This is a genomic window from Allorhizocola rhizosphaerae, assembly GCF_003426775.1.
GTDB classification, from domain to species: domain Bacteria; phylum Actinomycetota; class Actinomycetes; order Mycobacteriales; family Micromonosporaceae; genus Allorhizocola; species Allorhizocola rhizosphaerae.
Genome location: NZ_QJUG01000022.1, coordinates 1 through 54,504, shown reverse-complemented (window position 1 = coordinate 54,504; position 54,504 = coordinate 1). Strand labels below are relative to the sequence as shown.

52 protein-coding genes and 1 pseudogene are annotated in these 54,504 nt (G+C 68.1%); 27 read left to right on the top strand and 26 right to left on the bottom strand.

Going from position 1 to position 54,504, the window contains the following annotated elements; all coding sequences use genetic code 11:
* The first annotated feature begins 250 nt into the window (after nt 1-250).
* Entirely contained in the window at nt 251-826 is a 576-nt protein-coding gene (locus tag DM816_RS06695) for a hypothetical protein (protein ID WP_117209266.1), read from the top strand.
* A 211-nt stretch (nt 827-1,037) separates the two neighbouring features.
* Here DM816_RS06695 and DM816_RS06690 read toward each other — a convergent pair whose 3' ends face one another.
* Entirely contained in the window at nt 1,038-1,319 is a 282-nt protein-coding gene (locus tag DM816_RS06690; RefSeq protein WP_117209265.1) for a hypothetical protein, read from the bottom strand.
* Nucleotides 1,320-1,476: 157 nt separating this feature from the next.
* Here DM816_RS06690 and DM816_RS06685 point away from each other — a divergent pair, with 157 nt between their 5' ends.
* Nucleotides 1,477-2,202, top strand: a complete 726-nt coding sequence (locus DM816_RS06685; RefSeq protein WP_117209264.1) for a hypothetical protein — start codon at nt 1,477-1,479, stop codon at nt 2,200-2,202.
* Between the two features lie 7 nt (nt 2,203-2,209).
* On the opposite strand, the gene DM816_RS06680 is transcribed toward DM816_RS06685, so the two are convergent.
* On the bottom strand, nt 2,210-3,517 hold the full coding sequence (locus tag DM816_RS06680) for a tetratricopeptide repeat protein (protein ID WP_117209263.1): 1,308 nt from the start codon (nt 3,515-3,517) through the stop codon (nt 2,210-2,212).
* 775 nt (nt 3,518-4,292) lie between these two features.
* Nucleotides 4,293-8,519, bottom strand: coding sequence for a S8 family serine peptidase (locus DM816_RS06675; protein WP_117209262.1), 4,227 nt, complete (start codon nt 8,517-8,519; stop codon nt 4,293-4,295).
* Nucleotides 8,520-8,678: 159 nt separating this feature from the next.
* Here DM816_RS06675 and DM816_RS06670 point away from each other — a divergent pair, with 159 nt between their 5' ends.
* From DM816_RS06670 to DM816_RS06655, 4 genes are read left to right on the top strand one after another with little or no spacing between them, the layout of a single operon-like run.
* Entirely contained in the window at nt 8,679-9,104 is a 426-nt protein-coding gene (locus tag DM816_RS06670) for a hypothetical protein (protein ID WP_117209261.1), read from the top strand.
* The gene (locus DM816_RS06665; protein WP_117209260.1) at nt 9,101-9,433 is read left to right on the top strand and encodes a winged helix-turn-helix domain-containing protein; all 333 of its coding nucleotides are present in this window, start codon (nt 9,101-9,103) and stop codon (nt 9,431-9,433) included. Before DM816_RS06670 ends, DM816_RS06665 begins: the two co-directional genes overlap by 4 nt.
* Nucleotides 9,430-10,557: an ABC transporter ATP-binding protein gene (locus DM816_RS43640; RefSeq protein ID WP_211588573.1), complete on the top strand. Its 1,128-nt coding sequence runs from the start codon at nt 9,430-9,432 to the stop codon at nt 10,555-10,557. Before DM816_RS06665 ends, DM816_RS43640 begins: the two co-directional genes overlap by 4 nt.
* Complete coding sequence (locus tag DM816_RS06655) at nt 10,557-11,318, top strand: ABC transporter permease (protein ID WP_117209259.1); 762 nt, start codon at nt 10,557-10,559, stop codon at nt 11,316-11,318. The genes DM816_RS43640 and DM816_RS06655 overlap by 1 nt, the downstream gene beginning before the upstream one ends.
* Before the next feature lie 902 nt (nt 11,319-12,220).
* Here the strand turns inward: DM816_RS06655 and DM816_RS06645 are convergent.
* Genes DM816_RS06645 through DM816_RS06635 form a run of 3 tightly spaced genes read right to left on the bottom strand, consistent with a single transcriptional unit; the run spans nt 12,221 to nt 15,960 of the window.
* Entirely contained in the window at nt 12,221-13,852 is a 1,632-nt protein-coding gene (locus DM816_RS06645) for an alpha-amylase family glycosyl hydrolase (RefSeq protein ID WP_246001653.1), read from the bottom strand.
* Nucleotide 13,853: 1 nt separating this feature from the next.
* Complete coding sequence (locus DM816_RS06640) at nt 13,854-14,834, bottom strand: TIGR03885 family FMN-dependent LLM class oxidoreductase (protein ID WP_342768677.1); 981 nt, start codon at nt 14,832-14,834, stop codon at nt 13,854-13,856.
* Nucleotides 14,835-14,856: 22 nt separating this feature from the next.
* Complete coding sequence (locus tag DM816_RS06635) at nt 14,857-15,960, bottom strand: LCP family protein (protein ID WP_162907187.1); 1,104 nt, start codon at nt 15,958-15,960, stop codon at nt 14,857-14,859.
* Between the two features lie 103 nt (nt 15,961-16,063).
* On the opposite strand from DM816_RS06635, the gene DM816_RS06630 reads away from it, so the two are divergent.
* The 4 genes from DM816_RS06630 (at nt 16,064) to DM816_RS06620 (ending at nt 19,726) form a co-directional block, all read left to right on the top strand.
* Entirely contained in the window at nt 16,064-17,047 is a 984-nt protein-coding gene (locus tag DM816_RS06630) for an ArsR/SmtB family transcription factor (RefSeq protein ID WP_117209254.1), read from the top strand.
* A 108-nt stretch (nt 17,048-17,155) separates the two neighbouring features.
* A complete protein-coding gene (locus DM816_RS42270) occupies nt 17,156-17,335 on the top strand; it encodes a hypothetical protein (protein WP_162907186.1) in 180 nt (59 codons plus the stop codon).
* Nucleotides 17,335-18,300 carry a golvesin C-terminal-like domain-containing protein gene (locus DM816_RS06625; RefSeq protein WP_117209253.1) on the top strand — a complete coding sequence of 322 codons (966 nt, stop codon included), beginning with the start codon at nt 17,335-17,337 and terminating at the stop codon, nt 18,298-18,300. The genes DM816_RS42270 and DM816_RS06625 overlap by 1 nt, the downstream gene beginning before the upstream one ends.
* Nucleotides 18,301-18,316: 16 nt before the next feature.
* On the top strand, nt 18,317-19,726 hold the full coding sequence (locus tag DM816_RS06620) for a family 43 glycosylhydrolase (protein WP_117209252.1): 1,410 nt from the start codon (nt 18,317-18,319) through the stop codon (nt 19,724-19,726).
* A 38-nt stretch (nt 19,727-19,764) separates the two neighbouring features.
* Here DM816_RS06620 and DM816_RS06615 read toward each other — a convergent pair whose 3' ends face one another.
* From DM816_RS06615 to DM816_RS06595, 5 genes are all read right to left on the bottom strand, one after another.
* Nucleotides 19,765-20,052, bottom strand: coding sequence for a DUF2795 domain-containing protein (locus tag DM816_RS06615; protein WP_117209251.1), 288 nt, complete (start codon nt 20,050-20,052; stop codon nt 19,765-19,767).
* 19 nt (nt 20,053-20,071) lie between these two features.
* Nucleotides 20,072-21,292 carry a cytochrome P450 gene (locus DM816_RS06610; protein ID WP_117209250.1) on the bottom strand — a complete coding sequence of 407 codons (1,221 nt, stop codon included), beginning with the start codon at nt 21,290-21,292 and terminating at the stop codon, nt 20,072-20,074.
* Between the two features lie 35 nt (nt 21,293-21,327).
* Entirely contained in the window at nt 21,328-22,314 is a 987-nt protein-coding gene (locus DM816_RS06605; protein ID WP_117209249.1) for a radical SAM protein, read from the bottom strand.
* A gap of 226 nt (nt 22,315-22,540) precedes the next feature.
* Complete coding sequence (locus DM816_RS06600; protein ID WP_162907185.1) at nt 22,541-23,218, bottom strand: hypothetical protein; 678 nt, start codon at nt 23,216-23,218, stop codon at nt 22,541-22,543.
* 17 nt (nt 23,219-23,235) lie between these two features.
* Nucleotides 23,236-23,559 carry a PadR family transcriptional regulator gene (locus DM816_RS06595; protein ID WP_117209247.1) on the bottom strand — a complete coding sequence of 108 codons (324 nt, stop codon included), beginning with the start codon at nt 23,557-23,559 and terminating at the stop codon, nt 23,236-23,238.
* Between the two features lie 58 nt (nt 23,560-23,617).
* Here DM816_RS06595 and DM816_RS06590 point away from each other — a divergent pair, with 58 nt between their 5' ends.
* From DM816_RS06590 to DM816_RS06580, 3 genes are all read left to right on the top strand, one after another.
* The gene (locus tag DM816_RS06590; RefSeq protein ID WP_117209246.1) at nt 23,618-24,520 is read left to right on the top strand and encodes an ABC transporter ATP-binding protein; all 903 of its coding nucleotides are present in this window, start codon (nt 23,618-23,620) and stop codon (nt 24,518-24,520) included.
* Nucleotides 24,520-25,305, top strand: a complete 786-nt coding sequence (locus tag DM816_RS06585) for an ABC transporter permease subunit (protein ID WP_117209245.1) — start codon at nt 24,520-24,522, stop codon at nt 25,303-25,305. Before DM816_RS06590 ends, DM816_RS06585 begins: the two co-directional genes overlap by 1 nt.
* 86 nt (nt 25,306-25,391) lie before the next feature.
* Nucleotides 25,392-25,916: a hypothetical protein gene (locus DM816_RS06580; RefSeq protein WP_162907184.1), complete on the top strand. Its 525-nt coding sequence runs from the start codon at nt 25,392-25,394 to the stop codon at nt 25,914-25,916.
* A 57-nt stretch (nt 25,917-25,973) separates the two neighbouring features.
* On the opposite strand, the gene DM816_RS06575 is transcribed toward DM816_RS06580, so the two are convergent.
* Nucleotides 25,974-26,963, bottom strand: a complete 990-nt coding sequence (locus tag DM816_RS06575; RefSeq protein ID WP_117209243.1) for a coiled-coil domain-containing protein — start codon at nt 26,961-26,963, stop codon at nt 25,974-25,976.
* 157 nt (nt 26,964-27,120) lie between these two features.
* On the opposite strand from DM816_RS06575, the gene DM816_RS06570 reads away from it, so the two are divergent.
* Nucleotides 27,121-28,395, top strand: coding sequence for a YibE/F family protein (locus DM816_RS06570; RefSeq protein WP_117209242.1), 1,275 nt, complete (start codon nt 27,121-27,123; stop codon nt 28,393-28,395).
* Nucleotides 28,396-28,494: 99 nt separating this feature from the next.
* Here DM816_RS06570 and DM816_RS06565 read toward each other — a convergent pair whose 3' ends face one another.
* The gene (locus tag DM816_RS06565; protein ID WP_117209270.1) at nt 28,495-29,016 is read right to left on the bottom strand and encodes a GNAT family N-acetyltransferase; all 522 of its coding nucleotides are present in this window, start codon (nt 29,014-29,016) and stop codon (nt 28,495-28,497) included.
* Nucleotides 29,017-29,090: 74 nt separating this feature from the next.
* On the opposite strand from DM816_RS06565, the gene DM816_RS06560 reads away from it, so the two are divergent.
* Complete coding sequence (locus DM816_RS06560; RefSeq protein ID WP_162907183.1) at nt 29,091-29,534, top strand: hypothetical protein; 444 nt, start codon at nt 29,091-29,093, stop codon at nt 29,532-29,534.
* Between the two features lie 30 nt (nt 29,535-29,564).
* On the opposite strand, the gene DM816_RS06555 is transcribed toward DM816_RS06560, so the two are convergent.
* From DM816_RS06555 to ligD, 4 genes are all read right to left on the bottom strand, one after another.
* Nucleotides 29,565-29,897 carry a helix-turn-helix domain-containing protein gene (locus DM816_RS06555; protein ID WP_117209240.1) on the bottom strand — a complete coding sequence of 111 codons (333 nt, stop codon included), beginning with the start codon at nt 29,895-29,897 and terminating at the stop codon, nt 29,565-29,567.
* Nucleotides 29,898-29,967: 70 nt separating this feature from the next.
* Nucleotides 29,968-30,459 carry an Hsp20/alpha crystallin family protein gene (locus DM816_RS06550; RefSeq protein ID WP_117209239.1) on the bottom strand — a complete coding sequence of 164 codons (492 nt, stop codon included), beginning with the start codon at nt 30,457-30,459 and terminating at the stop codon, nt 29,968-29,970.
* Between the two features lie 281 nt (nt 30,460-30,740).
* Nucleotides 30,741-31,718 carry a helix-turn-helix transcriptional regulator gene (locus DM816_RS06545; RefSeq protein ID WP_170318789.1) on the bottom strand — a complete coding sequence of 326 codons (978 nt, stop codon included), beginning with the start codon at nt 31,716-31,718 and terminating at the stop codon, nt 30,741-30,743.
* A 1-nt stretch (nt 31,719) separates the two neighbouring features.
* The gene (gene ligD, locus DM816_RS06540; RefSeq protein ID WP_246001651.1) at nt 31,720-32,688 is read right to left on the bottom strand and encodes a non-homologous end-joining DNA ligase; all 969 of its coding nucleotides are present in this window, start codon (nt 32,686-32,688) and stop codon (nt 31,720-31,722) included.
* Between the two features lie 97 nt (nt 32,689-32,785).
* Here ligD and DM816_RS06535 point away from each other — a divergent pair, with 97 nt between their 5' ends.
* Nucleotides 32,786-33,592: an SGNH/GDSL hydrolase family protein gene (locus DM816_RS06535; protein ID WP_246001650.1), complete on the top strand. Its 807-nt coding sequence runs from the start codon at nt 32,786-32,788 to the stop codon at nt 33,590-33,592.
* 91 nt (nt 33,593-33,683) lie between these two features.
* Entirely contained in the window at nt 33,684-34,805 is a 1,122-nt protein-coding gene (locus DM816_RS06530) for a TolB-like translocation protein (RefSeq protein WP_162907182.1), read from the top strand.
* Between the two features lie 2 nt (nt 34,806-34,807).
* Here the strand turns inward: DM816_RS06530 and DM816_RS06525 are convergent, their stop codons facing one another.
* Complete coding sequence (locus tag DM816_RS06525) at nt 34,808-36,166, bottom strand: GH12 family glycosyl hydrolase domain-containing protein (RefSeq protein ID WP_117209236.1); 1,359 nt, start codon at nt 36,164-36,166, stop codon at nt 34,808-34,810.
* Nucleotides 36,167-36,375: 209 nt separating this feature from the next.
* On the opposite strand from DM816_RS06525, the gene DM816_RS06520 reads away from it, so the two are divergent.
* Nucleotides 36,376-37,035 (top strand): DUF6766 family protein, encoded by a 660-nt coding sequence (locus DM816_RS06520; RefSeq protein ID WP_117209235.1) that lies wholly within the window; start codon nt 36,376-36,378, stop codon nt 37,033-37,035.
* Between the two features lie 3 nt (nt 37,036-37,038).
* Here the strand turns inward: DM816_RS06520 and DM816_RS06515 are convergent, their stop codons facing one another.
* Entirely contained in the window at nt 37,039-38,532 is a 1,494-nt protein-coding gene (locus DM816_RS06515) for an aldehyde dehydrogenase family protein (protein WP_211588570.1), read from the bottom strand.
* Between the two features lie 98 nt (nt 38,533-38,630).
* On the opposite strand from DM816_RS06515, the gene DM816_RS06510 reads away from it, so the two are divergent.
* From DM816_RS06510 to DM816_RS06500, 3 genes are read left to right on the top strand one after another with little or no spacing between them, the layout of a single operon-like run.
* The gene (locus tag DM816_RS06510) at nt 38,631-39,695 is read left to right on the top strand and encodes an acyltransferase family protein (protein WP_117209233.1); all 1,065 of its coding nucleotides are present in this window, start codon (nt 38,631-38,633) and stop codon (nt 39,693-39,695) included.
* A 38-nt stretch (nt 39,696-39,733) separates the two neighbouring features.
* On the top strand, nt 39,734-40,513 hold the full coding sequence (locus tag DM816_RS06505; protein WP_117209232.1) for a class I SAM-dependent methyltransferase: 780 nt from the start codon (nt 39,734-39,736) through the stop codon (nt 40,511-40,513).
* A 19-nt stretch (nt 40,514-40,532) separates the two neighbouring features.
* Entirely contained in the window at nt 40,533-41,036 is a 504-nt protein-coding gene (locus DM816_RS06500) for a GNAT family N-acetyltransferase (RefSeq protein ID WP_117209231.1), read from the top strand.
* Between the two features lie 248 nt (nt 41,037-41,284).
* Here the strand turns inward: DM816_RS06500 and DM816_RS06495 are convergent.
* The 6 genes and pseudogenes from DM816_RS06495 to DM816_RS06470 form a co-directional block, all read right to left on the bottom strand.
* Nucleotides 41,285-41,940: pseudogene (locus tag DM816_RS06495) on the bottom strand (inositol monophosphatase family protein); the annotation flags it as partial.
* The gene (gene map / locus DM816_RS06490) at nt 41,937-42,701 is read right to left on the bottom strand and encodes a type I methionyl aminopeptidase (protein WP_117209230.1); all 765 of its coding nucleotides are present in this window, start codon (nt 42,699-42,701) and stop codon (nt 41,937-41,939) included. The gene map and the pseudogene DM816_RS06495, both read right to left, overlap by 4 nt.
* 2 nt (nt 42,702-42,703) lie before the next feature.
* Nucleotides 42,704-43,537, bottom strand: coding sequence for a phosphoribosylaminoimidazolesuccinocarboxamide synthase (locus DM816_RS06485; RefSeq protein WP_117209229.1), 834 nt, complete (start codon nt 43,535-43,537; stop codon nt 42,704-42,706).
* A 9-nt stretch (nt 43,538-43,546) separates the two neighbouring features.
* On the bottom strand, nt 43,547-44,803 hold the full coding sequence (locus tag DM816_RS06480; protein WP_117209267.1) for an SAM-dependent methyltransferase: 1,257 nt from the start codon (nt 44,801-44,803) through the stop codon (nt 43,547-43,549).
* A 5-nt stretch (nt 44,804-44,808) separates the two neighbouring features.
* Nucleotides 44,809-46,137, bottom strand: a complete 1,329-nt coding sequence (locus DM816_RS06475) for an FAD-binding oxidoreductase (protein ID WP_246001649.1) — start codon at nt 46,135-46,137, stop codon at nt 44,809-44,811.
* A gap of 2 nt (nt 46,138-46,139) precedes the next feature.
* Entirely contained in the window at nt 46,140-46,823 is a 684-nt protein-coding gene (locus DM816_RS06470) for a class I SAM-dependent methyltransferase (RefSeq protein ID WP_162907180.1), read from the bottom strand.
* Nucleotides 46,824-47,507: 684 nt separating this feature from the next.
* Between DM816_RS06470 and DM816_RS06465 the strand changes: the two genes are divergently transcribed.
* The 3 genes from DM816_RS06465 (at nt 47,508) to DM816_RS06455 (ending at nt 49,093) form a co-directional block, all read left to right on the top strand.
* Nucleotides 47,508-47,768, top strand: a complete 261-nt coding sequence (locus tag DM816_RS06465; protein WP_162907179.1) for a hypothetical protein — start codon at nt 47,508-47,510, stop codon at nt 47,766-47,768.
* Between the two features lie 79 nt (nt 47,769-47,847).
* The gene (locus DM816_RS42265; RefSeq protein WP_162907178.1) at nt 47,848-48,564 is read left to right on the top strand and encodes a hypothetical protein; all 717 of its coding nucleotides are present in this window, start codon (nt 47,848-47,850) and stop codon (nt 48,562-48,564) included.
* Nucleotides 48,554-49,093, top strand: a complete 540-nt coding sequence (locus DM816_RS06455; RefSeq protein WP_117209224.1) for a hypothetical protein — start codon at nt 48,554-48,556, stop codon at nt 49,091-49,093. Before DM816_RS42265 ends, DM816_RS06455 begins: the two co-directional genes overlap by 11 nt.
* Here the strand turns inward: DM816_RS06455 and DM816_RS06450 are convergent.
* Nucleotides 49,090-49,734: a nucleoside/nucleotide kinase family protein gene (locus tag DM816_RS06450; RefSeq protein WP_117209223.1), complete on the bottom strand. Its 645-nt coding sequence runs from the start codon at nt 49,732-49,734 to the stop codon at nt 49,090-49,092. The genes DM816_RS06455 and DM816_RS06450 overlap by 4 nt on opposite strands.
* A gap of 257 nt (nt 49,735-49,991) precedes the next feature.
* On the opposite strand from DM816_RS06450, the gene DM816_RS06445 reads away from it, so the two are divergent.
* The 3 genes from DM816_RS06445 to DM816_RS06435 are packed head-to-tail and all read left to right on the top strand — an operon-like array spanning nt 49,992 to nt 54,236.
* On the top strand, nt 49,992-52,862 hold the full coding sequence (locus DM816_RS06445; RefSeq protein ID WP_117209222.1) for an AfsR/SARP family transcriptional regulator: 2,871 nt from the start codon (nt 49,992-49,994) through the stop codon (nt 52,860-52,862).
* Between the two features lie 52 nt (nt 52,863-52,914).
* Complete coding sequence (locus DM816_RS06440) at nt 52,915-53,625, top strand: hypothetical protein (RefSeq protein ID WP_162907177.1); 711 nt, start codon at nt 52,915-52,917, stop codon at nt 53,623-53,625.
* Nucleotides 53,622-54,236, top strand: a complete 615-nt coding sequence (locus tag DM816_RS06435; RefSeq protein WP_117209220.1) for a hypothetical protein — start codon at nt 53,622-53,624, stop codon at nt 54,234-54,236. The genes DM816_RS06440 and DM816_RS06435 overlap by 4 nt, the downstream gene beginning before the upstream one ends.
* Nucleotides 54,237-54,504 lie beyond the last annotated feature (268 nt).

Genomic DNA, 54,504 nt, shown 5'->3' with positions numbered 1-54,504 from the left:
CCCTTCCCTTCCCCCATCCATCCCCCTCCCGCGCTGCCCCTCCCGCGTCACCCCTTCCGCATCACCCCTTCCGGTCGATCATGAACTTACGTCCATGGGTCGACGGCGTGTGGTGGCGATAACTTCATGGTCAACCTGCACGCGCCAAAGGCAGGCGGCTCGCATGCGTTCCGATATGTTCCGCCATCTCGCCCCGGGTCGGCCGGTCCCCTTTCATGGAGGCACACGACCACGAGACGAAGGGGTTGCCATGTCGCACCGACCAAAGACCAGACGCCAGGTTCTGCGCACGGCCGTTCTCCTGACCGCAGGCGCATTTGCGGCCACCGTCGCCACCGACGCACACGCGGCGGTGAACTCCTTCCGGTGGTGCAACAGGTGCCAGGGCATGTGGTTCATCAACGGCGGGAACAATGGGCACTGCCCCGTCTTCCACCTCTGGGACCACAGCCACTACACGAACGGCAGCGGCATCTACACGATCCGGCGGGCCACCGAGAGCGGGCGCGGACAGCCGGGCTGGCACTGGTGCCAGTTCTGCAAAGCCGTGTGGTACCTGGGGGTGGGAGAGAACGGCTTCGGCCGGTGCCCCGTCTGGCCGACGATCGGCCACTCGCCGGGCGAGCCGGTGCCGGATCTCCAGCGCGACTCGTTCCGGCTGGAGACCGACACCGACAACAACGGTCCGGGCGGGCAGGACAATTGGCGGTGGTGTCACAAGTGCGGCTGCCTGTTCTTCGCGGGTAACGGCCTCGCCGCCACCCGCTGCCCAGCGGGCGGCAACCACGACCGCACCGGCAGCGCCAACTACCTCCTCCGCAACTAACTCGGAAGTAAACCTACTTCCGCTCGGTTAGGGCGGCTTTGCAAAGGCGACCGGGACCAGCCCTACCTTTCGGCCGCCCCTCCCCGCCGATTCCTTCCGGCCTGCCCCTTCCGGCCGGCCCCTTCCGGGGTCGCCCCTTCCGGTCGATCATGAACTCACGTCCATGCTCGACGGAATGTCGTGGCGAAACTTCATGGTCGATGTCCAATGCCTACGCTTGCTCTTGCCACAGTCGCCACCAGGTTTGCTGGTCCTGCCGCGGGACGCTGATGCCGTGCCGGCGGGCGTGCTCCAGGCACATCGTGATGAAAAAGTGCACGAACGGCCAGGCGATCCGCTTGCGCCGGCCGTTGAGCGTGTCGGCGATGGTGCTTGCGGCGTAGCGGTGGCCGCCCATCCGGGCAAGCTCGCGATAGGACGGTCGCGCGGCGTGCGTGTGCAGGTCACGAAGCCGCGCTCGCAGCTCGTCCATCGCGATCATCGGCGTGGTCATGCTTGCCTTCACCTTTCGTCTGCGGGGGCGCCCCAGTCGGCGCCGGCACACTACAGAGCAGCGAGATTGGCAAACCTCCGGGCGGTACCAGAAAAATCTTGTACTGAATTGTTCGGCCCCATGGCGCCGCACCCGGCCGCGGCCCTGTACTACCGGCATGGCGCAAAGTGACTCCTCCGGTTTCGTCGGGCTCGTGGTGGTCGGGTTGCTGGTGCTGGTCGCGATCGGGCTCATCAGCGCGGCCGTCAGTAGAGCACGCGATCGGCGGTACGCCGAACAGGTGAGCGCATGGGCGGCCGGCCTGGGCTGGCGGTTTCGGGAAGGTGGCGGGGGCACCTGGACAGGGCGGATGCCGCAGGGCATCCGCAATGGCGTACGCCTGCTGGTGGAGGGAAGCCACCATGGGTATCCGGTGAGCATCGCACACTATTGGTGGCAGACCCGGGAGAATCATCCGGTCACGCGCACGACGTATGTCAACGGGCAGACCCGTACCGAAACGCGTTGGGAGACACGGATCGTCAACCACGACGCCACTGTCCACATTGTTCACCTGCCGGAGCAGCTCGCGTCGGTCACGGTCACCGACCGCGGGCTCGGCTCGCGCATGGCCCGCGCACTGGGCATGTCAAAATCGGCCGATGTGGGCGACGCCGAATTCGACCGCAGGTTTCGAGTGGAGACGGACGACCCGGCGGGCATGGCGCTCATGACACACGAGCTCGTACGTGCCCACGTCGATGCCATCGTTCCACTGTGGAGCGTCGATGGGCGGGATCTGCTGTCGGTGCAGGACAACGCGCGGCTGCGCACGGACACGGCACTGGCCTACCTGGATGGACTGGTGCGCGTCGCCGACCTGCTCACGCGCAGGCGCGCTTGACCGGTGATCATGGGATGATCAGCGATCGGAAGGCGGCGTGCACGTCTGCGTCGGACGCCTCGACGTACACCTCCGACGGTGGGCCCAGGTCGGTCACGTAGTACGTGTACGACAGTCGTTGCGGGCAGCTGGCGCCGCCGATCTCCACGCTCGTTTCGGCCACGAGCTTTGCGGTTCGCAGCTCGTACACCTTCAATGGAATCATGATTTTGCGGAACGTCACGTTCGTCGGAAATCGCGGGAACATCTTGTTTTCGTAGGGGCAGGTGCGCACGGGCGTCCCGAACTCCTCGTCGCCGGCGCAGATCACCAGCACCGCCTCGGCGGGATCGTCGGTGCGCCACTCGGCGGGAAGCCTGTCGGTGTATTCGTCGTTACCGTAGAACAGTGAGCGGTTGGTTCCGGTGGCCGTACCGTGGGGGGCGGCGCCGCTGTACTGCGCTGGTGTGGAACAGTACGCCGGGGGCCTCCCGCGGAGCAGACTTCGCACGTTGGCAAGCTCGAAAGCGAGCGTCGCCTGCTTGACTCCGTCACGGGCCTTGGGGGCCAGTTCGTGGCCCGGGTATTGGTCGAGTACTTGCCGATAACGTGCCCGTGCCTCTTCCCACGCCTTGGCCGCCATGAGTTCATCGCCGCACCCGACGAGGGCCGGCGGCGCGGTACGCGTGACGACATCGGTGGAGCGATCCAGGACGTTGTTGCTCGCTTGTCTTTCGCGCAGCCAGGCCGTGACCTCGACGGTGCGGCACGGGTTGCCGGTGGGCAACGCGCCCAAGAATCCGTCCAGCGTCACCTCGACCATTTTCTCGTGGCCGGGCAGGTCGGCGAGGACCGTGGCGAGAGCGTGGAAGCCGAGCTGCAGTGCGTTGGTTTCACCGGTGAGCGCGATGGCGAGGTGGTCTTTGGCGGCCTGCAATCGTTGGCAGGCGCGGACGGTCTGGTCGCCACGGGCGGTTGCCGTCACGTGGGCCACGCGGTGCCCCAGCCAGATCCGGTCGAGCGCGTTGAGCGCCTGGGCGCAATCGCCACTGTGGCGGGCTTCGGTCAAGGCGCGGTCGATGCCGGAGGCGTCCAACCGCAGCAGTCCGAAGGCCAGTAGGACTGGCGCTATTGCGCCCGCTGCGACCAGCCGATCGCGGCGTCCACCTGCCAGGCGCCACGCGTGCGCGAGGAGAACCGCGCACCAGGCAGCTAGGGCGATCTCGGACCACACCGAGCGGGCGACCGAGACGTGAAACGCGACAAGCGCGATCGTGACCAGTGCAGTTACGGCAGCGGTCAGCACGACGTGCAACCGGCCCGTCAGTTGATCCATCTTGCTTCCCTCCTCACACGCACCCGAACCGATTCTTGCCCGGCGGTGGCGGGAGGGGTCCCGCATTGTTACAGCCAGCCCGCGCCCGCTCCGGGCGGAGGAGTGCCCGCAGGATTGGGTTGATGCCGTAGTCCAGCCGCCATGCCTGCGAACGCTGAACCCCGACCGTGGTGTCAGAGCTCGCGGGAGTCCACAATGGACCAGGCCGTCGGCCGTAGCGGACGCCGCCTGGCTGCGGCCGGCCCGGCCAGCACGATACCCGCCACGGGCGGCCGGTAGACTCGTCGCAGGCGGCCGTAGACTCATGGGCAAGGGCTTCCTCCGGCACCCGGGCTCACGGCTACGAGCCAGACTCAGCCCGGCTACCAACCCGGGGCTCGTTGGCTGCCGCCCGTCAGCCATGCCACGTGCACTTCCGGCCCAACCGATGCGCCATAACAATCCCGGCCACATGGCGCTCGCATAGTTGGCCCCGCCGCACGCCCTCGCATTGCCACGCGACTCTGCACACCGTAAAACAAGCCGTCCAAAGTGATCGCAGTGTCGGGCCGGCTATGCGAATTCGCACCGCCGGCCCGGCCGTTAACGCCACACTGAAGGCATAGCCATAGGCCCTCGCACGGCAGGCACAGCCGTAACCCCCACACTGCAGGCCCGGCGACACGCCCTCACACCGCACGCACAGCCATAGGCCCTCATACCGCACGCACAGCCGTAGGCTGTCGCATGGTCGGCTCCGGACCTGCCGTGGCCCTGGTAGCTGCAGTTTCCGCCGTCATAGGCCCTCGCATTGTCCGGACACGGGCCCGAAGACCGTGTTTGGCACGCCTTCGTTTACCGGCGGTGGCTGGTTGCCGGAGCAGGCGAGCGGCCCGACGATGGTGTTGCCCGACAGCGCGATCGGCATTGTGCCCGTTACGTTGTCGCGCATGGACACCGGCCCGATGAAGTGGTTGCCGGCCACCAACACCTTGGTCGTGCCGGCCCGTACCGAGACTGGGCCGATCACCCACGAGTCGGACAGCTCCACCCGGGCCGCGCCGTGCGCCGACAGCGCGCCGAGCGCCCTGGTGCCGTCGGCGTGCAGGCTCGCCCCCGCACGCACGCTCATCGGCCCGATCACCGTCGACCCGTGCGCGAGGCACGTCAACCCGGACGAGACGTCCAGCGGGCCGAGGTGGGTGCCGGTGATCGTGCGGCCGCACGTCTGATCGGTCACCGTGACCACGATCGGTACCCCTACCAGAGGGCTGTCCGGGTCGTTGCCGCTGACGCACACATGCGCCCGGTGCACACCTGCCGCCAGCCCGGTGGAGTCGACCAGCACGGTGAGCTCGCTGCTGCCACCCGCCGGGGTCGTGCCGGACTCACGCGACACCCGCAGCCACGGCACGTCGCCCGGTTCGTCACACGGCTGCGTCCGCGCGATCTCACTGATCATCCGGACCCCGCTCCCGCTGAGCTTGGTCTCAATCACCGCTGTGCCCCGGTCGATCGCGTGCACGCCGGTGCCGTTGCTCGTCAGGATGTTGCCGTTGCCCAGCGGGTACACGCCTCGGTTGCTCGAAACCCCGGTGTAGCGCCCGATGAGCGCACCATTGGGGTCGAGCTCCCAGACCCCGTTCGGGCTGGAGAACGCGGCCGCCAGCACGTTGCCGTTGGCCTGCCGGTACAGCTGCTGCGGGAAGTTAATCTCGCTTTGCCACACCGAAAGCGGCTGCCCGGCGTGGTCGTAGCGGTAAATGTTGCCGCCACTCGCCGAGACCAACACGTCGCTGTCGCGGAACAGCACATACCACGGCCCGTTGATGCCGCCCGCGCCGGACGCGATGAAGTCGCCCAGGTATTCACCGCCGGCGTCGAACTCCACCACCTTGTTGCCGCCGGCCGACGTCACGAGCAGCGTGCCGCGCGGCGAGATGGCCATGCCCCGGATGTTGGCCATGATGGACGGGTCCACCCCGCCTTTGGGCGCGAAGATCCCTTGGTAGCTGCCGTCCAGGTCGAACGCGTGGACCACGCCCTCCGACTGGGACGACACCAGGAACCCGTCTTGCGCCGCGTTGAGGATGATGTGGGTCGTGGTGCCCAGGCTCTGCGGGTAGGTGATGAACGCCGGATCGAGCAGGTCACCGGTCTGCGGGTCGAACGCTGCCACCCCGGGCACCGCGGTGTTGGGCACTAGGAGCACCCCGTCGCGCAGCAGATCGCGCCGCTTGGGGTCCACATTGGCCAGAGCGGCGTCGGGCGGCGCGGCCACCTTGGCCTCGCCAACGCGCCAGTCGAGCGCGGCGGTGCCAGTGTTGCCGATGGTCATGCGCGTGCCGGTGACCGTGCCCGCCGGCTGGGTCACCGCGAGCTCCTGCGGGACAACCATTGTGGGCAGGTCGAGCACGACGAGCGCGACCGCCACCCGCACGACCGGGTTGGCCGGATCGTTGCTGGCGACACACAGTGTTGCCGTGAGCCGCCCCGGCGATTGCCCGGTGGAATCGAACGTCAACCGGAGCTGGCTGGAGCCACCCGCCGCTACGGCGCCCGATTCCGGTGCGGCGTCAAGCCAAGCGAGGTCCGCAGGCGTGCTGCAGCCGGACCCGCCGGACAGCCGCCACTCCAGCGAACCGTTGCCCTGATTGCGAATCGTCACACCGCGATTGGCGGTCTTGCCGGGCTTCTGCGACACCTCGACCTGGGCCGGGGTCACGCCGATCGCCGGGGCCACCGGGATCACCGCGATCGGGTAGTGCACGCCAGCGATCGGCGTGCCCCCGACATGACTGTCGCTGGTGGACAGTCGCAGATCGGCGAAGGCCCAGCTGCCGCCCGCGCTGCCGGACGCGTTGACCGTGACCGTGAGCCGCTGCGTGGCACCGGGCGCCAGCGTGAACGTCGCCGGCTCGACCGTGGCGGTCATCCCGGTGGGCACCACAACCGTTGCCGTGTAACCCGCGGACGCGTCGGCGACGCTGGTCACCTCGCGCGTCCACGAACACACCTGCGCGCATTGCCGGTTTACCAGATAAGGAACATTGAGGGTACGCGGGCTGCCCCCAGAGGCCGGGTTGGCCGCCAGCATGTCGGCGTATGACTCGTCGAGCACCAGCCCGACCCGGCCCGCCGCGGCCAGGTCGACGCGGCCGGCGCCGACGTCGAGCGGGTCGGCCGCGGTGGTGCCGTCGTGCTTGCGCATGCCGGCCGAATTGGCTGTGCCCGCGAGCGCGGCCCGGATGCGCGCAGGCGACCAGTCGGGGTGCAGCGCGCGCAGCAGCGCACCGGCACCGGCCACGTGGGGCGAGGCCATGGACGTGCCGCGAATGACCTCGTAGCGGTTGGGGTTGCCGCCGATCTCCCGGTATGCGGCGAGCACGTTCACCCCGGGCGCGGCCATCGTGGGGGCGAGCAGGTCGAAGTCGCTCGGCCCGCGCGAGCTGAACCACGCCACGGCATTGGCAGCCGCACCGTCGCGCACCAGCTCGGTCGCGGCGCCTAGCCGGACCATGACGGGGGCTTGCGTCCCGGTGGCCAGGCTTTGCAACGCTTCACCGGCGGTCTGCGTGACACTTGCCGCCGGGATCGCCGCACCGTCCAATCCGGAGGCGAAGACCGGCGGACCCGGCTGCCGCTCGAAGAGAATGACCCCCCGGGCACCGGCATTGGCGGCATTGGTCACCTTGACGGCCGGCGTGCAGGTGCCGAACGGGATAAGCGCGATCGCGTTGGCGAAACCGTTGGCGGGGAACGCGCTACAGCCCGTCGCAGTGCCCACCTCGCCGGAGTATCGCAGCTCCGCGTCGAGGTCGGTCGCGTTGGCCGGGCCGAAGCCGGGGAATGCGGTGATCGCGGCAAGGCCCGGCGGCACGGGCTCGGGGCTGAGCACCGACAGGGTCTTGGCGAAGATGCGATCGTTGTTGGTGGCCGCGACCGACGCGTTCCACGGCGAGGTGTGCGCGACCGTGCCGGCACCCGGACCCGAGTTGCCGGCCGACGCCGACACGAAGATGCCCGCACCGAACGCCTCCAGGAACGCCCGGCTCACCGAATCGGTCCACGGGCTGTCCGATCCGGAAATCGAGTAGTTGAGCACGTCGACGCCGTCGGCTATGGCCTGGTTGATCCCCGCCAGGATCGCCGTCACCGGGCAGCTGTCGATGCACACCCGGTAGGCGATGACATTGGCCCGCGGCGCCACCCCTTGGACGGTGCGCGTCGCCACGTCGCCGCCGTAGGGCAGGGTCACGCTGTGCCGATTGCCAACGGCTGTGGAAGCGGTGTGGCTGCCATGGCCGTTGGTGTCGCGCGCGGACGGCTGAGAGACGAAACTCCAAGCTCCCACGAGCTTGTCGTTGCAGAGGGGATCGTGGTTGGGATGCGCCGGGGTGCAAACGCCCAGATATGCGCCATAGGGATTGGTGTGCGCCCAACCCTCGCCGTCGGTGGCCGCGAAGCTCGGATGACGCGGGTTGATGCCGCTGTCGAGGATGCCGACCACCACACCCTCGCCGCGCGTGGCTAACTCCTGCCCGGTCTCGCCCGCCCAGATCGCTCCCGACCCGATCAGATCATTGCTGGCGTCGGTGGTGAGCTCGAGCTCGGCGTCGGGCTCGACCGCCACCACGCCGGAAACCTCGTTGAGCCTGGCTGCCTCGGCCGCACTGGCCTCGACGACAATCGCGTTGAGCACGTTGCGATAGCTGGCCCGCACCGCGATCGGGCGGTCGAGCGTGTCGCCGAGTTGCTCGGCCACCTCCGCCTGGCGCGCGGCGAGACGGTCCAGATAGGACTTCGCGGACGGGGTGTTGACGTCGACCTTGCCGCCGGACTGCGCCTGGCTGGCGGCGAGCGAGGGCTCGGCGAGCCGCACGATCCACCGCCCGGAGTCGGAGGCGGGCAGGGCGGCCGCGAATGCCGGTGTGACGGCGGCGCCCAGGCCCAGCGTGACAGCCAAGGTGGTGGTGATGGCGATGAGCGTGCGTAGATGTGCGCGGGGGTGGGATAACAACACGGCTCCTCATGGTCGCTTCGGGGTCGCTTTTGGACGGCGCCGATGTCATTCAGATAGATCAATGACGTTAGCGTCGGCCGGGCGGTCGAGTCAACGGCTTGAGTTTGCCACGCGCTCAATTACTTGACAAGAAGGAAAGTACTGGGCAACATTTCAAGCATGAACAGCGGCTTGACTTCCCACTCCGCGGCCGAAGAGCTCCAAGAGCTCGATCGCGTGGGCCAGGTGGTGCGTGACCGATCCCGTTGGTATAGACGCTATCTGCTCGCGCTCGGCACCGGCACGATCGCCTATTACGCGGCCGTCAATCTCGCCGCGCCCGCGTCGGCGGCGCTCGTCTTTGCGATCGCGGCGATCTGGACCGCTTTCATCACCTTTCTCTACTGGTGGTCCCGCAGCCAACCGGTGATGTGGCGGGGCCTGCGCCCGCTGCGGATCCTGTTGATGGTGCTCTACTTCACGCTTGTCATCGTGAGCCTGTTGCTCAACGTGACCGTCCTGCATGACGCGCCGTGGAGCTGGGCACTGGGCATCATCCCTGCCCTGCCGTGCCTCATCGGTTCCTGGACGGTGTTACGACGATGAGCAGCGCCGGAAAACATCCGCGTCATCGGCTCGACGAGCTGATCCACTCGCCCGTGCGCTTTTCCATCATGGCCACGCTGGCGGCTTCCGAGCAGGCCGAGTTCGGGTTCGTGCGCGACCTGGTCGAGGTCACCGATTCCGTACTGTCCAAACAGGTCAGTCTGCTCGAAGAGGCCGGCTATGTCGCGGTCCGCAAAGGCTATGTGGGCAAGCGCCCACGCACCTGGCTGACACTGACCGCCAAGGGTCGATCCGCATTCCGCGCGCACGTAGCGGTGCTGCATGAAATCGCTTCGGCTGCCCCCGAAACCGTCAAGGAGCACGCATGACAACGGCGGTCGATATCAAAGGATTGATCAAGCGGTACGGTGAAAGGGCCGCGGTCGACGGGCTCGACCTCACGATCGAGGCGGGCGTCGTCTTCGGTCTGCTCGGCCCCAACGGCGCCGGCAAGACGACCACGATCGAGACCCTGGTGGGCCTGCGCAGGCCGACATCGGGCCGGGTTCGGGTGCTAGGCATGGATCCGCTGAGTCAGCGGGCGGCTCTGCAGCGGGCCGTCGCCGTGCAACCCCAGCGGGCGGCGCTGTTTCCCAACCTCACGGTGAGCGAGACTTTGCGCCTGTGGGCCTCGCTCTACGACCACCCCGCTTCGGAGGGTGACGTGCTGCGGGCCGTCGGGCTGGGCGGCAGCCGCGACACGCTGGTCCGGCGCCTGTCCGGAGGCCAGGAGCGGCGCCTGCTCGTGGCGACCGCACTGATCGCGCGGCCGCGGCTGCTCGTGCTCGACGAACCGTCGCTCGGGCTCGACCCCAATGCCCGCGCCGAGCTGTGGGAGGCCGTGCTGGACTTCCGCACCCGGGGCGGCACGGTGCTGCTGTCGACCAATTCCATGGAGGAGGCCGAGGCAATCTGCGAACACGTCGTCATCATCGATCGCGGCCGGGTGATAGCCCAGGGCTCGCCCGCCGAGCTCATCGCTTGCCATGCACCGCAACAGGTGGTGAGCTACATGCGGGACGCGCACGGTGTCCGCGATATGTCCGCCGTGCCCGGCGTCAGCGGCTTCGACATGCGCGGTGGCCGGGTGCACGTGCGCACCAGCGATCCCGAGGCCGTCGCGGCCGTGCTGCGGTCCGGGCCGACACCTGCCAGGGATGTCACCGTCCACCCGCCCCGGCTCGACGACGCGTTCCGCCTGCTAACCGGCCGCGCCCTCACCGATCGCCCCGAGCCCGCAGGAGAAGCGGAGCGCGCAACAGCAGCCGAGCCCGCAAGACAAGCCCAGCCCGCACGAGGACCCCAGCCCCCAGGACAAGCCCAGCCCGCACGAGAAGCCCAGCCCGCACGAGAAGCCCAGCCCTCAGGCCGCGCGGAGCACGCGGGACGAGCCCAGCCCGCACGAGGAGCCGAGGCCCCCGGAAGAGACGAGCCCTCAGGAGGAGGAGCCTGATGCGCCCACGCACGCTGGCCGCGATGACCAAGGCGAGCACCCTGGAGCTGGTGCGAGACCGCAAGACGTTGTTTTACGTCGCGCTGTACCCGTTCTGCCTGCTGGGCCTGTTCCTCGGCATGGCCGCGATGATGCCGGACCGACCAGACTCCACTGTGGACCTGGGCAGGTTCTTCCTCGCCACGGGATTGTTGGTGGCGCTGGCTTCGGTCGCGTTCTACGGCGTCGCCGTGCCATTGGTGGCCCTGCGCGAGCGCGGCACTCTGCGACTGCTGAGCACCACGCCGGTGTCCCGCCTGACGGTCATGCTCGCCCAAGCCCCGGCGCGGCTCGGCCTCGCCCTCGCGCAGACCGTCATCATCGCGGCCCTGGCCGCGGCATCCGGCTACCTGCCCGTCGAGCGCATCGGCAGCCTCTTCGTGACCTGCCTGGCCACACTGGTCCTGTTGGTCTCGTTCGGCTTCCTGCTCGGATCGCTGTTGCCCACGGCCGAGGCGGCCACCAACACGCTGACCTTCGCGCTGCTCGCCCTGCTCGCGCTCGCGGGCCTGTTCCTGCCGTTCGACCGGCTGCCCGAGCGCGCGGGCGACATCCTCAGTGTGCTACCGCCCGGGCTGCTCGGCAACGCCATCCAGCACGACCTGATCGGCATCCCCGCCCGCCATCCCACCTGGATCGCCTGGCTCGCCGCCCTCGCCTGCGCCGCTGTGTTCGCACTGATCGCCACCCGCACATTCCGCTGGGACAATCAACGCCGATGACACCCCAATCCATGGCAGCGCCCCATCCCAGCGCCAACTACGCCCGAGCCCTGCTGGCGCCGGCCTGCCGCACCCGGCGTGTGCCCAGCATGACGTACATGCCGAGGGCAACCGGTTCGCTCGTCGCCGGGGCGCGGCGAACACCCGCCCGCCGAAAGCGGGTGCATCGCCTGCCACCACGGGCGTATGCCCAGCAACCACGCCCGTGACCTCCAAATCAAACCCACCGCGAACAGGCAGCTCGTGTCTCGGCCCGCATTCATCGCGCGGCGGCGATGGTGGAACGTTTTGCTTCCATTTGTCGCTGCCTCGCCTGGTCGGGTGGTAATCCTGGCGGGGCAAGCGACTACGCCTTCATCGGTTGGGAGATCACGATGAGAACGTCTTTGATCGCGAGGCTATTGGTAGTCTTGGCGGCCATTCTCGCGGCCACGACCGTAGCCACTGGGCCCGCTTCTGCCCAGACCGTCAGCCAAGTTTCAGGCGCATACGAAATCACGGATGGCTCCCTTACGCAGGCGGACTTTGAGTGCGTGGGCTTTCAATCCGACCTTTACTGCGATGTCTTCTCGGGCACCGTCTACGTCACCATCTTCTGCAGCGACGGCCGGAGTGTCCAGGGCGTGTTTCCACCCGGCACGTGGCGGCTGAGCTGTCGTCCCGCCACGATTACGCATATCTCCATCGCACACATTTCCAGCTGAGAGCACACCCCTGTGGCACCGCGCCGGCCAGTCACGCAACACCGCCGATGGCGCGTCGCGTCGCATGCCCCATGCCTGATGCTCGTTCGGCGTCGGCGTCCGCGATCGCCTCACGCAGGAAACGCTGGAAGCGGGCTGGGGCCGAAAGCGTCGGGAAAATCGGTTTCGCCCACGGCCCTGCCACGCGCGTCACCGACGTTACGCGACGACCTCCGTGCTCAGCAAAGGCCTGCGCAGCCAGCGGAATCCGTGCGGGGCCAGCTCCAGCCTGCCGTCCTTAGGGGCAGCATATTCACCATCGGCAAAGATGTCGTCGGCGCCGTCGAGGTCGGGCAGGTGGGTTTCGACGCGCCGGTCGGACAGGTTGTGCGCCACAACCAGGTCGTGCTGGCCGCGATAACGCAGCGCGAGCACCGAATCATCCCCAGTGTCAAGGATTTTCCACACGCCGTCGCCGATCTCCGGACACTGCCTGCGCAGCGCGGCCGCACGGCGTACCCAGTGAAGAAGAGAATTTGGATTTTTCAGTTGGGTACCGACGTTGCGCTCACGATATCCGAACGACCCATCCGCCACCGCAGGTCTGACCAATGTGGACGCGGGCGAGAATCCCCCATTTTCGCGATTGTTCCACTGCATCAGGGTGCGGCATGCCAGGCGCCCATCCAACTCCAGATTGTCGCCCAGCCCGATCTCGTCACCGTACAAAAGCATTGGCGTGCCGGGAAGCGACAGCAGCAACGAAAGCGCGAGCCGGATGCGGGCCGGGTCGCCGTCGAGCATGGATGCCAGCCGTCGCCTGATGCCCCGACCATATGCCCGATGATTCTCCTCCGGTGCGAACCGGTCGAACACCCGCTCGGCGTCCGATTTGGACAGCACATGCTCGAAGCTCAACTCGTCGTGATGCCGCAGAAATGTCAGGTACTGGCAAATGGGCGGCGGCTCGGGCCGTTCCCGCAGCTTGCCTATCAACGGTGCCGCGCTGCCGGTCGCCAGCGCCGTCCACGCCCCAGCGCACGTGAAGAAGTCGAACAGCACCTGCATCTGCTCCGCACCGGACTTCCCGAAGTACGGCAACAGTTGCGGCGCGGGCAGATTCGCCTCTCCAACCAGGACGGTGCTCCCCTTCCGCCGCCCCAGGAACGAGCGCATGTCGCGCAAATACTCGTGCGACGCCTCCTCGCCCCCACCATCGGCAATCTCCTCCACCAGGAACGGCAACGAGTCGATGCGGAACCCATCGACCCCCAACGCCAGCCAGAACCCAAGAATCTTGTACAGCTCCTTGCGCACCAACGGATTGCTCGTGTTCAGCTCCGGCATGAAGCTGTAGTAGCGATGCACATAATACTGCCCCGCAACCGAATCGTAAGTAAACGTGCTCTCCTGCTCGCCCGGAAACACCACGGGCGGCGGGTTTGGCGGCGGCTCGTCGCTCCACACATAATAATCCCGAAACGGCGACTCCTTCGACTCCCGCGCCGCCTGAAACCACGGATGCTCAATGCTCGTGTGGTTCAATGGCAGATCCAGCACCACCCGAATCCCGGCCGCGTGCGCGGCGTGCACAAAGGACACGAAGTCACCGAGCGTGCCGAGCCTCGGATCGACCGAATAATAGTCGCTCACATCGTAACCATCGTCCCGCCACGGCGACGGGCACACGGGCATCAGCCACACGCACGTCACGCCGAGCCCGGCCAGATAGTCCACACTGGACGCCAGCCCGGCCAGATCACCGATCCCATCCCCATTACCGTCCAGCCACGTCTTGGTGTCCAAACAGTAAACCAGCCCATTTTTCCACCACAGATCGAGCATCGCCACTTCACTCAACGCGAACCGTCCCTCCCACGAGGCGTGGCAGCACGCTCTCGCCGAACACCTCGATGAACTCCCGCTGATTGCGCCCAACGTTGTGCAGCAGGATCTGGTCGAACCCCAACTCCGCAGCCTCCTGAAGCCGTGCCGCATGCCAGTCCAAATCGGACTCCATGGCCACCGCGTCCACCAAATCGTCAACCTCGACCGAGACGCACGCCGCGTCGAAGTCTTCCGGCATCGCGAGGTCCCACGACATCGGATACCGCAATCCCGCGTGGCGCCACTGATCCCACGCCTGTGCCCGCGCCTGCTCCCGGCTCAACGCCCACGACAGGTGGTATTGCAGGCGCACCGGCTTGTCCCGGCCCCCGCTTGCGCGAAACGCCTCCACGACCCGCCGCATCCGCTCCACCGGCCCATTGATGGTGACCAGCCCATCGGCCCAACCCGCCGCCCACTGCGCGGTCTCCGGCGTCACCGCCGCCGCGAACAAAGGCACCGCCGTGTCCACACCCGACGAATACACCCGCGCCCGGCGCACCCGCACGAGCCCCGCATGGTCGACCGTCTCGCCCCGCCACAATCGCCGCATCACGTCAACGCACTCGTGCAACCGCGCCTCCCGCGCCGGCTTGTCCGGCCACGAGTCCCCGGTCACGTGCTCGTTGAGCGCCTCGCCACTGCCCACGGCCAGCCAGAACCGGCCCGGATACATCTGCTCCAGCGTGCTGGCCGCCTGCGCGAGCACCACCGGGTGATACCGCTGTCCAGGCGCGCTGACCACGCCGAACGGCAGCGTGGTCGCCTCCAGCGCCGCGCCAAGCCACGCGTATGCGAACGCGACGCCGTCCCGATGCGTGCTCAGCCACGGGAACAGGTGGTCGGAGCACATCGCGGCCCCAAACCCTGCCCGCTGCGCCAGCCGCACGCACTCCAGCAGCTCACGCGGCCCGGACTGCTCGTGGCTCGCGTGGTATCCGATCATCGCCATACCACCCGTTACCCGCCTACGACGGGGAGAGAAACTCCGGATGGCTCACCAGAAACTGCTGCACCGTCTCGTCACGCACGCTTTGGAAGAGCCGCAACGATTGCGCATCGAGCACCTCATACGACGTGTTGCCGATTTCCACGGGATTCACCCTGCCCCCGTTGGTCCTGACCATGATGATGTCGTCGGGCCGGATGTCCTTGAGCGTGAACACGAAGTCGACGAGCTTCGCCCCACCGGTGTCGAGGATCGTCGCCTTCCCGCCGGCCTCGATGACCCGGTTGAGCCGGTTCACGTCGGTGACCACGCCCTTGCTCATCGCCTTCCCGACCATCGCCTTGATCAGCTTTTGCTGGTTCTTCTGCCGGTCGTAGTCGCCGTTTTCCAGGCTCTTGCGGATGCGCGCGTAGTCAAGCGCCAGCTCGGGCGTGAACGACCGGCAGCCCACCTCGTGCACCACCGACCTGCCGCCCTGGGGCATGCCGCGCACCTTCTTGTTGACGTCGTCATACCACGTCGACACGATGTTGCCCTGCGCGTCCCACGCCAGATGAATCGACGTGGCCCGCTGATCCACGCACATCTCCACCCCGCCGAGCTCCTCCAGCACGCCCCTGAACCCATCGAAGTCAATCAGCATGGCCCCGTGGAATTTGATCCCGGTCAGCTTGAACACCGTGTCGGACAGCATCCGCACGCCCGCGGCTCGCTTCTCAAGCTCGCCGCCCTGCTTGCCGCGATAGCCATGCCCGAACGCGGCGTTGATTTTCTCCGTGCGCCCGCCGATGGTGACCTTCGTGTCCCGCGGGATCGACAGCAGATAGGCCCGGTCGTGCGAATGCGGGATGTGCATCACCACGATCGTGTCCGAAAGCACGCCTTCGCGCTCCCCCGGCCCGGTGTAGCTGGGTTCCACGTCGATCCCGACCAGCAGCAGATTGATCGCGCCATCGATGTTGCTGCCCGCATAGGCCTCCGATTTGGAGTCGATCATCTCGGTGGTGGTGATGCTGGAGTCCAGCTTCGCCGTGGCCAACCGCACCGCGATCAGCCCACCCCCGCTCACCGTCATCAGCAAGGCGCCGAAGACCACCCCGAGCTTCGCCCACAACACGTGCACGTCCTCTCCGTAGAACTTCTCCCCTAAGACGGGTTGAACCCGGCGAACCGTTGTGCGCATCGCTGACGTCCGCTAGCGTCGGCGATCAACGGAGGCATCGACAATGTTGCGCATCCATTTCACCGCCTCGGATCTGGGCCGGCTCCGGTTGGCGGCCAACGCGGACCCGCTGTGGGAGGCCATGCTCAGTCAGCATGTGCTCACCGACGGCGGCTCGCATCCGCGGTTCGATGCGTGGCGCGACACCGCGCGGGCCCGCCTGACGCCACAGATGCGGGCTTTGATGACGCTCGCGCCGCCTCGCGGGTACACCCCGGACTTTCTCACCCCGACCCACGGTCAGGCCGGCCTGGAAGCGGGTCTGAATCTGGTCGGCGCCACTCCCGCGCATCTGCTGCGGGCAGATCTCGACCTGCTGACCGGTCAGGGCACACCCGCCGCTTGGACGCGCCGGCTCGCCGACGGTGACGGGCACGCGCTGCGCACGCTCACCGCCACCATGCGGCGCTACTTCGAGGCGACCCTGGCCGCGTTTTGGGATCTGATCCGCAGCGAGGTGGCCGCGGAGCGGGCCCTGCGCGCCCGCATCATCGCCGACCGCGGCAGCGAGTGGGTGCTCGCGACGCTCCACCCGACCATGCGGTGGCAGCCGCCCGTCCTCCACATCGTCTATCCCCATGACCGCGACATTCATCTCAACGGCCGGGGCCTGACCCTGCTGCCCTCGTTCTTCTGCCGGCGGGCTCCGATCACCCTCCGCGTCTGCGAGGGCGAACCCATTTTGGTGTACCCGATTGAGCCCGCGCTTCGCCCGGCCGTCCACACCGGACCGGCGCTTCGCCGCGAACTGGTGGCGCTGCTCGGGCACACGCGGGCGTCGGTGTTGCAGGCGGTGGCGTCCTCGCCTTACGGCCGCACCACGGGCGAGCTGGCCGGCCAGCTGAGGATTTCGCTGTCGAGCGCGAGCGGGCACGCGGCCACTCTGCGCAAGGCGGGCCTGCTGACCAGCCGCACCTCCGGCCGGCAGACGCTGCACACGATCACCGCTCTCGGCGAGTCGTTGCTCGGCGGCATGGGTACCTCCTGAAAATAACTAACAGATCTTGAAATCTCGCCGAAACATATACCCATCGACGCCCGTCGGCCGGTATCCTGCGCTCATTTATGGCTGTCCTCCCCCTTTCGAAGGAGCACCATGAAGCACCCCCGCCCTACCCGCCTGTCCAGACGGCTGATTGTCGCCGCGCCGGCCCTGGCCGCCGCCGCAGTCGTCGCGGCCCCCGCCGCCCAGGCTCAAGCGGCTCCCACCGCAGACGCTCCATCCGCAGCCCCACCCGCCGAATGCCTGGCCGACCTGATCCAGCGGGAGGCGTGATGGCCACGATCCCCTGGCTCGCCGACGTGCTGCGCGCCGAAGACATCCCCGTGGTCGAGCACGGCGATTGGCGCAACCGCATGCGCCCCGGCTCATTCGAGCCGTTCGGTGTGCTGTGGCACCACACCGCCGCCACGTCGTCGGCCAGCAACCCGCACCCGGCGCTCAACGTGTGCATCAACGGCCGCTCCGACCTGCCCGGCCCGCTGTGCCAGGCCCTGGTCGACTACCACGGCGTTTTTCACGTCATCTCGGCCGGCCGGTGCAACCACGCCGGCACGGCCCGCGCCAGCGGCCCCATCCCGGCCGGCGATGGCAACACCATGCTCGTCGGCTGGGAAATCGACTACAACGGGGTCAACCAGTCCATGACAGCCGCACAGTACAACAACTCCCTCAAGGCCACGGCGGCCGTGCTGCGCCGCTTCGGCCGTGACGCGAGTTACGCCCGCGGGCACCGCGAGACCTCCACCACCGGGAAGATCGACCCGTCGTTCATCGACCTCAACGTGATGCGCGCCGACGTGGCCCGGCTGCTCAACCCGCAGCCCCCGGGCTGGTTCGCCATCGTGGACAACGACACCGCCGGCCGCTTCACCGCGAGCGAAAACTGGGGCACGTCAACGTACTCCACCCAGCGGCACGGCGCCGACTACAGGTTCGCCAACCCGGTCGCGGCCAGCGACCCGGCGTGGTACAGGTTCGCGATCCCGGAGACGGGCACCTACCGCGTCGAGACGTGGTATCCGGGCAACTCCGGCTACAACGACCGCACCCCGTTCATCATCGCCACCGCCACCGGCAACCAGACCGTGGTCGTCGACCAGCGTTCGGGCGGCGGCGCCTGGCGCAGCCTCGGCACGTTCAACCTGACCGCGGCGGACGAAAACAAGGTCGCGGTCTCCCGCTGGACCAGCGGCACCGGCTACGTCATCGCCGACGCGATCCGCGTCAGCCGGGTCTGACCCTCAGGAGAGCACAGTGAGACTCAAACGGTTGGCCATATTGGCGGCCTGCGCGTTGCTCCTGCTGCCGGCCGCGCCGGCGCAGGCCGCGGGCTCATTCACCAACCCGCTCAACGGGAGCGCCGATCCGACGCTGACCTTCTACAACGGGTACTACTACCTCGCGACCACACTGGGCGACCGCATCGGGATCTGGCGCTCGCCCACGCTGCGCGGGCTCGCGTCGGCACCTGAGAACACGGTGTGGCGCGACCCGGACAACAGCCGCAACAAGCAGATGTGGGCGCCCGCGCTCTACCGGTTCAACGGCCGCTGGTACGTGTACTACACCGCCAGCGACGGCGTGGACGCCAACCACCGCAACTATGTGATCGAGTCCGACGGGGACAACCCGTTGGGGCCGTATCACTTCAAGGCGCGCATCGCCGACTGGGGCACCTACGCCATCGACGGCGAACCGATCGTCCACAACGGACGGATGTACTTCATGTGGAGCGGGCCGGGGCGCGGCATGACCGGACCGGCGCAGCTCTACATCCAGGCGATGAACACGCCGTGGTCCGTCACGGGTTCGCGGGTCGCGATTCCCGCGAGCGGCGGGTGCACCGAGGTGCGCGAGGGCCCGGTCGGGCTGCGCGGCACCAACCGGCTGTTCCTCGTGTACTCCACATGCGACACGGGCAAGCCCGACTACCAGCTGTGGATGAAGTCGATCGCCGACGGGGCCGACCCGATGAACGCCGCCAGCTGGGTGCAGCACGCGGGCCCGGTGTTCTGGCGCAACGACGCGGCGGGCGTTTTCGGGCCGGGCCACAACGGGTTCTTCAAGTCGCCCGACGGCTCGGAGGACTGGATTGTCTACCACGGCAAGACAAGCTCGGCGTACACCTACGCGGGGCGCACGACGCGGGCGCAGAAGATCTCGTGGAACGCCGACGGCACGCCCAACTTCGGGCGGCCGTACAGCCTCAGCACGGCCCTGACCCCGCCGTCGGGTGATCCGGAGAACCCGCCGGGCTGGACGTCCATTGTGGACAATGCGACCGCGGACCGGTTCACGGCGAGTGAAAACTGGGGCATGTCAACGTATTCGGCGCAGCGGTACGGTGCGGACTACCGGTTCGCCAACCCGGTCGCCGCGAGCGATCCGGCCTGGTACAGGTTCGCTATTCCGGAGACCGGGACGTATCGCGTGGACGCCTGGTGGCCGGCGGTGTCTGGCTACAACGACCGCACGCCTTACATCATCGTCACGGCCACGGGCAACCAGACCGTCAACGTGGATCAGCGGGTCAACGGGGGCATGTGGCGTACCCTCGGCACCTTCACCCTCACCGCCGGCGACGAGAACAAGGTCGCGGTGTCGCGCTGGACCGGCGGCACCGGCTACGTGATCGCCGACGCCATCCGCATCACGCGCGTCTGACACGACCGACGCGGGGGGCCGGGTCCGACGGCCCCCCGCTAGTCCGGCCGGCGCAGGTGCTCGGCGATGCGATGGTCGTGCTTGGAGCGGGCCTGCTCGGCCTTTTGCGCGGCGGTCTGCCCGTCGTCGGCCGCCGGATCCAGCGGCACCGAGCTGCGGATCTCGCTCATGTTGCGATACGTGGCAAGCGGAAGCGCGCGCAGCAGCTTGCGCCCCGCCTCGCCCGCGTGCCTGGAGGCGTGCTCGACGACCTCCTCCTTCGTGGCCGGGAAGTCCAGATCGCTGAGCGCCTCCTGGACCTGCGCCCAGGCTGTCTGATCGTTCATGTCCCATCCCATCCGTCGGTCAGGAGCGGTGAAGGGCTGCCACCGGCTCCCTCACCCTTTCGAGAATCACGCCGCTTCGGGGTCTGGTCGGGATGCGGTCGAGCGGGATGCCAAGGTCCTGCGGCGGCAGCCGATAGTCGAGATTGGACAGTGCCTCCGCCGCCTGTGCCATGAGGCGCAGCGTGATGTCCTCGCCCGGACACCGGTGTCCCGCGCCGGCCTCGCCGCCGCCCTGCGCGATCACGTGCTGCGGGGCCGCGTCCGTGCCCAGGAACCGTTGCGGGTCAAAGGTTTCCGGCTCCCGCCACAGCGTCGGGCTGTGGTTGGTGCCATAGATGTCGAGCAGCACGAGCCGGCCCTCGTCGAAGTGCTGGCCCTCCCACACGAAGTCATGCCGCACCCGGGCCCCGACGAACGGTGCGAACGGGTAGAAGCGCCGCGCCTCCTGCGCGAAGGCCCGCGACACCGCCCGGTCACCGTCGCGCAGGGGCTGGCGCCATTCGGGATGGTGGTGCAGGGCGTGCGCGATGAACGTCACGAACCATGCCACGGCCACGGTCGGCCGGATAATGTTCAGCAGCTCGACCCCGGCCACCCGCTCGGGCATCAGCACACCGCTCGCGTCGCGATGGTGGGCGACCGTGTGCACCACCGAAGCCGGAGAGACCGTGAGCCCACCGGCCCGGACGTCGCCGATCACCTTGCCCGCCCACATCTCGGCGCGTGCCCGTGCCATCCGTCCCCGCCAATGCCTCGCGCCCAGCGTGGCGAACCCGTCCACCATCGTGGTCAAATTTTCGGCCAGCGCGGCCGCTCCGGCCGCGGGCAGCGGCGCATGCGCCCATGCCGTGACGGCACGGGTGAGAACCAGCGCGCTCTCGTCGAACAGGGCCACGCGCGGCATCCCAGCCCACCGCCGCGCCGCCTGCCGCCACAACCCACCGGCGATCATGGCCAGCTGCTCGGCGTAGCCCGGCGTGCCCACAGACAGGAACATCGCCTTGCGCGCCCGGTGCTCGCCGTCGTCGAGCCCCTGCACACCGCCCACCCCGAATAGTGTCTTCTTGGCGAAACCGGGCAGGACCCCGCGCCGCTGAAACCGGCTCTCGTCGTAGAACACGTGCACGGCGGGCAGCCCGCGCATGCAGATCACCGGCATGCCCAGCAGGCGCACCCGTGCCACGTCGCTTCCTTCCCGATCCAGCAGATCGGAAATCGTGTCATATGCGACCCAGCCCATGCACCTGCTGTTGCCCTGACTGGCATGGGCCGAAACTAGAACGTGCCCTGATACAGCGCGCACCCGCGGCACACCTCGGGTGGGGTGTCGCCTGCCAGCCTGCGGCGGAACTCGTGATATTCGGGACCGTTCCAGATTTCGGGGAAGCTTTGGTGGTCCAGCCGCCCCAGCGCCACGCGGTCATCGCCCATCACCATGCAGCACGGCTGCACGACGCCTTGGCTGGTGATGTATGCGCCGTCCCACGGCCAGGTGCACCCGGCGGTCGGCGTGGGCTCGTTGTGCGGCAGGCGCAGCAGCACACCGGCCCGTGTGGCGGCGGCACGCGCCCGCGCGAACGCGGCCTCGGCGTGCTCGCGGTCGTCGCCGGTCCACAGCGCCTCGTCGCGCGCGTACTGCCGGATCTCCTGGTACGCCCCGGCGGGATCGGTGTCGCCGAACGTGTGCGACAGATTCTGCACCCGCAGCTCGCCCACGCCGATCCGCCCGAGCAACCGGACGAGCCGGGCGAGGTGCGCCACGTTGCGGCGCATGGCCACGAACACGACCCGGATCCACGGCACGCTGCTGCCCGACTCGCGCTTGGCGCGGGCGAGCCCGGCCAGGTTGTCCACGACCGTGCGGAAGCTCGCGCCGTCGCGGATCGCCTCGAAGGTCGGTGCGTCGGCGGCGTCAAGCGACACGTGCAACCAGTCCACTTCGGACTCGACGAGCTGTTTGGCCTTGCGCGGGTTGAGCAGGGTCGCGTTGGTGTTGAACCCCGTGCGCACGCCACGGCGTTTCGCGTACCGAATCATCTCCAAAAGATCCGGGGCCAGCAGCGGCTCACCCAGGCCTTGCAATGTCAGCTGGCGCAATGTCGGCACGGAGTCGACGAGTTTGCGGAACATGTCCAGGGACATGGCCCCGGCAAGCTTGTTGATCGGCGGACGGTAGCGCACCAGGCACATGGCACAGCGCAGGTTGCACGCCGAGGTCACCTCCACCTGGAGGCTGGCCGGAAGCGGCACCGTGTCGACCATGCCCGCGGCTTACCCGCAAGCCGATGGGCCAAACAAGGTTTGGCGGCGTGGCGGCAGGGGGACTCTGTCGCCAGAGGGCTCCATTCATCTCCCTGAGGCTGGCGATGTTTCTTGAATGTTCCGCCCTAGGAGCATCGCCAGCAAACCGTGGGTCAGGGCTGGATTATGTGGTACGGCAAACGACCACGCGTCGTCGGCCGTCTGATCGCGCGACGCAGCCGCGACCTTACCGCAGTCTCAGGTGGCGCGTGGCGAAGTAGGCGTATCTGATGGCGGGAAGCGTCAAGCCTGCCACCGGGATGCTCACGAGGACAGCATCGAGTCGGTGAGCCGGAGCGATGGAGACCAGCATGGACGCGACGGCAAGCGCGAATCCGGCCAGCGCCACCAACGTGATGCGGGCAGCCCACTCAGCAGCCCACCGGCCGGGCAGCGACACCGTCAGCACGGTCAGCACCGCGCCGATCTGCGCGAGCATGGCGCACGCCTGAAGGGCTTCGACTGCCGCCAGGAACACGGACCGCGCCCACCCCGTGGGGACGGTCGAGTCCGCGATACCGACAACCGACTGGTAGGCCTGCCAGCCGAGCCCACCGGCCAGCAGGAGGAGCAGCACGATGACCGCGTGACGGCGCGCGAGCCGCAGGCGCGCCTCCCCGGCAAGGGCCACACCGATCTGTTGTGGGTCACCGAACTCCCGGCGCAACGCCGTCTCGGCCGTGTCGTCGCCGTGGTGCTCCAGGGTTTGCGTGAGCCCGTCGCGCAACTCGTCGAGGATGTCGCGCCGGACGCGTGGGCCGCCGGGAAGTTGCCTGCCCACCTGTTCGAGGTAACGCTCAATGGCGTCCGGCCCGCTCGACGGCCCCTCTCCGCTGCGCTCCGCGGGGCATGCCTGCCGATTCACTCGGGACGAGCCCTCGCTCATGCCGGGGCCTGCACGATCCGCTCGATGGTGTCGGCGAAGCCGCGCCACTGGGCACGGTAGGTAGCCAGTTTCGCCCGCCCGAGTGTGGTGAGCGCATAGACCCGCCGCCGATGTCCATTGTGGACTGTCCAGGTCGCGGTGACCAGGCCGGTGCGTTCCAGCCGGTGCAGCGCGGGATAGATGGTCCCGGTCGGGAGATCCAGCGTGCCCCCGCTATTGTCCTTCAGCTGCTCGATCACTCCGAAGCCATGCTGCGGCTCGGGCTCCAGGATGGCCAGCACCAAGCCGTCGAGGTGGCCCTTGAGCATCTCCGGCGTCATGAGTAGTGATCCTACAGCAGCATTGCTATTGTAGCGTCGCTACAGTAGCGTCCCTACTATGACTGGTACGGCGGCGATTGTCACCGATGGCCTGACGAAACGCTACGGCGGGCGCATAGCGGTCGACCGACTCAGCATGGCGGTCCCCGCCGGTCAGGTGACGGGATTCGTCGGGCCCAACGGCGCCGGCAAGAGCACCACCATCCGGATGCTGCTCAGCCTGATCCGGCCCACGGCCGGAAGCGCGACCGTGTTCGGGCGATCGCTGGCCGATGCGGCGACCTATCTGACATGGGTCGGGGCGCTCGTGGAAAGCCCTGCCCTTTACCCGCGCCTCAGCGGCCGCGACAACCTCGGGGTGCTGGGCCGACTCGCGGGCAACACCAGCCGGATCGATCAGGTGCTTGAGACGGTTGGTCTGACCGATCGCGCCGGTGACGCGGTCGGGACCTACTCGCTGGGCATGCGCCAACGGCTGGCGATTGCCGCCGCCCTGCTCCCCGATCCGCGCCTGGTGATCCTCGACGAGCCGGCCAACGGCATGGACCCGGAGGGCATCCGCGACATCCGCCGGCTCCTGCGCGGTCTGGCCGAACGCGGCGTCACCGCATTTGTTTCCAGCCACCAACTGTCCGAAGTGGAACAGGTCTGCGACCACATCGTGCTGCTGCGCACCGGTCGCCTGCTATATCAAGGCAGCCTCACGGAGCTGACAAGCCTGCACCAGCCACAGATGACCGCGCGACCGGACGACCCCGCTCAGCTTGACGCGCTCGCGCACCTGGCCCGAGCTCAGGGCTGGACCGTGGGCGTCGATCGGGACGCGATAGTCGTGAATGGGCCTCCGGCAACGCTCAACCGATTGGCGCACCAGCACGACATCACCCTGGCCCACCTGTCCACCCGACCGCTCACCCTGGAGGAAATCTTCTTCCGGCTCACGCAGAAAGACGGGATCTGATGGTCGCGGCCTTCCTCAGCGAGATGGTCAAACTACGGCAGCGGACGTACTGGCTCATGGCCGCCGTGATGGTCGCCTTCATGGCGATCACCATGGTGATGTCCATCAGCGGTGCCGGTGATGCGCCGAGCGACCGTGGCCCGGCCGGTCTCGTCCTTGCGCTGCAGCAGCTGCAGGCTTCCGATGGCCTCGGGCGCAGCCTCGGCAACGCGGCCACGTTTCTGGGCATCGTCGCCGTGACCCTGATCGCCCTCAACGTCGGTGGCGAATACGACCATGGCACGCTGCGCAACCTGCTGGTCCGCCAGCCCCGCCGGATCCGCCTGCTCGGTGGCAAGACCGCGGCGCTGATGAGCTTCCTCGCCGGGACCACCATCGTCACGGGCCTCGCCGGGGTCGGCATGGCCCACCTTCTTGCCTCCAATGTGGACACCACGGCCTGGCAAACCCGCGATGGCCTGACCGCCACCACCGCGGGAGTAGCCGGCCTCACCGCGGCCGTCTTGGGCTGGGCCTCGCTCGGCGTGCTGGCCGGCATCCTGCTGCGCAGCGCCGCGATCGCCATCGGCGCTGCCGTCGCCTACGCGCTGCCCGTCGAGATCCTCCTCACGGTGGTCGCCGGGGACGTGGCCCGATGGCTTCCGGGCCAACTGTTCCAAGCCCTCGCCCGCGGCGGCACGCCGGACGTCAACCCCACCACCGCACTGCTCGGCTCGGCAGCCTGGGCAACCGCCGCGATGTTGTTGGCAGCGTTGATCTTTCGCCACCGGGACGTCACCAATTGATCGCATTCAATCGCTGTCCAGAGCCCGTTCAGAGGCAGGCCTTAACGTGCGACTTACCCATTCACTCTCTCACGGAGGTAGTCGCCATGAGGATTCATGCTCGACGGATGGCGGCCATGATGATTGCGGCCATCAGCGTCCTGACGATGGCTCCGGGTGTGAGCCAGGCGGCCCACCCCGCGCCGGCCGCTGCGGACAAGGGCAATGTGGCCGGGGCTCCGTTCGTCTTCACCAGAAAGACGGGGCTCGGCGTGACCCAGGTCATCAACTGCTGGGGACGCGTCGACCACCCGCACAACTCCACCGGCACACCGAGCGCGGTGACCGGGAAATCCCAGACGTGGTGTGACGCGCCGATCGCCCAGATCAGCGCGCAGACCGAGCTGTATCGCTATCTGGACGGCTACGGCTACACCCTCGTCGGCATCGGTTCGCTCGCCTATGAGCTCAACCATGCGGGACCGGTCGTCTCGACCGCGTACGACATCTGCCAGGGGCGCCTGGCCTACTGGGCCGCGGTCGGCCGGCATCGGCTCGTCGCGCCGCCCGGCTTCCAACCCCCGTCGATCACCCTTACCACCGGGACTCCCGGCGTGGGTGTGAACTGCTGACCTGCCCCCACCCTTTCGTCGCGGGCCGGCCGCTGTGACCGGCCCGCGCCCGGCCCACTAGTAGACCGACAGGTGGACGTGGTTGGTGTGATCGCCGGCGGGTGCGTCGCCGCAATTGGAGCCGGCCGAGTTGTAGCGGTGCCAACCGGTGCTGACTTGCCAGATTTGGCAGTACCAGACCACATACATGACGCCGAGGGCCTTCGCGTTTTTGACGTAGAACGCGGCCAGCCGGTCGCCGTAGTTCTTGTTGGCCCCGCCCGCCGAACGGTTTTCGAAGCCGTTCTCGAACGCGGCCCAGTCGCAGGCCCGGCCCTTGGGGTGTTCGTATTGGTCGCCGGGCCGGTAACACGAGACGTACCACGAGAAGCCGACGCGCTTGGTTTCTCGGAGGGCGTGCAGGGTGCGCGGCGTGATGCAGCCCGACGTGGTCGGGTCGTCCTCCGAGCAGCCGGTGCCGAGATTGCTCGGCGCCGGATTGGCGATCGGGATCCCGGCGGAGTCGAACACGGGCGCGGAGCGGATCGCCTTGGCCGCGGCGAGCGCCTTCTCGGCGGCCTGTTTGCGGCGGGCCATCTCGTCCAGCGCGGCGGCCTGCGTGGCAACCTGTTCGTCTATGCCGGTCTTGGCCTCGGCCGCGCGTCGTTTGGCATCGGCGAGAGCGGCCAGGCGGTCAGAGTCGTTGCGGGTGAGCTTGTCGATGGCGTCGGCGCGGCCAAGCAGGTCGCCCTTGGCGCCCGGGTCGAGCAGCAGGCCGAGGGTCCCCACGCGGCCGGTGCGGTAGGCCTCGGCCGCGTATTCGGCGACGCGGCCCTTGATCCGGGCGATGTCGGCCTCGGCCGTGGTCAGCTGCTGCTGCAGCTCCGCCTGCCGGGCCTGCGACGCGGTCAGCTCGGTCTCGGCCTTCATGTAGCCTTCGGCCGCCGCGGCCAGGTTTGCCCGTAATGTCGTCAGCTCCTGCGAACCGGTCTCGTCGGGTTCGGGCTGGGCGACGACGGGTGAGGGTAGTGCGAGCAACGCCGTCACTAGTCCAACGAGGACGGTCACCGACGACGTATGACGCCGGCGGTGGGGGTACGCCGTATGAGTCACGGGCGGTTACGTTACCCGGGTATTCTGTGACCTCCCAATCACTCTTCGCCCGAACACGTCCTCGCACGGCGTGTGAGCTGGGCAAACATCAAATCGGATATGCTCGGCGGCGATGACCGGGCATGCGCACGAATACGACAAAAAGGCAACACGGCTGACGCTCGCGGTCCTGATCCCGGCCGCCGCGCTCACCCTGATCGGGCTGCTCCTGCTGTGGCCCGGGAAGATCGCGGCCGAACCGTGGACGGGACCACCGCATCACACCGGCGACGTGGTCACGGTGCACCAGCGGGCGTGCACCCCGGACGAGGCCGCGCCCGACGTGGCCGCGCAGGTGTGCGGCGAGGTGACCGTGCGGCTCAACGACGGCCCCGATGCGGGACGGATCGTGAGCACGCGGCTACCGTCCGGGCCGGGCGCGCCCGTCGTCAAGCCCGGCGATCGCGTCATCCTCGTCTACGGAGACAGCTTCGACGACCCGACCGGGACGCGCTACGAAATCATCGATCACGAACGCGGTACCCAAATATGGCTCCTGGTTTTGATTTTCGCCCTCACCATTGTCGCGTTTGGACGGTGGCGCGGGGTGACGGCCTTGGCCGGACTGGGCGTGACCTTCATGGTGCTGCTCGCGTTCATCGTGCCGGCGATCCTGCAGGGCGAGCCGCCGCTGCTCGTCGCGATCGTCGGGTCGGCGGCCATCATGCTGGTCGTGCTGTATCTGACACACGGCTTCAGCACACAAACCTCCATGGCCGTGCTCGGCACGCTCGCCAGCCTCGCACTGACCGGAGCCCTGGCCGCCTTCACCACCGCAGCGCTGCACCTGACGGGGGTCGCCGACGAGCAGGCGTCGTTCCTGACCATCCAATACGGTGATGTCAACATGCTGGGCCTGCTGCTCGCGGGCATCATCATCGGCGCGCTCGGGGTGCTCGACGACGTGACCGTCACCCAGTCGTACACGGTCGCCGAGCTGGCGCGGGCCAACCCCGCGATGGGCTTCGCCGAGCTCTACCGCGCGGCAAGCCGGGTCGGGCGGGCGCACATCACCTCGGTCATCAACACCATCGTGCTCGCCTACGCGGGCGCTTCGCTGCCGTTGCTGTTGCTGCTGAGCGCCGGGCCGGGGCAGAGCAACGGCGGCTGGCTGCAAATGCTCAAAAGCGAACAGCTCGCGCAGGAGATCGTGCGCAGCGCGGTCGGTACCATCGGCCTGATCGCGGCCGTGCCCATCACCACGGCCCTGGCCGCCCTCGCCGTGCGCGGCCGCCCCATTGGCTTGCGTTTCCGGCCACCACGCCCGCGTCGTCGCCGCCCGGATCCGCTGGAGTCCGCATGGGGCCTCGAACCGGAGGCTGTGCCTCAAGGTGACGACCCGCGGTGACTTCGCCGACGGTCGGCGTGGGCGTCTCGGCGTCGAGCCGCACGGCCACCCGATCCGGCAACCGCCGCGCGCGCTGCGCGAGATTGGCCGCGAGGTTCCTCACCACACATCCCCTTCGCGCCAGTCACAGACAATCGGCTCGGTCAGGTCGGCCGGCCCGGCCACCGGCAGCACCAGGATCGCGCCGTCCTCCTCGGGCGTGGCCCGCAGCCCGTCGGCAGCATCCACATAGGACGGTCCGCGCCACAACTTCCAACCCAGCCGCTCATAAAACGCGGGTTTGCCGGTGCACAGGGCACCCATCTCGTACCCGTCCTCGATCAGCGTCGCCGACGCGGCCATGACCGCACGCCCATGCCCGTGCCCCTGCTCGCCTGGCCGCACCGCCACCGCCTCGACATAGCCGGTGCGCAGCGGCACGTCGCCGCAGCGCAGGGTCCGTTCGACCACGCACGCGTGGGCCACGAGACGGTCACCGGAGTAGGCCAGGACATGCTGCCCGCCAAGGCAGTGCTCCCAGTCGTGCTCGTCGAACTCGCCGCCGAACGCGTCGTCCAGCAATGACCGGATCTCGGCCAGCGTCTCGCCGCTCAGCTCATCGGTGGGGCGCACGACCAACATCATCGGATGATAGCCCTCGTGCGGGCCACACTCACCCCTCCCGCACGGTGGCCCGCTCTGAGACCCTTATATCCGTGGATGCGTTTGTGCGCCGGGTCACGTGGTCGCGGGCCGACAAGCTGTGGGCGATCGGCAGCACGGTGTTCTACTCGATACCGTGCTTCGCGCTGATGTTCGCGGGCGACCCGTGGCTGATCGCCGTGCTGGCACTGTCCATTGTGGGCTTCGGCATCCTCAACTGGCGTATGCGCGCCCGCGACAGCAACCGCCTGCTCGCCGAGATCAATGAGCACGGCATCCGCTTCCGCGAGCATGACACACCCATCCCGTGGGGGTCGGTGACCCTGGTCGGCCTGTACCGCTCGGGCGGCGGCACGTGGTCGCCCAGCCGCGACCACGTGCTGGTCCAGCTGTCCGACGGCACTCGGGTCAGCCACCAGCTCGACGACCGCCTCCAGCCGCACGAGGTGCGCGCGGCCGTCGCCCGTTTCGCCCCCAGCGTGCAAATCGAAGGCTAAGTCAACTGCCGCGCGGCAACGGGGCCCGCCTCACCCGGACCGCGGCTCCTGCCGCGCGAGCCTGTGGCGCAACGTTTCGATCATCGTGTTGGCCGCGGCCAGCTGGTACTCCAGGCTCACGATGCGCACGGCCGCGTCCAGCCGCATGCCGTCGTCGACCAGGGCCCGTGCCCGGTCGGCGCGCTCAAGGTCGTCGCGGCTGTATCGCCGGTGCCCACCACCCGAACGATGCGCGTCGAACAGGCCCGCCTGCTCGATCGCGCGCAGGAACGCGGGTGTCACGCCCAGCGCTCCGGCCGCCGCGCCCATGCTGTAGGCCGGGTAAGCGGAGTCGTCGAGCCGGTGTGGCTCCCGTCTGACCATGCCGCGGCGCTCCTCCCCAAGGATGGCAGCGCGGGGTGCCCGGGGGCACCCCGCGTGGTATCGATCCGAATCAGGTGCCGACGCCAACCGGCTTGAGCTCGTCGGCCGTGCTCTCACCCGAGATCATCTTGTGCCCCTCGTGGCTGTCGATCGCGCCCTGGCCGGCGCCTCGCGTGATCTCGATGCGGCGGGTCTTGGCCCGCTCGGCCACGGGGATCTTCAGCGTCAGCACGCCATCGCGATATTCGGCCTTGATGTCGTCGGTGTTGAGCCCGTCGCCCAGCACGAGCTGGCGGCTGTAACTGCCCGACGGCCGCTCGGACACCAGATAGGTCACGCCCTCCGGGTCTTTGCGGGTCCGCTCGGCCTTGACGGTCAGGGTCTGGTTTTCCGCCGTGACCTCAAGCGAGTCGGCGTCCATGCCCGGCAGGTCGAACCGGACGATCACCTGCTCGGCCGTGCGCAGGCAGTCCATCGGCATCAGGGCCGGGGTGCGGGCGGCGCCGAACACCTCGTTGGTGAGCCGGTCGAAGTCACGGAACGGATCGAAACGCAGCAGCATAACCAACACACCTCCCAAAGTTTGCACAACACGTCAGCTGCTGATCGGGTCTTACGGTCCGCGCTATGGCGCGTGGTCCGCGCTATGGCGCGTGGTCCGCGCTATGGCGCGTGGTCCGCGCTATGGCGCACGCCGGCGGTCGCGCCGCGAAGGTGGCCGGCTGAGGAACGCCGGATGGCGGCGGCGCCGGTGATAGTGGGACGGAACCAGCAAACCCATGCGCGATCACCCCCTTGCGGCCGAGAATATGCCTGGCAACCGTGACCCACTCACTGCAGAAATTATATCTCCGTCACTGCAGATTTCAAGGTGTACCGCCTGGCGGCCGCGCGAACCTCGCCGGCCACACGCCGTCGCAGCCCTGCCGGGCGGAGCACCTCGACGGCCGAGCCCAGGCTGAGCACCGACACCAGCGCCCAGTAGTCGTCGTCGAACGGGACGGTCAGCTCAACCATCCCCGTGGCCGTCAGCGGGATGCGGTCCTGCCCGTGCACCGGCACCAGCCGCCGCAGCCGCGGCAGCGCCCGCGCCGCCACGCGCATGGTGACCTCCACCGCCCGCGCCCGCTCGTCCTCGAACTCCCGCCGCGCATCGGCCCACGACTGCGCGAGGTCGAACCCCGGCGGGCGGGACACCGGCTCGTCCAGCGCCTCCACGGCCGCGATCCGGGACACCCGATAGGTGCGCCTGTCCGCGTCCCGCAGGGCCACCAGATACCACTCGCCGCCCGCGAGCACGAGCCCCAGCGGGTCCACCTCCCGCTCCACGGCCCGCCCGCCGCGCACATAGCGCATACGTATCCGTCGATCGCGCCACACCGCGCCGGCGAGCTCGGTCAGGCACGGCACCGGCTCGGCTGTGCCATACCACCGCACCGGGTCGAGGTGGAACCGCTCGACCGTGCGCCCGGCCCGCTCCCGCGCCTCGCCGGTCAGGCCCGCCCACACCTTCATCCGCGCGCCTTCGAGCATCTCGCCGAGCCCGAGCTGCTGCGCCGGACCGGCGAGCCCGAGGAACGCCAGCGCCCCCGCTTCGTCGAGCCCGACACCGGTCAGGCGCGTGCGATAGCCGCCGGCGAGCCGGTATCCACCAGCGGGGCCACGCACGGTGCGCACCGGCACGCCCGACGCCACCAGTGCCTCGACATCGCGCTGCACCGTACGCTCGCTGACCTCCAGCAACCGCGCCAGTTCGCCGGCGCTGAGCTGGCCTCGTACCTGCAGATGCAAAAGCAGGCTCAACATCCGCGAAGCTCGCACGTCACAACGGTAGCGAGGGTCGCAGGACCTCCTTGGGGTTCTTGTCCATGCGCACGCCTCGCCACGCCGCGTGGCGAATCCGGCCGTCCGGCGTCCAACTGCGGAACTCGACCTCCCCGACGAGCACCGGCCGCACCCAGTTGGCGTGGCGGGCGTGCTCCCGCGGCACCTCCGCACCGTCCACAGGGGACGTTGCCCGCTTGAGCGGCGCGAGCCGCTTGCTCAGGTCGACCAGTGCGGCATCGGTGAACCCGGTGCCGACGTGCCCGAGGAAATCCAGCTTTCCCTTTTCGTTGTACGCCGCCAGCAACAGCGAGCCGATCATCCCTTCGCGTCGCCCGGCCCCCGCCTTCCACCCGACGACGATGACCTCCTGTGTCTGATTGAACGGCGTCTTGATCCAGGCGAGCGACCGCCGGCCCGGCTCATATACGGACTCGGTGGACTTGGCGATCACCCCTTCGAGCCCGTTGGCCCCGGCCGCTTCGAGCACGTCCTGCCCCGGCCCGGGGAAGCGCGGCGGCACGGACATCGGTGACGTCCCGCGCAGGCGCAGCTTTTCCAGGGCCGCGCGCCGGCGCGCGTAGGACCACCCGGTGAGCGTCTCCCCGTCCATCCACAGCAGATCGAACACGTAATACAGCACGGGAAACCGCGCCACCAGCGAAGGATCGGGCCTGCGCACGTGCATGCGCTGCTGCAGCAACCCAAAAGACGGGGCGCCGCGTTTGTCCAGGGTCACCAGCTCCCCGTCGAGCACGACCTGGCGCTTGCCCAGCTGCGCCGGCAGGCCCAGCAGTTCCGGATAGCTGGGCGTGATGTCGATGTCGTTGCGCGACATGGCGCGCACGGAGTCGGGCGTGACGCCGACGATCGCGCGCACACCGTCCCATTTGAACTCGAAGCTCCACCGCGGCCCGGTCGGGAGCTTCCCGAGGGTCGCGAGCATCGGCCGGAATAAGGGCACCACGTACAGATCATGTCGCATGTAGACCCCAGGTGGGAGGTGTATTGACAGATGACCTGATCTCTCTCATCCTGATCGGACACAAATCAACATCGATGGAATGGAGACCCCCGCCATGTCCGTCTATCGCCGCATCGCCTGGCCCGCCGTGCTAGCGATGGTCGTCACCTTCGGCCTGAGCAGCCCGGTCAAGGCAGCCGCCCCCGCCTACACGGCCCTTGGCGATTCCTACTCTTCCGGCGTCGGCACCCGGGAGTACTACTCCGACAGCGGTGGCTGCCAACGCTCACCGCACGCCTACCCGGTGATCGACGCCGCTCGCCTCGGCGCCGCGCTCACCTTCGCCGCGTGCTCGGGCGCGAAGATCCCGGGCATCCTCAGTGGACAGTTGGGCAGCCTCAACGCGGGCACGGCCTATGTCACGGTCAGCGCGGGCGGCAACGACCTGGGCTGGACCTCGGTGATCATCCAGTGCGCGAAGCCGTGGCCCTACACGTGCTGGAACGAGATCGACGCGGCCGAGAACTACATCCGCAACACGCTTCCCGGCCAACTGAACCAGCTCTACTCGACCATCAAGGGCCGGGCACCCAACGCCCGCATCGCCGCCGTCGGGTACCCGCGCCTGTTCAACGGCGAGGAGTGCAACGCGATCGCGCGCATCTCGCCCGGGGAGCAGTCCCGGCTCAATTCCGCGGCGAACCTGCTCGCCGAGACGACCAAGGCTCGCGCGCTGGCCAACGGGATCCTGTTCGTGGATGCCCGCCCGGCCTACAGCGGGCACGCCGTCTGCGACGACGTCGAGTGGATCAACGGCACGTCGTGGCCCATCGGCGAGTCCTACCACCCCAACCGCAACGGCCAGGTCGGCTACGCCGGCATCGTCGAGGCCGCCCTCCGCGGCTGAGCTTCCCACAGCGAGAGGCGCATGGGAGGGCGCCGCCGCCCTCCCATGCGGCGGATGGAACCGGGATGGCGCGGCGTGACTCGTGCTGGGCATGACGACGACGAGACGGCAGGTGCTGGCGGGGGCGGTCGGGCTTGGTGTGCTGGCCGCGTGCAAACCGGTGGCTTCACCCGGTACCCCCAAGGAAAAGGTTTTGGTCAAACACGCCAACGGCATGGGCGTGGTCGATGCGGGCACCGGCAAGTGGGTGATCGAGCCGGGCCCGGCGGTGCTTCCGGTGGACCACGGTGGGCTGGCGGTGCTGCGCGATTCGCAGCTGTCGATCTGGAGCCTCGCCTCGCACGAACGCTCCGCTCTGTCCAAGGTGGAGGGCGAGTGGAAGCCGTCCGCGATGGTTGGCGAGCGCGTGGCCCTGGTGCGCCGGACCGGCAAGGCCACGAAAATCCATGTGGCGGGCCTGGATCGGGCCTTCGACGTGCCGGGCGACATCGAGCCGGAGGCGTTCTCCCCCGACGGCAGCAAGCTTTACGTGCTCGACCACCAGCCCGACTCGTATCGCGTGCGCCTGCTGGATCTGCGGACCGGCGAGCTGCAACGATTGAATATCAGAGGCAAAGGTGTGGTACCGGCCGAGGCCGAGGAAATCATGCGGGGCCACTATCGGCAGGCGGTCTGGGACGCGCGGCGCGGCATCCTGTTCAGCCTCTACGCCCACGGCGGCGACCACCAGCACACCGGTCAGCTGCTCGGGGTGCGGCCGGACGCGCCCGGGATTCACGCCTTCATCCACGCGCTGCATCTGGCCGAGGGCTGGGCGATGTGCATCGATCTGCCGAGCCCGTTCGGCGAGTCCCCGATCGAGGCGCACGCGCTCGCGTTGAGCAACAACCTGTGCGCCGTGAACGCGGCCGCGGGAGCCGTCGCCGAGATCGACCTGGAAGGGCTGCACCTGTTGTCCGTCAAGCGGTTCACCGGTTCGGCGGGCGACGCGTTCGCGCACGGCTATCCACTGCTGGTCGGGGCCGGGGCACGCCTGACGGACCTGTCGGCGGACTGGCAGTTGGACGCGCCGCTGTCGGGCCTCGCATCCGGTGCCGACGGTCTACTGTGGACGGCCCTCGGCGAGCGGCTGGTCGCGCTGGACTGGCCGGCCCGCAGGCGGGCCCACGAGATCGCGGTGCCCGGCCTGCGGTCGGTCATCAAAACTGTTTAGTCCTATGGACTTGTGCAGCCGAACGACGTCGGCAGCTGGGTGCTTCCGTTGGGGCGCGAGGCCTGGAAGCCCCACGTCGCGGACTGACCCGGCGCGAGCGAGCCGTTCCAGTTCTGGTTGCGCTGGGTCAGGGTCTGGCCGCTGACGGTCGCGGCGGTCGGCCACGAGCCGGTGTGGGCGTGCCCGGACGGCAGCGTCACCGTCGACGTCCAGCCGTTGAGCGTGCTGGTGCCGGTGTTGGTGACGGTCACGTTCATCACGTAACCGTTGTTCCACTGGCTGCTGGGCGTGGCGGTCGTGGTGCAGCCGCCACCGCCGCCACCGGACGTGGTGGTGACGTTCACGATGCCCGAGTAGCCGGAGGTTCCCGCGTTGTTCTGGGCGCGCACGCGGTACCGGTAGGTCGTGTTGGCGGCCAGGCCGCTGTTGGTAAAGCTCGGCGACGACGACGTGCCGACCTGGGTGAAGCTGGTGCTCGTGGCGCCGGTCGCGCGCTCGATCAGGTAACTGTTGACCGTGCCGGACGAGGCGGCCCAGTTGAGCGTGACCGAGCTGGACGTCACGTTGGACGTGGTCGGCGTGCCGGGGGTGCCGGGCGGCTGAGTGCCGCCGGAGTTGGTGACGGACGCGGAGAACGAGTTGACCGCGAGGCCGACGCCGCCGCTCCACGGCTCGAATCCGGCCTGGATGCTGGTCAGGTACCAGGCCGAGGTGCCGTATTGCGAGCCGCGGGTGAACGTGTCCCGGATGAAGTCCATCACGTCGAAGCTGAAGCTCGTGATGACCGAGCCGGTGAACAGGTAGGACACCACGTTGTTCTGGCCGTTGCTGCCGGTCCAGACCTGCCAGCCGCGCCCGGCGATGTTCGCCGTGCCGGTTTGCGAGCCGATGGGCTGGATGTTGCCCTGGCGGTTGAGCCAGATCATGATCTCGGTGTCCTGCACGCCCGACACGTTGGTGTCGGCGTTGAGCCAGATGTCGTACGAGCCGTTGAACGTGCCGCTCGACGGGTAGCTCACGCCGATCGAACTGTTGGCCGTGCCGATGGTGCTGATCTGCTTGGGCAGCGGGGAGTTCGGGCTGCAGTTGCTGTAGTGGCAGCCCAGGTAGATCGACGGGTAGGACACCGGTGCGCCGGAGGTGTTGCCCTGGCCGTCCTGCTGGGTGACGGTGAAGCCGTTGCTCGTGGTGTTGATGCACTGCGTGGCGCTGGTGCCCCAGCGGTTGTTCTGGATGATGTAGCTGCCGGCGACGGTCGTGCCGAACTGCTCGCAGATGACCACGGCCTGCGCCGGTTGGGCGGCGAGCAGGCCGACGACGGTGGCGGTGATCGCGAGCAGCGTCGCGGCGGCCGCCCTCATGAGTCTTTTCCTGGTGTGCATGTCACTCCTTGGGCAGGGAGGATCCACTCGGGAGGGGGTGCAACATGTGTGGGAGCGCTTCCACACACACCATAGCCATCGATTAACATGCTTGTAAACAACCAGTGCTTTTGGTTGCTCAAGGCCCTTTGGCAAGTACGCTCCGGCAAGCGCGCTTGAGCGTCGCGCTTTCGGGGGAATCATGAGGCATGCGTCGCTGGCTGTGGTTCAACGGGCTCTCGCTCGTCATGTTGACCGCCTTCGTGGTTTTCCTTGTCCTGCAGAGCGTCTTCGGCTGGCATGTGCACAATGAGGAGCTCGTCCAGGGCGGCCGCGAGACCATTGGCTACTGGCAATATCTGGGCACAGGCCACTTCGGCGAGGCCATGTTCGAGAACTGGGAGTCCGAGTTCCTCCAGATGGGCTCCTATGTGCTGCTCACGGCGTGGCTGGTGCAGCGCGGGTCGCCCGAGTCCAAGCCGCTGCGCCAGAAGGACCGCGAAAAGGACTACCCCGAAAACGCCACGAGCCGGTCGCCGAAGTGGTCACGGGCCAAGGACCTCCGGCAGATGGTCTACCGCAACAGCCTGTCCATCGCGCTGTTCGGCATCTTCGGCCTGTCGTTCCTCGGGCACCTGCTCGCCGGGACCGCGCAGTACAACGAGCAGCAGGCCATGCAGGCCGGAGCACCGCCGGTCACGGTGTGGGAGTTTCTCGGTACCTCCGAATTCTGGTTCCAGTCCATGCAAAACTGGCAGTCGGAGTTCCTCGCCGTGGGGGCGCTCATCGTGCTGAGCATCTTCCTGCGCCAGCATGGCTCGTCGCAGTCCAAACCGGTCACCGCGACCCACGCCCACACCGGCGAGTGATGTCTACAGCCGATAGGTGAGGTCCGCCTGCACGGTGACGGTGTCCATCTGGGCCTTCTGCAGGCGGCCCGAGTAGTCCCAGTTCATCGCCTGCCACCGGGTGAACTGGTCGAGCACCCACATGCCCGACTGCCGGCTGCCGTTGCCCGAGCGTCCGTTGCCGCCGAACGGCAGGTGCGCCTCGGCACCCGACGTCGAGTTGTTCACGCTCACCATGCCCGCGCTGATCCCGCGCCGGAAAGCGAACACCTGCTTCGGATCGCGCGTGTAGATCGAGCTCGACAGGCCGTACCCGGGCGCGTTCGCCAGCTCGATGGCCTCGTCCAGCGTGCAGTACGTGGTCACCCCGATGATGGGCCCGAACGTCTCGTGGTCGAACAGCTCGTCTCCCGGTCGCACGCCATCGACGATCACCGGGTGGTAGAACAGCCCACCGGACGGATCCCCGACGAACCCCGGCCGTGGGTTGCCCGCACCGATCCGCCCGACCGGACCGTGTACCGAATGCGAGTCCTTGATCCAGCCCAGGTATTTCTCGAAGCTCTCGGCGAACTTGCCGTCCAGCAACGGCCCGTAGAGCACGTCCTGTGTCGGATCACCGAGCCGGGCCTGGTCCACAGTGGACCGCAGCTTGGCCAGGAACGGCTCGTGGATCGACTCGTGCACGATGGCCGTGCCCAGCGACGTGCACCGCTGCCCGGCCGTGCCGAAGCCCGCGAACAGCGCGCCCTCCACGGCCAGGTCGAGGTCGGCGTCGGGCGCGACCACCATCGGGTTCTTGCCGCCGAGCTCCAGGCACGGGGTTTGCAGGTGCCGCCCGCACAGCTCGCCGATGGCCCGCCCGACCTCCGTCGAGCCCGTGAAGCCCACCTTCTGGATCAGGCCCTCCTCCAAGCATGCGGAAAGCCCGGCAAACGTGGTCGGCCCGTCGGCGTGCACGACCGTGAGCACCCCGTCAGGCAGCCCACCGCGCACGAACAACTGCGCCAGCGCCTCGGCAGACGCAGCCGCGTACAACGCGGGCTTCCACACCACGGTGTTTCCGCACAGCAGCGCCGGCACGAGGTACCACGAGGGCACAGCGACCGGGAAATTGCCCGCCGTGATGACCATCGCGGTCCCGATCGGCTCGCGGAACGTGAACAGTTGTTTATCAGGCATCTCCGAAGGCACGGTCTGCCCGTAGAGCCGGCGCCCCTCACCCAGGAAGAACCGGCACGTGTCCACGATCTCCTGCACCTCGCCGCGCGCCTCGGCGATCGGCTTGCCGATCTCGCGCGTCACCAACCCGGCCAGCGCCTCGGCGTTGGCCTCCACGAGCGCGCCGATGTTGGCGATCACCTGGCCACGCACCGGCGCCGGGAGGTCGGCCCACGCCCGCTGCGCCCGCTTGGCCTCGCCGGCCGCCGCTTTGAGCCCGCTCTGAGCGCAGAGCGATACGTCAAGAACGACGTCGTCGAGTTTGGCGGGGTTGGTGGAGAGGTATGTGGAAGTCATTCCAGCATCATGCACCATCCACTTTGTCCGGTAAGAATCGTGTAAAAGGTTGATGCCCGGCTTCGAGGACTATTGCGGTTGTTTGTAGGGTTTGGTTGATGCTTACGGCGACTCATACGCATACGACGCGTACGCAAACACGAAGCTCCTACGTCGACACCCTGCGCGCGGTGGCGATCGCGCGGGTCTACCTGCACCACACGCTGTGGATCGGCTGGATGACCATGCTGTTCCCGTCCATGCCGATCATGTTCGCGCTGGCCGGGTTTCTCGCCGCGTCTTCTTTGGACCGGGCCGGCGCCGCGCACACCGTGTGGTCGCGGGTCAGGCGGCTGCTCCCGCCGCTGTGGGGCCTGGCCGCGGTGGCCGTGCCGGTGATGCTGATCCAAGGCTGGTCCGGCATCAAGTGGTCGGAGCTGCTGTACTGGGTCGTGCCGCTGGCCAACCCGATCACCAACGAGACCGGCGGCGCGTTCGCCATGGCGCTGTGGTACCTGCGCGCCTATCTGTGGTTCATCCTGCTCACGCCGGTCCTGTGGTGGGCGTTCAAGCGCTGGCCGATCGCGACGCTGACCACCCCGCTGGCGGTGTCGGCCCTGCTCTACTCCCCGCTGGTGAACCTGCCGCCGATGAGTGAGGCGAGCGACGTCATCTCTTCAACGGCTTTTTACGGTACGGCGTGGGTGCTCGGCTTCGCCCGTTACACCGGCCTCCTGGATCGGGTGCCGTGGCGGGTGTGCGGGATCATCGCGGGCTTGTTCGCGGTCGCGGGCTTGGCGTGGGGCCTGATGGTGGTGACGCCCGACCAGTCGCCGCTGGTCGACCCGATCGCCGAACAGCTGTGGAGCATCGGGTTCGTGCTCGTGCTGATGCGCCTGCGCCCGCGGATGGAGTGGATGGAGCGGTTCCCGCGGCTGCGCCGGGTCATTGCCGCGCTCAACGCGCGGGCGGTCACCATCTACATCTGGCACCTGCCCGTGCTGCTGGGCGCGGGGACGATCGTGGGATTGTTCGGCCTCGATCCGCTGCACGACGTGACAGGCAAGGCGGCCGCGATCGCGCTCGGCACTGTCCTGCTTGGACTCGCGGTGGTCGGGCTGGGCTGGATCGAGGATCTGGCGGCGAGGCGCCGCCCGGCCTTACTCCCACTATCCGGGAGATAGCTCCCATATTCTGGGCGGGCCTGATTAGGGTCGTTGGCATGTACACGCATGGCCATCACGAGTCGGTGCTGAGCTCACATCGCTGGCGCACGGCGGACAACTCGGCGGCCTACCTGCTGCCGTACCTGAAGCCCGGGATGTCGCTGCTGGACATAGGATGCGGGCCGGGCACCATCACCGCCGACCTGGCGGCGATCGTGTCTCCGGGGCCCGTGACGGCCACCGAAACCAGCGAGCCGCTGCTTGAGTTGGGACGGGCCGAGGCCGCGCGGCGGGGGCAAGGCAACATCGAGTTCGCCGTGGCCGACATCCACCGGCTGCCGTTTGACGACGGGATGTTTGACGTGGTGCACGCCCATCAGGTGCTGCAGCACGTGGCCGACCCGGTCCAGGCGCTGCGCGAGATGCGCCGGGTCTGCCGCCCTGCAGGCGTGGTCGCCGCGCGGGACAGCGATTATCGGGCGTTCGCGTGGCATCCGGAGCTCGCCGAGTTGGATGAGTGGCTGGCCCTGTATCTCGAAGTGGCGCGGCGCAACGGCGGTGAGCCCGACGCAGGCCGAAGGCTGCTGTCGTGGGCGCAGCGCGCGGGGATGACCGACATCGCGCCGAGCGCGAGCGTCTGGTGCTTCGCGACGCCCGAAGAACGGCGTTTCTGGGGCGGCATGTGGGCGGAGCGGATCGTGGAGTCGGATTTGGCACGACAATCCGGCCGGTCGCGCGAGGAGCTCACCCGGCTGTCGGAAGCGTGGCTGAGCTGGGCCGCGTCCACGGACGGTTGGCTGATCGTCCCGCACGGTGAGATTGTGTGCCGCCCGTAGGCGTAGGTAACCTGCGAACATGATCCTCGAAGATCTCTCCTGCCCGGAGATCGACGGGCTGCGCGAGGAGCTGATCGCGTTGTGTGCGCAGGCTTTCGCGGGTGAGCCGTGGCGCGAGCCGCCGGCCCGCGCGGTCAAGGTGGTCGACCGCTTCTACGAATCACTGGACCGGCCCGGTTTCCGGCTCACCGTGGCGCGCCTCGATGATGGGCTCGCCGGCTTCGCCTATGGATATGTGGACTCGTTCTGCGCGAGCCTGGATCCGAGCCGATCCTTCGGCGAGGCGTTCGAGCTCGTCGAGCTGGCCGTGTCGCCGCTGCATCAGGGCCGCGGGATCGGGCGCAAGCTGCACGACGCCCTGCTCGCCCAGGCGCCCTCGCCGCGCATGTTGCTCACCCATCAGGCGCTTGATTTACGTTCGCTCTACGCCCGGTGGGGCTGGCGCGATCTGGGTGATGTGGTCATTCCCGGGTCGGAGTCGACCCTGGCGCTGATGATGTCCACGGGCGTGAGTCTCAGGTGATGGCCGCATAGAGCAGGAGCGCCTGCTCGGCGAGCGCCGGCGACGAGGCGACCGCTCGCCGGCGCAGGCGCCGGCTATCTGCGAGGAGCTGCGACTGCCGACCGACGACCTGCACACCCTGCTGTCCGAGGCTCAGGAGGTGACGGCCTCCACGCAGGCCTGATGTCCAGCGGCGCCACGGCTCGTGTGGCCATGGGCCCCACATGCGGGCAATAGCCCGAACATGCGCGTGCTGGCCATGGCCTGGAGAGGCCGCCGACGCCGGAGTGCAGGGGCTGGCCCGGCAGCCCGGTCACCACGCAGCCCGCGGCCTGGCACAGCGCGATGCCCGCGGCGAAGTGCACGCTGTCGCGCACATTGCGGTCGACGACATAGGCCGCGCGGCGTCCGGCCGCGACCCACGTCAACGCGAGTGAGGTGGACACCACCCGCGGACTGAACAGCTCGCGGAACGAGGCGTCGGCGAGCAGGGCGGCGGTCGCCGATCCGGTGTCAAGGTCGAGCTCGACCAACCCGGACACCGCAGAAGGGGTCAGCGCGCCGTCTGTGCGGAACACCTCACCCGTGAACGGATCGGCACACGCGGCAGGCCCGTCCCGCAGGGCCACATTGACTGCGACCAGCGGGTCTGCGCGGCGAAGTTCCGCGTCCCGCACAGCGGGTCGACCAGCCACACGCGGTCGGACTCGCCCGTGCGGCCAGTCTCCTCGCCGATCACCGCGTCGCCCGGCCGCTCGCACCGCAGCACGTCGAGGATCGCGCGCTCGGCCTCGATGTCGGCGGCCGTGGCGAAGTCACCCGCGCCCTTGTCGAAGCGCGCCAAGGGTTTCCCGTATGCCGCGCGCACCACCGAGGCGCCCGCTTGGGCGGCTTTTACCGCGACTTCGACGTCGGTGAGCATCAGACGGTGAGAATTTGCGGGCCCGCGGCGGTGACCGCGATCGTGTGCTCGAAGTGCGCGGCCCGGCTGCCGTCGTCGGTGCGGATGGTCCAACCGTCGTGCGCGGTGTGGCAGCCGTCGGCCCCGCTCTCGATGAGCATCGGCTCGATCGCGATGACCAGCCCTTCGCGCAACACCATGCCGCGGCCCGCCCGGCCGGTGTTGGGCACCGACGGTTCGGCGTGCATGGCCGTGCCGACGCCGTGCCCGCCCAGCCCTGCGGGCAGGCCGTAACCCGCGCCCCGGGCCACGGCCTCGATGGCGTGCGAGATGTCGCCGATGCGCGCACCCGGCACGGCCGCCGCGATGCCCGCCGCCAGGGCCCGCGCGGTCGTGGCCGAAAGCCGTTGCGCCGCCTCGTCGACCTGTCCGATCGCGACGGTCACGGCCGCGTCGCCGTGATATCCCTCGATGTATGCGCCGCAGTCGATCGACAGCAGGTCGCCCTCGGCCAGGCGGTAGTGGTCGGGGATCCCGTGCACCACCGCGTCGTTGACCGACAGGCACAGCACGGCCGGATAAGGGATCGGCGCCCACGACGGGTGGTAGCCCAGGAACGACGGCTTTGCCCCGGCCGCCGCGATCATCTCGGCGGCCAGCGCGTCGAGCTCGGACAGGAGCACGCCCGGCGCGGCCGCCTCGGAAACGGCCGACAGCACGCTCGCCACCACCCGCCCCGACTCACGGATCTGGTCGATTTCGGCCTGGGATCGCAGAATCACCATGTCTAACGCCACTTTTCGCCGGTGATGCGCTCGTAAACCTCGACATAGCGCGCCCGGGTCGCCTCGACGATGTGGTCGGGCACCTCGGGCGCGGGCGGGGTCTTGTCCCAGCCCGTGCTCTCCGCCCAGTCGCGCACGAACTGCTTGTCGAACGCGTGCTGGGCCCGCCCCGGCTCCCACTGATCGGCCGGCCAGAAGCGCGACGAGTCGGGCGTGAGCACCTCGTCGCCGAGCACCAGCATGCCCTCGTCGTCCCACCCGAACTCAAGCTTGGTGTCGGCGATGATGATGCCCCGCTCGGCCGCGATGGCCGCGCCGCGCCGGTAGACCTCAAGCGTGAGGTGGCGGAGCTCCTCGGCGATCTCCTTGCCCTCCTGCGTCGCCACCTCGTCGAAAGTGATGAACTCATCGTGCACCCCGACGGCCTCCTTGGTCGTCGGCGTGAACACCGGCTCGGGCAGGCGCGAGCCCTCCAGCAGGCCGGGCGGCAGCTCCACCCCCGAGATGGCGCCCGTGGCCCGGTATTCCTTCAGGCCCAGCCCCGCCAGGTAACCGCGGGCGATGCACTCCACCGCGACCATGCGCAGGCGCCGGCACCGCATGGCCCGGCCCGTCCACTCGGCGGGCACGTGCCCGCCGGGGATCGTGTGGTTGGGCACGACATCGGCCAGCTGGTGGAACCACCACAGCGACAACTGGGTCAGGATGCGGCCCTTGTCGGGAATCGGGGTCGGCAGTACGACATCGTAGACCGACACCCGGTCGGACGCGACGAGAATTACGTCGTCGCCGTCGCCGTAGATATCCCTGACCTTGCCGGAGTGCAGTAGTTCCAACGCTTTTCCTTACTTGGGTGGGTGAGCCGGTTCCCAGTCGGGGCGCAGCGGCATGCCCGAGCGCTGCTCGGAATCCAGTTTCACGCCCAGAATCTGGTGCAGCTGAATGTTATTGCGGTCGAAGCCCCAGCGCGAACCGGCCAGGTACAGCTTCCAAATGCGGGCGCGGCGCAGGCCCACCTCGGCCACCGACTCATCCCAGTGCCGGTCAAGGTTGGCCGACCAGGCGGTGAGCGTCTTGGCGTAGTGCTCGCGCAGGTTTTCCTCGTGCCGCACCTCGAAACCGGTGTCGGTCATGAGCGAGAGCAGGTAACCCGGCCCTTCGAGCTCACCGTCGGGGAAGATGTAGCGGTTGATGAAGTAGTTTTCGCGCAACGCCGGTTCGAGGTTGTTGGGCCGGGTGATGCAGTGGTTGAGCAGCCGCGCGTTGGGCTTGAGTTTGTCGTAGAGGAATTTGAAGTATCCGGGCAGCTGCGCCTTGCCGATGTGCTCGGTCAGCCCGATCGAACTGATGGCATCGAAATCGGTCTCGGTCACGTCGCGGTAGTCGAGGTGGCGCACCTCGGCCAGCTCGGAAAGCCCGCGCTCGGCGATCGCCTTCTGTGCCCACTCCGCCTGGCGCAGCGACAGCGTCACGCCCAGCGCCTTGACCCCGTAGTGCTGGGCGGCGTGCATCACCATGCCACCCCAGCCGCAGCCCACGTCGAGCAGGCGCATGCCCGGCTTGAGGCCCAGCTTGCGGGCGACCAGGTCATGCTTGGTCCACTGGGCCGTCTCCAGGCTCGCGTCGTCGGACGGATAGACCGCGCAGGTGTAAGCCATGGACGGGCCCAGGATCCACGAGTAGAACTTGTTGGAAACGTCGTAGTGGTGGGCGATCGCGGCCTGGTCGCGGCGCTTGGAGTGACGCCGGCCGGGAAGGCTGCGCACCTCCTCCGGCGGGACCGGGACGGGCTTGAGCAGCTTCAGCCCGCCGAGGTCGCGGAACAGCTTGAACTTCGCGCCGAGGGTCGTGCCCAGATCGAGCGTGCTGGTCGCCATCAGCGCGGTGTGCAGATCACCGTGGATCTCCAGATCGCCCATGATGTAGGCGCGCGCCAGGCCGAGGTCGCCACCCGCCTGCGCCACATAGGACAGCGCACGCGGCGAGACGATCTCCAGCGCCACATCGGCGTCCCTGGGCCCGGCCCGGCTGCCGTCGAAGGCCCGGACCTCGATCAGATCCGACAGCCCTGTCCCCTCCACAAGAACGTCCGCCAAACCCATAAACCTCACCTCGTGCACTTGTCGTAGAGGTCCGGCAGCCGCCCCGCCGGATCGTATGCGCTCTTGACTGGGGCGTAGGCCTCGCCGTGGTAGAGCCGCCAAAACTCCTCACGTCCGTAGTGGACGGTGGAGTAGAGCGACTTGTGGCCGCCCAACGCGTTAACCCTCTCCTCGATGAGCCGGTTATGGTGGCCCTCGGCCATGCCCGGCTGGAGCGCGACACTCGACCAGAAACCGAAGTTGACGTAGAGCGTGTCGGGCTCAAGCGGATACAGCGGCCAGGTTTTATTGCCCCGCAACCGCAACGGGCACAACCACACCGGGGAAATGCCCACGTCGCGGTGGAAGAAGTCGAGAAACGCGGCGCTTCGCGCGACCGGAACCTCGACGTCCTGCACGACCGGCTCCTCCGGGAGCCTGCCCCGGATTTTATTGAGCCTGTCGCTGAAGCGATGCCGCCGGTCCCAGGCGACGATATTGCGGTACACATCGGAGCGGCGATAGCGCTTGGGCCACAGCGCGCGGACGACCGGGTTTTGCACGCCGAGCGCGCGGGAGCACCAGAACCAGTCGGTGTCCCAGCGCCACAGATAGTCGTGCACCGTCAGATAGTCGGTCTCTTTGCCCCGCAACGATTTGTAGTAGACGTCCAGGCCCGTGTAGTCGCTGGTGTGCGGGGCCTGGTCGGTGAAGCTCGCCAAGGTCAGATAGAGCTCGTCGCGCCGGAACACCACGCCGTCGACGAAGTCGTGCTCGCCGCTCGCGCACTCCTTGGCCACCGCCTCGAAGCAGGCGTCGGCGTCGGTGAAGCGCACGTGGCGCAGCCGCACGTAGGGCTTGACCGGTTGGAGCTCGATGCGCAGGCGCAGCGAGTAACCGAGCGTGCCGTAGGAGTTGGGAAAGGCGTCAAACAGCGCGGCATGCTCGTTGTCGGGCGTCGCCGTCACCACCCGGCCGTCGCCGGTCAGGATGTCCATCTCCAGCACCGACTCGTGCGGCAGCCCATGGCGAAACGAGCTCGACTCGATCCCGAGCCCGGTCACCGCGCCGCCCAGGGTGATCGTCTTGAGCTGGGGCACGACCATGGGCATCAACCCATGCGGCAGGGTCGCCGCGACCAGATCCTCGTAGGTGGTCATGCCCTGCACATCGGCCGTGCGGGCGTCGGGGTCGACGCTCAGGACGCGCCCGAACGCGCTCACGTCAAGCCCGGAGCTGCGGTCGTCGCCGAACCGGAACAGGTTGGAAGTGCGCTTCGCCAGCCGCACCGGAGCCCCGGCGGGCAGGGCCCGATATGCCGCGCGCAGCCGCTCTACCGCCTCCGAGTGCTCCATTCTCAGCATGCTATTACCTGCGAGTCATGCAGGGCACAGGCACCATATGTATCGAAGATTACATCTAACGAAGATCCATCGAAGACCGTCGGCAGGGTCTCCCGGGCCCACTGCTCGGCCTGCTCCCCGCCCTCGGTGCGCAGGTAACGCGCATACCCATCCAAGCTCATCCCAACCCGGACTTGGCGCTCCACAAAGGACACCAGCCGCAGCCCGGATGCCCCCCACGGCAGCTCACGCGGGTCCATCGGATAGTCAGGGTCGGGGTCCTCCACCCACAGCGGCTCGACCCCGTCCGGCCACCCGGTGCCGAAGTCGCACACGACGAGTACGCCGTCGGGCGCCAGGACGCGTCTCGCCTCGCGCAGGGCCACGCCCTTGTCCATGTAGTTCAGCGACCCGCTTGCGGTGATCAGCCCGAATGCGCCATCCCGGAACGGCAGCCGCTCCCCCGACCCCACCACATAACGCGGGCCGGGCAGCCGATAGCGCAGCATGTTCGGCTCGATCTCGACGCACACCACCAGGTCGGCCAGGTGCGCGATGGCGACCGCCGACAGCCCGGCCCCACACCCGACGTCGAGCGCGGCACGCACCCGCGGCAGCCCCAGTCCCGCGATGATCCGCCCATGCACCGCCGGCCGGTCCCCCGCATACCCCGCTGCCACGTCCTCCCGCTCGTACACTGTCAGCTCCTCAACAGCACGTGACAAGCGTGAGCGCCGTGCTTGTCCAGTTGCCGCCTGGCGGCGAATTGGTCCAAAATCTTAAGTATCGTCCCGGCGAATTCGACAGACTCGCCAGCCATGCGGCGGCGACGAGCGACGATCTCGCCCGCAGTACGCTCCCGTGGTGCTGATAGCGATGCCAAGTGCCAACAGCATTGACATATGACATCATGTCTGAGTCTCGGTCGCTGTGCGGCACGGTGAGGTGACAGTTGGTTGGCGGCAAAGCCATGAATGGCTGGATGCGACGACGCCGTGGCCGCCGCACCCGGATCCAGATATCGAAGGAGCACTTGCCGTCGCCCGGAACGCCGGCTGGCACTTCCGAAAAAGCACAGATCACGGTTTTGGCACTGTCAAATGCACACACCCATCGCAGTACGGCCAGACCTGCAGGGTTCCGATATCTTCGACACCGGCAAATCCGTGGGCGAGAGCGAAGGATCTGATTCGCCAGGTTCGGCACTGCCAGCACGACACGGGCGGGTCCGTTGCGTCAAGGGCAACCACGCTTGTTGCCAAGGCCGAGTCGCTAACGGCGGCCGCAACGGTGCTCTTGGAGTACGAACACCATTTGGCGGACTCAGTCGAGAAGTACGGATTAGCCCAGACCTCATCGATCAGGCCGAGGTGCAGTCGGACTTGATCACAGTTCTGCTGACTGAAGCGGAAGAATCTGATCAACTTGCCACCCTTGCACGAGCCGAGGCGAGAGATCTTGATGCCGATGTGCAGGAACTTGACACCGCTGCAGCGGTCGAGGCCGCGGCAAACGCGGCCAGTGCCGCCAGGAAGGAAGTACTTGAGCTGGATCCGACACGCATTCAGCAGGAGCTCAAAGTTCGGCTGGCGGCCGTGAGGGCGCAACTATCGGGGCTGCGTAAGAGTTTAAGCGAACGGTAGAGCCGTTTGAGGCGAACTTTAGGATGTTGGCAAACGCCAACGGTAGCCTTTATGCTGAACATCCAGAGATGCGAGGTGGGTGATTGCCGTGTACCGCATCCCGTTGCACGTAACTGGGGTAGATCTCGACGACGAACGCGTCCTGGACATCCTCGATCGGCGTTTGAACGATCTTTCATGGGCCGAGGTTTCCGGCCGCGTCATCGCCACACTCCACACGGACTGCGATGATCCCGTCGGGCAGGTGATGCAGGTCCTCCGAAGTATCAGAAACCTGCTTGGCGCGAATGTCGTAGAGGTCGATCAAGATCTGGTAAACATCAGCGGCATCGCACACCGCGTCGGGGTTACCCGTGAGGCAGTTCGCACCTGGGTCGAGGGGATCAGAGGTCCCGGAAACTTTCCCGAACACGTCGGCGCGACGGGAGCCGATCAAGGCTCTCAACGCATCTGGCGCTGGGCGGATGTATCGAACTGGCTTCATTCTTCGTTCCAATTGGGTGATGACGAAGACCATTTGTCGAGGCAACAGCTCGCCGCGGTCAATGCGGCCATTCAGGGCGTCCCCGAAGCGCTCGACCGGCAGTGGGAAAGCCTCGGCAGTGTCTTTGAAAAGGAATTGCGTGTAGCACCGGATCGATCGAGTCGGCACGTCAAGGTAGGGGAGAGATTGCCTGCCCATGTGAAGGCCAAGATCAGGCGGGCTTTGCAGGATCGACAGTTGGCCCGTGCCGCCATCAAGCCGATTGAGGTGTCGGTGTCGGCAGAACGACGGTCTGAACACCATGGCCAATAAGCGCTTGCCGGAGGCACCGCGGGTCAAGAAGCCGCGAGGAATTGCCGATGACGACTTCGAGACGTTGGTCGAAAACTCGGAGCTGCTTGGTATCCGGACGGTAAAGGTGCATGGCGAACGATTGTCCGATGACGATGCTTCGCATGCCGAGAATATGCGCATCCGGATCACGCCGAATATCAAGCGACGGGGCGACCTGTTCGACTGCAGATACAATTTTGAAACGCGCATATTCGCGCCCGATGACAAGCCATTGGCGGTTATAGACATCGATCTCGTCGCCACCTTTGAATTCGCCACAAGAGCGAAGGTCACTGCCGAGCTCGTGCAAAGGTTTGTCAAGGAAGTGGGCTACTTTGTGGTGTTCCCCTACGCCCGTGAGGGTATAGAATCAATCGGTACTCGCCTGGGAATAGGCACGATCACACTCGGCATCCTGCAGCAGGCCGGTGAGAAACCTATCTCCGCATCGTTTGTCCCCGCGTCGGAGAGACGGCTGGCGGCGGAGCCGGTGGTTGGCAGAGGCTAACGAGGGTGCATCTCAGAGGCCTCGACCAAGGCCAGGTGGGCCGGGTCGTTGGCGCGGATGACGATGTCGGCGAAGGAGGCGGGGTTGACCTCGTCGGCGTAGCGCTCGTATGCGGGCAGGGTCCACGCCAGCTCGCTCGGCGTCCGCCGGGCCAGGGCGGCCGGCGAGAGCTCAAAGTGGACGGTCAGGTCGAACGGTAGCTCCCCGCCCAGCAGCAGGTCGCCGCTGACCAGCAGCACCCCACCGGGCGCAAGTGAGACGTAGTCGGCGCGCGTCGCGCGGTCCGTGACCGGGTCCCACAGTGACGGGAGCACCCGCCCGGTCCCGCCCGGCGCGAGCGGATCGAGCACCTCGCGCCGCAGCCCGCCCGCGTCGACCCAGCCTTCGTAATAGGAGTCGGGATTGGTGCGCCCCTGCTCGAGCCGTACCGAAGCCGGCCGCAGGAACTTGTCCGTGCTCACGTGCAGGGCCGGCCGCCCGCGGGCCGGCATTTCCTGGGCAAGCCGCGCGGCGAGGTCGGGCGGGCGGGCCGCCGGCGGACCGTCGATGGCGGCACGCACCCACTGGCCGGGCGGAAAGGACGCCAGCCGTTGGGCCAGCATATCCACCAGGGCATCATGGGCGATCGGCCGTATCCGCACCGGTCAAGAATGCCAGCCGCACCGGGGCCGTTTTCGCGAGAGCTTGCCCGAGCGAACCAGCAGGCATGCTCAGCGAAGCGAAGCGGAGGGAGGCCATTGTGGTACCCACCCTTTCCATCCAAGTCAGCGTTGTGCACCATCGTGGAAAGGCCCGCTGAAGATCTGATGACGCTGGGCTGTATGCGCCGTCCAGTCGGGTTAGGATCGGCGATACATGGCTCGACCTTTCGATAGACTTCGATAGACGGGGAAACGCCATGGCACAACTGGCCTTTGTCGTCCTGGGCCCCGCGGAGCTGCTCGTGGATGGCAAGCGGGTGGCGCTGCCCGGACCGCGGGCCCGTGCCATCCTGGCGCTGCTGGCCCTGCGGGCGGGGCAGCGCGTGTCCATGGACCGGCTCATCGACGCACTGTGGCCGCAGGGCCCGCCCGCCTATGCCCGAAACCAATTGCAGGGATATGTGTCCAAGCTGAGACGCTTGCTTCCGGCCGGTGTCCTTTCCACCCTTCCTTCCGGGGGGTACCGGCTTGAGGCCGACCCCGAATCGGTTGACGCGCACCGGTTCGAGCGCCTGGCCCGCACCGGCGAGCAGGCTCTGGCCGACGGCCGGCTCGACGACGCCGCCCACACCCTGGAGGCCGCGCTGGCCCTGTGGCCGGGCCCGACCACCACCGACGCCGACTGGTCGCTGGCCCCGGCCGAGCGTCCGCGCCTGCACGAGCTGCACCGTTGCGCGCTCGAATACCGCATCGACGTGGACCTGCGCCGGCAGCGCTTCGGTGACGTCATCGGCCGGCTGCAGGACCTGGTCGCCGCGCACCCGCTGCACGAGGGTTTCCGGCTGCGGCTGATGCGTGCCCTGCACGGAAGCGGCCGGCACGCCGAGGCACTGGCCGCCTATCGCGACGCCCACCGGGTGTTCACCGACGAGCTCGGCATCGAGCCCAGCACGGAGCTCAAATCCCTTGAGCGGGCGATACTTCAGGGCGAGCCTGCGGTGATTGCCAGTGCTTCGTGCCTCCTGCCGCCCGCCGTTTCGGGCTTTGTCGGCCGACACGAGGAGATGGCGCGCGCCCGTGCGGCGCTGGAGGCCGAACGCTTCCTGCTCCTCACGGGCGCGGGCGGGGTCGGCAAGTCCACCATGGCAACCAGGCTGGCCCACGCCGTGCGCCCCCGCTATCCGGACGGCCAGCTGTTCATCGACCTGCACGGGATGGGCCCGCGGCCACGCCCGCCGCACGAGTCGCTGGGCCTGCTGCTGCGCGGCATGGGCGTGCCCGGAGCCGCCGTGCCCGACGATCCGACCGAGCGCCAGATGGCCTACCGCTCGCTGGTGGCCGACCGGGCCGTGCTCATCGTGCTCGACGATGCGGCGGGCGAGCAGCAGGTGCGCCCGCTTCTGCCGGGCACGGGCCGGTCGGCGGTGGTCATCACGAGCCGCTCCCGCCTGGCCGGGCTCGACGACACGCTGCGCGTGCCGCTGGGCGTGCTCGACCGGGGCGAATCGCTCCAGCTGATGTCCGAAATCGCTGGGGCGCAACGGGTTGACGCCGAGCCGAGCGCGGCCGACACGATCGCGCGGCTGTGCGGGGACCACCCGCTGGCCGTACGAATAGCCGCCGCACGCATCGCGGCCCGGCCCCACTTGAGGCTGGCGTGGTTGGCCGACGAGCTGTCCGACGAGCACGGGCGGCTCGACGCGCTGTGCGCGGGCGACCTGGAGGTCCGGGCCACCCTGGCGGTGGGTTATGACGGCCTGGACCCGTTGGCGCGCAAGGCATTACGCCTGCTCAGCCGGGTGGAGGCGCCGGATTTCCCGGCGTGGATGGTGGCGTGCCTGCTCGACGCCACCGTCACGGACGCGGAGCGCTGCCTGGAGGCACTCGTCGAGGCGTGGCTGGTCGAGCCGGTGGAGTCGGCCGAAAATGCGCGGCTCCCCCGGTACCATATGCATGATTTGATAAGGCTTTTCGCGAAGGAACGGGCCGATGCCGAAGAGGCGGAGCCCGACGGCAACGCCGCGCTCGACCGGGTTTTCGGCGGCTATCTGGCGGTCGCCGAGCGGGCCGACGACGCGCTCGCGGCCGGAATCCTGAAGGTGGATCGGCTCGACGCCAATCGCCATCCACTGCCGGACGGTTACACCAAGGCTCTGCTCGCCGACCCGAGTGGATGGCTCATGGGCGAGTTGCCCACCCTGGTCGCCCTCGTCGCGCAGGCCGCATCCGTCAAGGCGGCGGAGGTCGCGTGCGGGCTTGCCGCGGCCATGGCCAAGTTCATGGAGACCCGCAACCTGTACGACGAATGGGCCTACACGCACACCCGGGCTCTCGACGCGGCCCTGGCGGCGGGGGCGCAACGGGCAGCGCTGGCGATCATGCGCAATCTCGGCGAGTTGCACGCCATCCGCGACGAATACGACGAGGCGGTCCGGCGATACCATCAGACGCTCGCCATCGCCCACGCGCTCGACGACCGGCCCTATCAGGCGGCCGCGCTGGCCGGGCTGGGATACGTGCACCGGCTGCTGGGCTCCTATCCGGAAAGCATCGCCCACTTTACAGACGCCGCGCAGGTCGCCCGGCGCATCGGCAACCGGCGCGCGGAAATCTACTCCGAGCACGGCCTCGGGACGGTGTGGTTCGAGCAGGGACGGTTGGAGCAGGCGCGCGAGCGGTTCGCGGGATGCCTGCGCGGCAGCCGGCAGGCCGGGTTCCGCGCGGGTGAGGCCCAGGCGTTGCGCGGGCTGGGGCTGGTACACCTGACACAGGGCGACACCGGATCGGCGCAGCGGTGCCTGCGTCGGGCGCTGGCCATCAGCACCGAGCTCGGGGACCGGCTCGTCGCGGCATACTCCGAGCAGCTGCTCGCCGAAGCGCTCATCCAAAGTGGACGCGTCGAGCAGGGGCTCGCGCTGCTGGATCGGGCCGATGAGGTGTTCGCCTCGTTCGGCAACCGGTTCGGGCAGGCGATGGCGATGCTCAGCCGGGCGCGGGCCCATCGGGCGTGCGGGCAGCGCGACGAGGCGCGAAAACTGGCCGAGCGGGCCCGCGCGACCTGGCGGCAGCTGCGCATCCACTACTGGCCCATGCAGGCGCAACTGTTACTCGACAGCGTGCACGACTAGGCTATGCTCCCTCGCGGCGACGAGGGGGACGCAGGTGACGGAGAGTCAAGGCATGAGCCGCCGAGCGTTATCAATGCTCGCGGAGCAGACGCTCGGGCGGTGGGCCGCCGGCGTGGGCGCGATAGTGCTTGCGGTGTCCGGAGTTTTCGGCGGATGGGAGAAGGCCGAGGGCCCGCCGCCGACCGGACCGGGCGTCGCCATCGACGGTGGCACATGGACGGTGACCCTCCACGACGCGCGCCTGGTCGGCGAGCTCGGGCCGATGAAGTTGCCGCGCAAGGAAAACCACTGGCTCGCCGTGGTGGCGACGATCGAGGTCAAGACCGATGAGACCCGACCCATCAGCGGCGTCATCCAGCTGCCCGAGACCGCGGGCATCGACAACGACGAGGACGGCCTGACCTCGGCGCGCGATGTCATGCTGATGCGCGATGCCACCATCATCAGCCAGCTGCATCCCGGCATGCCGGAAAAGGTGGTCTTCTTTTGGGAGCGGGAAAAGAATTCTCCGGTACCAAGTGAGCTTCGGCTGGTCGTGACGGCGTGGGAATACCGGGAGAATTCGCTCACCCAGGGCAACGAATGGTTCCCCAATGAGGACGCCTACACCGTGGCCAGCGTGCCGGTGCTCGACAAGCGCGACGCGACCGCGTCGGCGTCGCCCACGACCGGCCCGCGCCCCACGCCGAGCACGACCCCAACGGCCAGGCCCAGCGGTTCGACCAGTCCACGGCCCACCGCCAGTGCGAGGCCCTCGTCATGAGCGAAGCTGGACGCCACCGCAAACTCGGTCCGCTGCAACGGTTTTTCGTCCGTGCCGGGTCCGTGATACTGGTGATCTCCGCGCTGTCGGTGGGCAACGTGGTCATCAAGTTCACACCGGGCACCGACGAACTGGGGCGGCCGTTCCTGCGTGCGGGCGAGGTGAGCGACAAGGTCGACGTGCGCGAGTTCGAGATGACCGTGCTGTCGGCCCGGGTGGGTTCGGTCATCAAGGCGCCCAACAAGTGGGAGCATGACACGCAGGGCAAGTGGGTCGTGCTGCGCGTGCGGCTCATGATGCATCGACAGGCGCGCATCGTGCGCTACGCCGCCGTGCATGACGCGCGGGAGCGCATCTTCCACTTCTCCGACCGGCTCGACCAGCCGCTGGTCGACGGGTCGCGCCTGCTGCAGCCCGGCATCGCGGTCGAGGCCGACGTCGCCTTCGAGGTCCCCATCGACGCGGTCGGCCTCACCGCCCGCTTCGCGGTGAACGGCACCGAGTTCAACCGCCGCTTGGACGCCATGTCCGAAATAGCGCTGCCGGTGCCCGAAACCGCCTTCCTCAGCCCCGAGCCGATCGCCATCGCGCCGCTGGAGGTGAAGCCGTGACCACCAATGGCCACAATCCGCATGGCCACAATCCGCCACCGCACCCCGGCTCGTACCCACCGGTCGCACCGGCGGCAGCCCAGCAGAATGGGCAACCGCCGCAGTGGTGGCCGGCAGTCGGCTCGCCAGCGCCCACACCGCCGTCGCCCACAGCGCCCGCCCCGACGTCGCCAGCGCCCGCATCGCCAGCGCCCGCATCGCCAGCGCCCGGATGGCCGACGCCCGGATCGCCAGCCCTCGCGTCGCCAGCGTCCGCATCGCCAGCGCC

Bases quoted from the DNA above. Each gene is read 5' to 3' on its own strand.
- DM816_RS06695 (WP_117209266.1), top strand. From the start codon at position 251: ATGTCGCACCGACCAAAGACCAGACGCCAGGTTCTGCGCACGGCCGTT.
- DM816_RS06690 (WP_117209265.1), bottom strand. From the start codon at position 1,319: ATGACCACGCCGATGATCGCGATGGACGAGCTGCGAGCGCGGCTTCGT.
- DM816_RS06685 (WP_117209264.1), top strand. From the start codon at position 1,477: ATGGCGCAAAGTGACTCCTCCGGTTTCGTCGGGCTCGTGGTGGTCGGG.
- DM816_RS06680 (WP_117209263.1), bottom strand. From the start codon at position 3,517: ATGGATCAACTGACGGGCCGGTTGCACGTCGTGCTGACCGCTGCCGTA.
- DM816_RS06670 (WP_117209261.1), top strand. From the start codon at position 8,679: ATGAACAGCGGCTTGACTTCCCACTCCGCGGCCGAAGAGCTCCAAGAG.
- DM816_RS06665 (WP_117209260.1), top strand. From the start codon at position 9,101: ATGAGCAGCGCCGGAAAACATCCGCGTCATCGGCTCGACGAGCTGATC.
- DM816_RS43640 (WP_211588573.1), top strand. From the start codon at position 9,430: ATGACAACGGCGGTCGATATCAAAGGATTGATCAAGCGGTACGGTGAA.
- DM816_RS06655 (WP_117209259.1), top strand. From the start codon at position 10,557: ATGCGCCCACGCACGCTGGCCGCGATGACCAAGGCGAGCACCCTGGAG.
- DM816_RS06640 (WP_342768677.1), bottom strand. From the start codon at position 14,834: ATGATCGGATACCACGCGAGCCACGAGCAGTCCGGGCCGCGTGAGCTG.
- DM816_RS06630 (WP_117209254.1), top strand. From the start codon at position 16,064: ATGTTGCGCATCCATTTCACCGCCTCGGATCTGGGCCGGCTCCGGTTG.
- DM816_RS42270 (WP_162907186.1), top strand. From the start codon at position 17,156: ATGAAGCACCCCCGCCCTACCCGCCTGTCCAGACGGCTGATTGTCGCC.
- DM816_RS06625 (WP_117209253.1), top strand. From the start codon at position 17,335: ATGGCCACGATCCCCTGGCTCGCCGACGTGCTGCGCGCCGAAGACATC.
- DM816_RS06615 (WP_117209251.1), bottom strand. From the start codon at position 20,052: ATGAACGATCAGACAGCCTGGGCGCAGGTCCAGGAGGCGCTCAGCGAT.
- DM816_RS06610 (WP_117209250.1), bottom strand. From the start codon at position 21,292: ATGGGCTGGGTCGCATATGACACGATTTCCGATCTGCTGGATCGGGAA.
- DM816_RS06605 (WP_117209249.1), bottom strand. From the start codon at position 22,314: ATGGTCGACACGGTGCCGCTTCCGGCCAGCCTCCAGGTGGAGGTGACC.
- DM816_RS06595 (WP_117209247.1), bottom strand. From the start codon at position 23,559: ATGACGCCGGAGATGCTCAAGGGCCACCTCGACGGCTTGGTGCTGGCC.
- DM816_RS06590 (WP_117209246.1), top strand. From the start codon at position 23,618: ATGACTGGTACGGCGGCGATTGTCACCGATGGCCTGACGAAACGCTAC.
- DM816_RS06585 (WP_117209245.1), top strand. From the start codon at position 24,520: ATGGTCGCGGCCTTCCTCAGCGAGATGGTCAAACTACGGCAGCGGACG.
- DM816_RS06580 (WP_162907184.1), top strand. From the start codon at position 25,392: ATGAGGATTCATGCTCGACGGATGGCGGCCATGATGATTGCGGCCATC.
- DM816_RS06570 (WP_117209242.1), top strand. From the start codon at position 27,121: ATGACCGGGCATGCGCACGAATACGACAAAAAGGCAACACGGCTGACG.
- DM816_RS06565 (WP_117209270.1), bottom strand. From the start codon at position 29,016: ATGTTGGTCGTGCGCCCCACCGATGAGCTGAGCGGCGAGACGCTGGCC.
- DM816_RS06555 (WP_117209240.1), bottom strand. From the start codon at position 29,897: ATGGTCAGACGGGAGCCACACCGGCTCGACGACTCCGCTTACCCGGCC.
- DM816_RS06550 (WP_117209239.1), bottom strand. From the start codon at position 30,459: ATGCTGCTGCGTTTCGATCCGTTCCGTGACTTCGACCGGCTCACCAAC.
- DM816_RS06535 (WP_246001650.1), top strand. From the start codon at position 32,786: ATGGAGACCCCCGCCATGTCCGTCTATCGCCGCATCGCCTGGCCCGCC.
- DM816_RS06530 (WP_162907182.1), top strand. From the start codon at position 33,684: ATGACGACGACGAGACGGCAGGTGCTGGCGGGGGCGGTCGGGCTTGGT.
- DM816_RS06525 (WP_117209236.1), bottom strand. From the start codon at position 36,166: ATGAGGGCGGCCGCCGCGACGCTGCTCGCGATCACCGCCACCGTCGTC.
- DM816_RS06520 (WP_117209235.1), top strand. From the start codon at position 36,376: ATGCGTCGCTGGCTGTGGTTCAACGGGCTCTCGCTCGTCATGTTGACC.
- DM816_RS06515 (WP_211588570.1), bottom strand. From the start codon at position 38,532: ATGACTTCCACATACCTCTCCACCAACCCCGCCAAACTCGACGACGTC.
- DM816_RS06510 (WP_117209233.1), top strand. From the start codon at position 38,631: ATGCTTACGGCGACTCATACGCATACGACGCGTACGCAAACACGAAGC.
- DM816_RS06505 (WP_117209232.1), top strand. From the start codon at position 39,734: ATGTACACGCATGGCCATCACGAGTCGGTGCTGAGCTCACATCGCTGG.
- DM816_RS06500 (WP_117209231.1), top strand. From the start codon at position 40,533: ATGATCCTCGAAGATCTCTCCTGCCCGGAGATCGACGGGCTGCGCGAG.
- map (WP_117209230.1), bottom strand. From the start codon at position 42,701: ATGGTGATTCTGCGATCCCAGGCCGAAATCGACCAGATCCGTGAGTCG.
- DM816_RS06480 (WP_117209267.1), bottom strand. From the start codon at position 44,803: ATGGGTTTGGCGGACGTTCTTGTGGAGGGGACAGGGCTGTCGGATCTG.
- DM816_RS06475 (WP_246001649.1), bottom strand. From the start codon at position 46,137: ATGGAGCACTCGGAGGCGGTAGAGCGGCTGCGCGCGGCATATCGGGCC.
- DM816_RS06455 (WP_117209224.1), top strand. From the start codon at position 48,554: ATGGCCAATAAGCGCTTGCCGGAGGCACCGCGGGTCAAGAAGCCGCGA.
- DM816_RS06445 (WP_117209222.1), top strand. From the start codon at position 49,992: ATGGCACAACTGGCCTTTGTCGTCCTGGGCCCCGCGGAGCTGCTCGTG.
- DM816_RS06440 (WP_162907177.1), top strand. From the start codon at position 52,915: ATGAGCCGCCGAGCGTTATCAATGCTCGCGGAGCAGACGCTCGGGCGG.
- DM816_RS06435 (WP_117209220.1), top strand. From the start codon at position 53,622: ATGAGCGAAGCTGGACGCCACCGCAAACTCGGTCCGCTGCAACGGTTT.